The 57,671-nt window shown below is 35.7% G+C and carries 43 protein-coding genes and 2 pseudogenes (2 of these 45 cut by a window edge); 33 read left to right on the forward strand and 12 right to left on the reverse strand.

Features of this window, described 5'->3' with window-relative positions; genetic code table 11:
• Positions 1 to 514, forward strand: partial view of a helix-turn-helix transcriptional regulator gene (locus tag PLX19_RS11735; RefSeq protein ID WP_272188785.1) — the 3' portion only. Its footprint begins 449 nt before the window's first position; only the last 514 of its 963 coding nucleotides appear in the window; its start codon lies beyond the left edge, outside the window; its stop codon occupies positions 512 to 514.
• Between the two features lie 440 nt (positions 515 to 954).
• Positions 955 to 2,478, forward strand: a complete 1,524-nt coding sequence (gene yjeM, locus PLX19_RS11740) for a glutamate/gamma-aminobutyrate family transporter YjeM (RefSeq protein ID WP_272188786.1) — start codon at positions 955 to 957, stop codon at positions 2,476 to 2,478.
• Positions 2,479 to 2,933: 455 nt separating this feature from the next.
• On the opposite strand, the gene PLX19_RS11745 is transcribed toward yjeM, so the two are convergent.
• Positions 2,934 to 4,106 (reverse strand): MFS transporter, encoded by a 1,173-nt coding sequence (locus PLX19_RS11745; RefSeq protein ID WP_272188787.1) that lies wholly within the window; start codon positions 4,104 to 4,106, stop codon positions 2,934 to 2,936.
• Positions 4,107 to 4,188: 82 nt separating this feature from the next.
• Here PLX19_RS11745 and yeiL point away from each other — a divergent pair, with 82 nt between their 5' ends.
• Positions 4,189 to 4,860 carry a transcriptional regulator YeiL gene (gene yeiL, locus PLX19_RS11750; protein WP_272188788.1) on the forward strand — a complete coding sequence of 224 codons (672 nt, stop codon included), beginning with the start codon at positions 4,189 to 4,191 and terminating at the stop codon, positions 4,858 to 4,860.
• A 334-nt stretch (positions 4,861 to 5,194) separates the two neighbouring features.
• Here the strand turns inward: yeiL and PLX19_RS11755 are convergent, their stop codons facing one another.
• On the reverse strand, positions 5,195 to 6,328 hold the full coding sequence (locus tag PLX19_RS11755) for an oxygenase MpaB family protein (RefSeq protein ID WP_272188790.1): 1,134 nt from the start codon (positions 6,326 to 6,328) through the stop codon (positions 5,195 to 5,197).
• A 362-nt stretch (positions 6,329 to 6,690) separates the two neighbouring features.
• Here PLX19_RS11755 and PLX19_RS11760 point away from each other — a divergent pair, with 362 nt between their 5' ends.
• The 3 genes from PLX19_RS11760 to PLX19_RS11770 all read left to right on the forward strand — a co-directional run bounded on the left by PLX19_RS11760 (position 6,691) and on the right by PLX19_RS11770 (position 10,855).
• On the forward strand, positions 6,691 to 7,335 hold the full coding sequence (locus PLX19_RS11760) for a LytTR family DNA-binding domain-containing protein (RefSeq protein WP_272188791.1): 645 nt from the start codon (positions 6,691 to 6,693) through the stop codon (positions 7,333 to 7,335).
• 127 nt (positions 7,336 to 7,462) lie between these two features.
• Positions 7,463 to 8,977, forward strand: coding sequence for an acetyl-CoA hydrolase/transferase family protein (locus tag PLX19_RS11765; RefSeq protein WP_272188792.1), 1,515 nt, complete (start codon positions 7,463 to 7,465; stop codon positions 8,975 to 8,977).
• Between the two features lie 396 nt (positions 8,978 to 9,373).
• The gene (locus tag PLX19_RS11770; RefSeq protein WP_272188793.1) at positions 9,374 to 10,855 is read left to right on the forward strand and encodes a WD40/YVTN/BNR-like repeat-containing protein; all 1,482 of its coding nucleotides are present in this window, start codon (positions 9,374 to 9,376) and stop codon (positions 10,853 to 10,855) included.
• Between the two features lie 149 nt (positions 10,856 to 11,004).
• On the opposite strand, the gene ahpF is transcribed toward PLX19_RS11770, so the two are convergent.
• Together ahpF and ahpC are read right to left on the reverse strand one after the other, a co-directional pair.
• A complete protein-coding gene (gene ahpF / locus PLX19_RS11775; RefSeq protein WP_272188794.1) occupies positions 11,005 to 12,534 on the reverse strand; it encodes an alkyl hydroperoxide reductase subunit F in 1,530 nt (509 codons plus the stop codon).
• A 14-nt stretch (positions 12,535 to 12,548) separates the two neighbouring features.
• A complete protein-coding gene (ahpC, locus tag PLX19_RS11780) occupies positions 12,549 to 13,112 on the reverse strand; it encodes an alkyl hydroperoxide reductase subunit C (RefSeq protein ID WP_272188795.1) in 564 nt (187 codons plus the stop codon).
• A 271-nt stretch (positions 13,113 to 13,383) separates the two neighbouring features.
• Here ahpC and mtnK point away from each other — a divergent pair, with 271 nt between their 5' ends.
• The 7 genes from mtnK (at position 13,384) to PLX19_RS11815 (ending at position 20,752) form a co-directional block, all read left to right on the forward strand.
• On the forward strand, positions 13,384 to 14,616 hold the full coding sequence (mtnK, locus tag PLX19_RS11785) for an S-methyl-5-thioribose kinase (protein WP_272188796.1): 1,233 nt from the start codon (positions 13,384 to 13,386) through the stop codon (positions 14,614 to 14,616).
• Positions 14,617 to 14,628: 12 nt separating this feature from the next.
• Positions 14,629 to 15,672, forward strand: a complete 1,044-nt coding sequence (gene mtnA, locus PLX19_RS11790) for an S-methyl-5-thioribose-1-phosphate isomerase (protein ID WP_272188797.1) — start codon at positions 14,629 to 14,631, stop codon at positions 15,670 to 15,672.
• 84 nt (positions 15,673 to 15,756) lie between these two features.
• Positions 15,757 to 16,398, forward strand: coding sequence for an L-fuculose-phosphate aldolase (locus PLX19_RS11795; RefSeq protein WP_272188799.1), 642 nt, complete (start codon positions 15,757 to 15,759; stop codon positions 16,396 to 16,398).
• Between the two features lie 127 nt (positions 16,399 to 16,525).
• Positions 16,526 to 16,756: an excisionase family DNA-binding protein gene (locus tag PLX19_RS11800; RefSeq protein ID WP_139207770.1), complete on the forward strand. Its 231-nt coding sequence runs from the start codon at positions 16,526 to 16,528 to the stop codon at positions 16,754 to 16,756.
• A gap of 457 nt (positions 16,757 to 17,213) precedes the next feature.
• Entirely contained in the window at positions 17,214 to 17,912 is a 699-nt protein-coding gene (locus tag PLX19_RS11805) for a hypothetical protein (protein WP_272188800.1), read from the forward strand.
• A gap of 1,091 nt (positions 17,913 to 19,003) precedes the next feature.
• Positions 19,004 to 20,239: an ATP-binding protein gene (locus tag PLX19_RS11810; protein ID WP_272188801.1), complete on the forward strand. Its 1,236-nt coding sequence runs from the start codon at positions 19,004 to 19,006 to the stop codon at positions 20,237 to 20,239.
• A gap of 120 nt (positions 20,240 to 20,359) precedes the next feature.
• Positions 20,360 to 20,752 carry a RidA family protein gene (locus PLX19_RS11815; protein ID WP_272188802.1) on the forward strand — a complete coding sequence of 131 codons (393 nt, stop codon included), beginning with the start codon at positions 20,360 to 20,362 and terminating at the stop codon, positions 20,750 to 20,752.
• Positions 20,753 to 20,922: 170 nt separating this feature from the next.
• Here PLX19_RS11815 and PLX19_RS11820 read toward each other — a convergent pair whose 3' ends face one another.
• Positions 20,923 to 21,249, reverse strand: coding sequence for an ArsR/SmtB family transcription factor (locus tag PLX19_RS11820; protein ID WP_272188803.1), 327 nt, complete (start codon positions 21,247 to 21,249; stop codon positions 20,923 to 20,925).
• A gap of 1 nt (position 21,250) precedes the next feature.
• Positions 21,251 to 21,673 carry an SRPBCC family protein gene (locus PLX19_RS11825; RefSeq protein ID WP_272188805.1) on the reverse strand — a complete coding sequence of 141 codons (423 nt, stop codon included), beginning with the start codon at positions 21,671 to 21,673 and terminating at the stop codon, positions 21,251 to 21,253.
• A 473-nt stretch (positions 21,674 to 22,146) separates the two neighbouring features.
• Here PLX19_RS11825 and PLX19_RS11830 point away from each other — a divergent pair, with 473 nt between their 5' ends.
• Positions 22,147 to 23,289 (forward strand): PRK06851 family protein, encoded by a 1,143-nt coding sequence (locus PLX19_RS11830; protein WP_272188806.1) that lies wholly within the window; start codon positions 22,147 to 22,149, stop codon positions 23,287 to 23,289.
• Between the two features lie 36 nt (positions 23,290 to 23,325).
• Here the strand turns inward: PLX19_RS11830 and PLX19_RS11835 are convergent, their stop codons facing one another.
• Entirely contained in the window at positions 23,326 to 24,534 is a 1,209-nt protein-coding gene (locus tag PLX19_RS11835; RefSeq protein WP_272188807.1) for an NAD(P)/FAD-dependent oxidoreductase, read from the reverse strand.
• Positions 24,535 to 24,676: 142 nt separating this feature from the next.
• Here PLX19_RS11835 and PLX19_RS11840 point away from each other — a divergent pair, with 142 nt between their 5' ends.
• Positions 24,677 to 25,453 (forward strand): nucleotidyltransferase domain-containing protein, encoded by a 777-nt coding sequence (locus PLX19_RS11840; protein WP_272188808.1) that lies wholly within the window; start codon positions 24,677 to 24,679, stop codon positions 25,451 to 25,453.
• A gap of 257 nt (positions 25,454 to 25,710) precedes the next feature.
• On the opposite strand, the gene PLX19_RS11845 is transcribed toward PLX19_RS11840, so the two are convergent.
• Positions 25,711 to 27,237, reverse strand: a complete 1,527-nt coding sequence (locus PLX19_RS11845) for an FAD-dependent oxidoreductase (protein WP_272188809.1) — start codon at positions 27,235 to 27,237, stop codon at positions 25,711 to 25,713.
• A gap of 540 nt (positions 27,238 to 27,777) precedes the next feature.
• On the opposite strand from PLX19_RS11845, the gene PLX19_RS11850 reads away from it, so the two are divergent.
• Complete coding sequence (locus PLX19_RS11850) at positions 27,778 to 28,857, forward strand: fatty acid desaturase family protein (protein ID WP_272188810.1); 1,080 nt, start codon at positions 27,778 to 27,780, stop codon at positions 28,855 to 28,857.
• A 186-nt stretch (positions 28,858 to 29,043) separates the two neighbouring features.
• Here PLX19_RS11850 and PLX19_RS11855 read toward each other — a convergent pair whose 3' ends face one another.
• From PLX19_RS11855 to PLX19_RS11865, 3 genes are all read right to left on the reverse strand, one after another.
• Complete coding sequence (locus PLX19_RS11855; protein ID WP_272188811.1) at positions 29,044 to 29,730, reverse strand: amino acid ABC transporter permease; 687 nt, start codon at positions 29,728 to 29,730, stop codon at positions 29,044 to 29,046.
• 79 nt (positions 29,731 to 29,809) lie between these two features.
• Positions 29,810 to 30,595, reverse strand: coding sequence for an ABC transporter substrate-binding protein (locus PLX19_RS11860; RefSeq protein WP_272188812.1), 786 nt, complete (start codon positions 30,593 to 30,595; stop codon positions 29,810 to 29,812).
• A gap of 17 nt (positions 30,596 to 30,612) precedes the next feature.
• The gene (locus PLX19_RS11865; protein WP_272188813.1) at positions 30,613 to 31,335 is read right to left on the reverse strand and encodes an amino acid ABC transporter ATP-binding protein; all 723 of its coding nucleotides are present in this window, start codon (positions 31,333 to 31,335) and stop codon (positions 30,613 to 30,615) included.
• A gap of 925 nt (positions 31,336 to 32,260) precedes the next feature.
• Here PLX19_RS11865 and PLX19_RS26195 point away from each other — a divergent pair.
• The 12 genes and pseudogenes from PLX19_RS26195 to PLX19_RS11920 form a co-directional block, all read left to right on the forward strand.
• Positions 32,261 to 32,446: pseudogene (locus tag PLX19_RS26195) on the forward strand (HAMP domain-containing protein); the annotation flags it as partial.
• Between the two features lie 15 nt (positions 32,447 to 32,461).
• Positions 32,462 to 33,388 (forward strand): methyl-accepting chemotaxis protein, encoded by a 927-nt coding sequence (locus tag PLX19_RS11870; RefSeq protein ID WP_429757354.1) that lies wholly within the window; start codon positions 32,462 to 32,464, stop codon positions 33,386 to 33,388.
• Between the two features lie 167 nt (positions 33,389 to 33,555).
• The gene (gene argR, locus PLX19_RS11875; RefSeq protein WP_272188815.1) at positions 33,556 to 34,005 is read left to right on the forward strand and encodes an arginine repressor; all 450 of its coding nucleotides are present in this window, start codon (positions 33,556 to 33,558) and stop codon (positions 34,003 to 34,005) included.
• 566 nt (positions 34,006 to 34,571) lie between these two features.
• Positions 34,572 to 35,804: an arginine deiminase gene (gene arcA, locus PLX19_RS11880; RefSeq protein ID WP_272188816.1), complete on the forward strand. Its 1,233-nt coding sequence runs from the start codon at positions 34,572 to 34,574 to the stop codon at positions 35,802 to 35,804.
• Positions 35,805 to 35,834: 30 nt separating this feature from the next.
• Positions 35,835 to 36,833, forward strand: a complete 999-nt coding sequence (argF, locus tag PLX19_RS11885) for an ornithine carbamoyltransferase (protein WP_272188817.1) — start codon at positions 35,835 to 35,837, stop codon at positions 36,831 to 36,833.
• Positions 36,834 to 37,191: 358 nt separating this feature from the next.
• On the forward strand, positions 37,192 to 38,607 hold the full coding sequence (arcD, locus tag PLX19_RS11890; protein WP_272188818.1) for an arginine-ornithine antiporter: 1,416 nt from the start codon (positions 37,192 to 37,194) through the stop codon (positions 38,605 to 38,607).
• A gap of 34 nt (positions 38,608 to 38,641) precedes the next feature.
• Entirely contained in the window at positions 38,642 to 39,583 is a 942-nt protein-coding gene (gene arcC / locus PLX19_RS11895; protein WP_272188820.1) for a carbamate kinase, read from the forward strand.
• Between the two features lie 280 nt (positions 39,584 to 39,863).
• On the forward strand, positions 39,864 to 40,553 hold the full coding sequence (locus PLX19_RS11900; RefSeq protein ID WP_272188821.1) for a Crp/Fnr family transcriptional regulator: 690 nt from the start codon (positions 39,864 to 39,866) through the stop codon (positions 40,551 to 40,553).
• Positions 40,554 to 40,835: 282 nt separating this feature from the next.
• The gene (locus PLX19_RS11905; protein ID WP_272188822.1) at positions 40,836 to 42,500 is read left to right on the forward strand and encodes a glycoside hydrolase family 13 protein; all 1,665 of its coding nucleotides are present in this window, start codon (positions 40,836 to 40,838) and stop codon (positions 42,498 to 42,500) included.
• A gap of 190 nt (positions 42,501 to 42,690) precedes the next feature.
• The gene (locus PLX19_RS11910; protein WP_272188823.1) at positions 42,691 to 44,334 is read left to right on the forward strand and encodes a PTS transporter subunit IIBC; all 1,644 of its coding nucleotides are present in this window, start codon (positions 42,691 to 42,693) and stop codon (positions 44,332 to 44,334) included.
• 3 nt (positions 44,335 to 44,337) lie between these two features.
• A complete protein-coding gene (locus tag PLX19_RS11915) occupies positions 44,338 to 45,129 on the forward strand; it encodes an endonuclease/exonuclease/phosphatase family protein (RefSeq protein WP_272188824.1) in 792 nt (263 codons plus the stop codon).
• A 426-nt stretch (positions 45,130 to 45,555) separates the two neighbouring features.
• Positions 45,556 to 48,195: a YhgE/Pip domain-containing protein gene (locus PLX19_RS11920; RefSeq protein WP_272188825.1), complete on the forward strand. Its 2,640-nt coding sequence runs from the start codon at positions 45,556 to 45,558 to the stop codon at positions 48,193 to 48,195.
• A gap of 119 nt (positions 48,196 to 48,314) precedes the next feature.
• Here PLX19_RS11920 and PLX19_RS11925 read toward each other — a convergent pair.
• Positions 48,315 to 50,189 (reverse strand): annotated as a pseudogene (locus PLX19_RS11925) (DNA topoisomerase III); the annotation flags it as partial.
• A gap of 141 nt (positions 50,190 to 50,330) precedes the next feature.
• Here PLX19_RS11925 and PLX19_RS11930 point away from each other — a divergent pair.
• The 5 genes from PLX19_RS11930 to PLX19_RS11950 all read left to right on the forward strand — a co-directional run.
• The gene (locus PLX19_RS11930) at positions 50,331 to 51,578 is read left to right on the forward strand and encodes a tyrosine-type recombinase/integrase (protein WP_272188826.1); all 1,248 of its coding nucleotides are present in this window, start codon (positions 50,331 to 50,333) and stop codon (positions 51,576 to 51,578) included.
• A complete protein-coding gene (locus tag PLX19_RS11935; RefSeq protein WP_272188827.1) occupies positions 51,562 to 53,508 on the forward strand; it encodes a helix-turn-helix domain-containing protein in 1,947 nt (648 codons plus the stop codon). The genes PLX19_RS11930 and PLX19_RS11935 overlap by 17 nt, the downstream gene beginning before the upstream one ends.
• A complete protein-coding gene (locus PLX19_RS11940) occupies positions 53,498 to 55,135 on the forward strand; it encodes a site-specific integrase (RefSeq protein WP_272188829.1) in 1,638 nt (545 codons plus the stop codon). The genes PLX19_RS11935 and PLX19_RS11940 overlap by 11 nt, the downstream gene beginning before the upstream one ends.
• A complete protein-coding gene (locus tag PLX19_RS11945) occupies positions 55,122 to 55,811 on the forward strand; it encodes a hypothetical protein (RefSeq protein WP_272188830.1) in 690 nt (229 codons plus the stop codon). Before PLX19_RS11940 ends, PLX19_RS11945 begins: the two co-directional genes overlap by 14 nt.
• A gap of 435 nt (positions 55,812 to 56,246) precedes the next feature.
• Positions 56,247 to 57,671, forward strand: the 5' portion of a protein-coding gene (locus PLX19_RS11950) for a class I SAM-dependent DNA methyltransferase (RefSeq protein ID WP_272188831.1). It continues 96 nt past the right edge of the window; 1,425 of the gene's 1,521 nt are visible here — the first part of the coding sequence; the start codon lies at positions 56,247 to 56,249; its stop codon lies off the right edge, out of view.

A 57,671-nucleotide genomic window follows, 5' to 3' on the forward strand; every position in this document is an offset into this window, starting at 1 on the left:
ACTTATCCAAGTCCTGCTTCTTGATAGTTATTTATTGATTACCATCAAAGAAGAGAAGGTAATCAAGTCTTATCCAATTTATCTCTTGCACCTTTATCGTGAAAAAAGCCTTTGGCTAATTGAAGGCTTTGACTTAAAGGAAGAAAAGAGACAGATTTTTCCTGTCGACAATCTCACCAATGTCAAACCATACCCTACGAAAAAAAGATTAAGTAAGAAAAAGATTTTAGAAAAACTAAGTAAACAGGAAGAAGCGATCAATCTTGTTCTTGAACTTGGTCCAAAGGCGATTGCTCAATTCAAAAAATACCATCCTTTAAAAGTTTCAATTTCCTATACGAATCCTTACCAAACCACAGCCATTCTGAAGACTTTTATCAATGTTAATAATTCAGAAGAATTGACCGAAATAACAAATTGGCTACTTTTCCTAGGTGGGGATATTGAGGTCAGGGAAGTGCCAAAAGACGTCTTAGAAGGTTTACAAGAGAGATTATTCCTATACTGTCCATAAGCAATGCCAGTTGCCAGTTACTCCTTATTTTCGCACCCCCAGAAAAGATACAGATTTCTGAATGCTGGAAATAATTTTAAAGGGTTTTTATCAGCGCTGTTCTTTATTGAATTTTTAGTAAATGAGGTTTTTAATTGGCTAGTTTCAACGTCAAGAAGAGAAGAACAGGAAAACTAAAATCATTATTGAATTAAAAAATGCTAAGCCTATGTAAAGGAATTCGGGGAAGTTAAATAGTATTAGAATGTGTTCATATGATTGTAACAGTGGATTATAGTAGCTATAGTGCAATTTGGATATAATAAAAAAGCAATTTCATCGTTTACTTACGTTGACTGGAAATGATTGTCTATTTTTACAATGTAGGATTAAGTATGATTATACGAAGTAAACATTCCGTGTTGAAGTTATATGATAACTATAATTAGGGGGGGAAATGTGTGTCAAACACAAACATAGCCAAAAAATTGACTTTAGTATCCCTAGTATTAATGATTTTTACTTCTGTTTATGGATTCAACAACATTCCAAGATCATTTTATAAGATGGGTTATGCCGCTATACCTTGGTACATATTTTCAGCCATAACCTTCTTTGTTCCTTTTGCATTAATGGTAGCTGAATTTGGTTCCGCCTTTAAAGAGGAAAAAGGTGGTATCTATTCATGGATGGAAAAATCCATCGGTCCAAAATTTGCATTTATAGGAACTTTCATGTGGTATTTTTCTTATATAACTTGGATGGTCAATGTCGCATCAGGTATGTGGGTTCCGGTGTCAAATGCTATCTTTGGACAAGATACAACACAAAGCTGGACTTTATTTAATCTTCGAGGACCTCAAGTTCTGGGGGTTTTAGGAATTGTATGGATTCTTATAGTAACCTATACATCAACTAAGGGTCTGGATAAAATAAAAAAGGTAACCTCTTTAGGTGGTACTGCAGTCTTGTTATTGAATGTATTTCTTTTGGTCGGTGCAATAGTAGTACTTATAGGTAATCATGGACATTTGGCGCAGCCGATTACAGGGTTACATTCATTTACTCAAACACCAAATCCTAAATATGCAGGAGATATTATTGCTTCGCTAGCATTTGTAGTATATGCCCTCTTCGCTTATGGTGGACTTGAAGCAGTAGGCGGTTTAGTGGATGTAACAGAAAATCCAGAAAAAACGTTTCCGAAAGGAATTCTTTTATCTGCAGCCATAATCTCTGTAGGGTATTCATTAGGAATACTATTAATTGGAATATTCACAAACTGGGCATCTGTAATGGGCATTGCGAATGTTAACCTAGGAAACGCAAGTTATATAGTTATGGCCAATTTAGGCTACTCACTAGGTACCGCTTTTGGAGCAAGCCATGCTACAGCTACGGCTTTGGGATTTGGGGTTGCCAGATACATTGGACTTTCAATGTTCCTAGCACTGTCCGGTGCGTTCTTTACCTTAATGTTTTCACCGTTAAAGCAGCTGATTGAAGGAACACCTAAGAGATTGTGGCCCGGGAGAATCGGTGAAACAAAGAATGGGCTGCCTGTTAATGCTATGTGGATTCAAGCTGTTATTGTTTGTGTAATGATCGCACTAATCGCTTTCGGTGGAAGCACAATGGCGGCATTCTTTAACATACTCGTTTCGATGACTAACGTGGCTATGACAATACCGTATGTATTTATAGCACTTGCATTCCCGTATTTTAAGAGAAAAGTGGAAATCAATAAGCCGTTTATCGTATATAAAACACAATTGAGCGCAAATCTTTGGACATGGATTGTTGTTCTAACAGTTGGAATTGCAAATTTCTTTAGTATCGTACAGCCGGCTTTAGAAGGGGATATACAAACAACCATTTGGAGTGTGGCTGGACCTGTTATTTTCTCAGTTGTTGCATGGTTAATGTATAGCAAATATGAAAAAATACATGATATAGAAAAGCAGAAACAAAAGAAAATAAGTTAGCCTTAAAATTCAAAAAGATAAAGATTGAAGTGAAGTACAATATGGCTTCACTTTTTTTCTTGTCTAAAGCACCTCATTTAGATTTGTTACGGTAAATCTTATCATAAGTAAATGAGGTTGCATCCTAGTATGCGTTTTTTAGTAATGAAAAAGAGATCTAGGATTTATGTAGGAAAGGATGCATTAAATAAAGTGAAACTTCCATCAGTGGGGGTTTTTTCATCCCCCACTGATGGTTAGTTAAACCAATCGGGCTCTTACTGCCCGTTGATGCGGGATAAAATTGATGGTAAGTTAATAGGCTTGTCCAAAATGGACAAGCCTGCTTTATAATAACCCAGTATTACCTAATGCTCTATGATGATCTTAAGCATTAGGTAAAACGAAAATATGCCGCCGAAGATTTGTGCGGCATATAAGATCGGTTTAGCTTTGTATCGTTTTAAATAAACAAACTAAATAAAAACTGCTGCTTTCTTTTTATGTTCCAAATTCCGATAAACAAGTGCAAGCAGCATCGACGGTATGGTACAAACAATCATCCCGATAAAGGCATATCTTGGCTCAATTTCGTATAAATAGGCACCGAAAATTGTAAATACGGCAGTGCTCCAGCTAAGAGCCAGCGCTGAATATATGCCTTGTGCTTTCGGAATCTGTGTATGTGAAATGTTTTTGACTAGGTATTTCATAAAGGCATAATGCCCCATCGCAAATGAGCATGCATGCAAGGTTTGCGCGATACAAAAAACAATTACATTAGGAAAAGCAAATACTAATAGCCAACGTACGGAAGAACCAAGTGCTGCCAGTGCAAGTAAGGAGCCTACTGAAAAGTTTTGAAACTTCCGGTCTGCGATTGAGAAAAAAATGATTTCCGCGATTACGGCAATGTTGATAATTACACCTATTAAATATTTGGGTGCATGGATTTCTTGTAAAAAGAGATAACCATAATTGTAATAAGAAGCGTGTGCCGCTTGCAGTAAAATTACTATAATGAGTACCAAACTAAAGTGCTTGATATGAAATAGTTTTAACATGCCTTCTTTTTGTGCTTGGTCTGATTGAGGCCTTTTAGATAGAATGGCAGGTGCGCGCATAAAACCAAGACACACGAATATTACTGTGCCAAGTAACAGGGCCCATAAAATCACTTCATCTCCAAGCATCCCTGTAAAGATAGATAAAATCATGCCGGCTAGGACGAATCCGATGGATCCCCATTGACGGCTTCTCCCGTAATCTTTTAATTGGTTACTTTGTACGAGTACGCCAGCAGCGCTATCTAAAGCAGGCATCAATGTTGGATAAAAAAAGTGGAATGCTAATGTGGCTATAAGTAAGCTAGTAAAGGAACTTGCCGGAATATAACACAGAATAGCAATCAGCGTACAGATTCCCGCCCCGTTTAATAAGGTTTTACTACTAAATTTCCCTGATAAATAAGGAAATGCAAATAATGTGGAAAGGCCTCTTGCAACTAAACCTAAGCTCATAATCAAACTAGCTTGAGGAACCGTAATTCCTTTTGTATGAATCATCCATCCTGTCCAATAGGGCAGAAAAATTCCCCATGTCATAAAAAAACTAAAAAACTGTATACTCATCCAGCGATGTGTGTTCATGCTGTATCCCCCCTATAGTTTGCATGTTATCATGTAAGTACGAAAAAATAATATGAGATATCTCATATTTTTGAGGTGGATTATGGAAATCTACAAAGGTGAGGAAAAGCGACTGCAGTTGAAGAAGAGCTCTATTGCGCATTTATTTTCTTTTCCAGTTGAAGAGTTTATGGAAGTGCATGAGTATCAACGGGATGAATGGATTATTCAAGAAGGTATGAGAACGGATTTTCTATTTTATGTTATTGAAGGGAAAGCAAAGATATATGTAACACATCAAAATGGAAAAGTTTCCTTAATTAATTTTATTAACACAAATGAGTACATTGGAGAAATGGAATTATTTAATGAGGTGTACTATACAAAAGGAATTCAAGCATCAATGAAGACCATTTGTTTTGCTCTTCCTATTCATCGTTGTCGCACACAATTGATGGAAGATGCAAAATTTCTACGTGAATTAACTAAGTTTTTAAGTATAAAGGCAACACTTATGGCTGCAAAGTATTCACAAAGCCTTGCCTTTCCGCTTGAAAACCGGCTTGCAGACTTTATTTTGCAAACAGCTTATGAAGGGGTTTATAAGGAGAAACACGTAACGGTTTGTGATTATCTAGGTGTATCCTATCGTCACTTATTGCATGTACTAACACAATTTTGCGATAAAGGGTATTTGCAAAAGGAAGGACGTCACTATCGCATTCAGCAGCACAATCCACTATATGAACTTGCTGAGATGTTGAGGAATAAATAACTAACTGCGATTCATAAATAGTGGTATGCCAAAATAGAAGAACAGACATTTACGCCGATAAAAACCTTAATTTAACAAATCCATGATTAGCTCCTACAATTGGGAGTTGGTCTTTTTTATGCCATGTAAATGTTAAATAATATCGTATATTATTTTCCTTTATAATTAGGCGGTGTAGTTCATATGGGAAGGGGATTATGGAATATTATACATAATCCCTATATTAAATTAGGAGTCAAATTATTCAAGTAATCGTTCATTATCTCCAACAGCAGGACTACCAATGGATACAGCCTGCCGCATATCATTCGTCAAGTATAAAGATACGCAAGGTTTATTCATTTTTATCCCCTTTTTTTGCATCTCCATCTATTCCCCATACCTCTCGTAGTTTGGTTGGTATGAGAAACGGGGTATATTCATAATCGGTGATAGAAAGTGACTGCCGTCTGAGCAATGCCAGTCCGAGCTGATTAGTCATACTTCCAAAAACACCTGAATAATCAGGATCAAGAAGACCCATTAGTTCTTTGAGTTTCATTAACTTTTGCCAATTGGAGCGGGGCACTTCCATCCAATCTGCAATTTCGTCTCCTACGATTTCTCGAATTAGAGCAGGAATAATGTTATCAAACATCTGACCCGGAATTAGATCTGCATGGTATTCGAGAAGAGCTTGAGTCATCTGAATTCCTTCGGGGGACGGACCATGATGTCTTCTTCCAATAGTTTTTGTTAACATTATTGATTGTTCCATGGTCTCTGGGATAATGTCCTCCCGAACTCCTAGCATGGATCCTACGATTTTCCAAAAATATAGATAATCTTCGGCCTGTTTTTCTGTTATATTCATACCTAAACGGCGAAGGCCATCAATGATAACACTAGAGAAGGATAATAGAGTACCCAACAAGTCCTCCTGACAAATGGGGATCCCATTTTCTTTTTCGTTCCATCTACCAGTTTGTTGGATTAAGTGACGAATAGCCGAATGCATTAAACGAACTTTTTGGATCGCTTTGATTCCTTGTCCTTCGGATTCAAGACCATCTGGTGCCATGACATGAAGGACGAATTGTCCTGTTTCAGCTATCCTACGGTAGGCATTTTGACCTAAACGATAACTGAATGTAAGGACCTTAACACCTTTACGAGCTGCATAACAATACACAAGTGAGCCTGTTGCTAATAGTAAAGTGATAGCAATACCATGTTCCCGAAATAAGTCAGTTGCGTTTCTCATTCGGGCCCAGTCAACCCCTTGTGGACAATAAGCTGTATCCCTCAGCCAACTTTCAATGTTATCAGGAAGCTCTTCTGGATAAGCTTGATCATTGTTAATTAATTGTTTCAACAAAGAGTTTACTGCACCAACCTGACTATTTTTGAACAATTCTTTAATAATTCCATCCGGAATAGGGTCGCCTTCCATCCGTAAACTCTCCATAAACTCGTCGGTATATAACATCTATTTCCCCCTTAACTGTTTATTGTCTATACTCTAGTCAACCCGAAGGAGAACAAGAAGATTTTCAACATTATATATATATTCTATTTATAAAAGTAATATGAAAATCCATGAATAGTTAATGACATTGAAGTCAGTATGAATGCATATAGGCAATAATAAACTCTCGAAAATAATAGGTGGTGAAGGACATAAAAAAGAGTGTTCAATGGAGAGTTGATATCGAAAAAAATAAAATGAGAGGTTAAAAATGTTTTACAGGAAAAGGAAATTCTGCATTTGATTATTTTATTACTTTTCCATCAGAATCAATACAGTTTGGTATTAGTAATAGTAGTATAATAATGAATGAGGTGAATAATATGGAAGATATAACCTTAGGCTTACTACTGGATGTCGTTGGTGAACTATTTTCAGATGAAATTTCAATTGCCGTTTCGAATACAGAAGAATATATCTACTATCGGCCGAGTAAACGAATTGATTTAAAGATTAGCGTCGGGGACCCTATAAAGGAAGGGACGATTGCCCATAAAGCAATGGTAACGAAGCAAAAGGCCTCTGAGTTTATTAACCGAGATATTTTTGGTATTCCTTATCACGGAATGGCCGTGCCATTTTTAAATAATGGAAAGCTTGAGGGGTGTGTGACGGCAATTTATCCAGCTTTAACGGATGGGAAATCGGTCGTTACCTTAAAAACAATGGATGGCTGGGTTCCGGTTCCTTTTTCAAAGGTCATGTATTTAGAGGCGAAAGATAAAAAGACGTATGTAAATTCAGAAGAGTTATCAGGAACGCATAAGTACTCTCTGCAAGAATTCGAATATTTGCTTCCGAAGGATTCGTTTATTAGATGCCACCGTTCATTTATTGTAAATGTTAATCATATTAAAGCGATTTATCCTGATACCCATTCTACATTTTTACTTTCGATGGATAATGGTGAGAGGGTACCAGTTAGTCAATCATATGCCAGTTATTTTCGTAAGCTTCTAGGATTCTAAATTCTTCTGCTTTAGAGCCTAAATTTGCTATTTTGTCTGAATTTTTGGTATCGTATACCGAAATCCCTATTTTAATAGTGTTAATGTGTAAAATAATTATGAATATTCATTAAGAGAGGGATTACATATGGAGAATAATTTAGATAGAATAAGGGACCATCGTCTGAAGGACCGAGTAGTTACACCTGAAGAAGCGGCTTCCTGGATTGAAAGTGGAATGACTTTAGGCTTAAGTGGGTTTACACGTGCAGGTGATGTGAAAGCAGTCCCATTTGCGCTGGTGAACCGAGTTAAGCATGATAAATCTTTTAAAGTAAATGTTTATACTGGAGCTTCCTTAGGCTCGGATGTAGATAAATTATTTGCCGAAGCAGGAATTTTAGGGAAAAGATTGCCTTTCCAAGCCGATCCGACTATGCGAAAGGGAATTAATAATGGGGACTTTTTATTTGTGGATCAGCACTTGTCTCATACAGCGGAGCTACTTCGTGCGGACGTTATGGATATAGATGTGGCTGTTTTGGAAGCGGTTGCAATCACTGAGGACGGAATGATTATTCCAACCACTTCAATTGGAAACTCCTTAGCGTTTGCCCTAAATGCCAAGTCTATTATTATTGAAATGAATATGGCTCAATCTACACAACTAGAGGGGCTGCATGATTTATATGAACCTGGGAAACAGGGAGAAAGATCTCCAATTCCGCTCGTTAAATCAGATGATCGAATTGGAACGATTGGTATTCCGATTGATGTTGAAAAAGTGAAGGGTATTGTGTTTACGAACCAACTTGATTCGCCATCGACGATTGTTCCTCCAGATGAAGAAACTGTTATTATGGCACAGTATTTAATAGATTTCCTTCGAAAAGAAGTAAAAGTAGGCCGATTAACGAATAGTTTAGCGCCGTTACAATCGGGAATTGGTTCAGTGGCCAATGCAGTGCTGCATGGAATGTTAGATTCGGAGTTTGAAGATTTAGAAGTTTATTCCGAGGTATTACAGGACGCGGTCTTTGATCTTATGGATGCTGGGAAAGTCCATTTTGCTTCCTGCTGCTCTATCACGCTTTCTGAAGAGAAAATGCAACAGGTATTTTCCAACTTTGAAAAGTATCGTGATAAATTAATGATGCGCCCGCAAGAGATTTCCAATCATCCTGAAATCATTCGCCGCCTTGGATTAATCTCGATTAATACTGCTTTAGAATTAGATATATACGGAAATGTTAACTCTACTCACGTTTTAGGTACAAAAATGATGAACGGTATCGGTGGTTCTGGTGATTTTGCAAGAAATGCACGCCTAGCTATCTTTGTTACTAAGTCCATTGCGAAAGGTGGTAACATTTCAAGTATCGTTCCTTTCGTCTCTCACGTAGACCATACGGAACACGATGTAGATGTTATCGTCACTGAACAGGGATATGCTGACTTAAGAGGACTGGCGCCAAGGGAAAGAGTGGAACTGATTATTGAGAATTGCGCACATCCAATGTATCGTGACCAACTACGAGCTTATTACGAAGAAGCGCAAACAAGAGGTGGACAAACTCCTCATGTGTTAGAAAAAGCTTTTTCTTGGCATACGAATTTTGCTAAAAATGGGACAATGCTTGAAAAGGTATTAGAAACTGTATAGGCAAGTAATGGTGAACAGCAAGCAGTGGATTACATTTGATATTAAAAAATTGAAGTTAAGTTTTAAATAAACAATATCTCTTCTATTTATATACAAGGACAAGCTTACTTACATGAGCTTGTCTTTTTATATTTTACAAAATGGATTACTTTTTTATTTGCCTTTCACTACTATATAAATTCTTTTTCATGTTTCGACATATAAGTCACTGTTATGCAGAATACATTATGACCTGCACTTGCTTGCTCCCATTGCATCTGACTGCTCCTATACACGGCCGGATGCAATGGTTTTCTCACATAAAAAAGAAAGGAGTCTTATGTCGTTTTTTAAAACTTATATACAACTGTTTGGTAAAAAAAGTATACTTAATGTCATTGATACATTTAATTGGGAGTGATTTCTATATTTAGGAAAAATATAAAAAGGATATTTATGTCATTAATGACAAATCCAATATTAATAATTGTATACGGGATTTTTTGTTATGAGTTAGCTTCATATTGTAAGTATGGAAGAATGGATTATAATATTTATATTTTATTATTATGTATAGTATTTTTTGCATCTATCATTACATTTACTACAATGAGAATGATAAAAGATATAGAATATGAATCTAAAAAATTAACGAATTCAACTACATGGAAATACATTTCTATTATCATTATTGTTGTAACCACATCATTTTATGGGGTACAGATTTATAAAAGTGCAACAAATTATAATGGCAAACTTGCATGGCTTATAGAAAGGTTAAAACATGAAAGATCAGTTAAATTTAAACATAATAATATATATGAATCTGGAGTAGAAGGTATTTTTGAAGATATAAATAAAAAATATCCTTTGCCAAAGAAATTATATATGGCAACTGATTTTGATCTTACATTTCGTTCAGATGGAACAATCACAGCGTTTGATACATTTGTTTATGGGAAAAATGCTGATGGGAAAGAGGAAACTTATTTAATATCTTATGATAAGAAGAAATCAGAAGATATTACTGTTATACGAGATGGATATGCAAAGCCTGATTATGATGATGATAAACTAGTAGAACCTCTACTTCAAACGGTTAAGGCCATTCCAGTTAAGCGAACGGTTAGTAAGTGGAATGAAAGTAAGTATGGGTTGATTTATTACGGGAAAAGGAGTTGGGGATACAATACAGAGGGAATCATTAATATTACTGAGGATGGTAAGGCGCAGAATCTTAAAGAATCAGCTTCTGAAATCATTGGATATACTGTATCTATATTTGTTCCTGGAAAAGAGAAAGAGCTAGTACCTTCTAGATATAACTTAATATGTGACGCAAGTTGGAGTAAATCAAAGACTCCTCCAAATAAAGATAAGTTTAAAGAAAAGAAACAAGATTTAACGAATGACAAGGAACAGTTTTTCCTATCCAAAGAAGTTGGTTATAAACTAAATATGACAGAAAAAGCATTAGGTAGTGCTTTTTATTCACTAAGTAAGACTATTGATGAAGGTAGAACATGGGAGGTTATCAATACAGACCCATTCAACAGAGGAATTGGTAGTGTATCAGGAATAACCTTTATAAATGATAAACTTGGATTTTTAGGAGCAGTCCGTCCTTCTGGTAATGAGGGAGAGTTATATCGTACAGATGATGGGGGCCTATCTTTTAAAAAGGTAAATTATCCGCCTCATGAAGTGAAATTAGATCATACACAGTCTATAATAAGTCCTTTTGATTCTCCAGGTATGCCATATGAGAAAGATGGAGTTTTTAATATGTTAGTTGGACAAGGGGAAGATGGAGACTACAATGGCGATAGTAGTGTACTTTATCAATCAAAAGATAAAGGGGAGACATGGGAATTTGTAGAGGAAGTTAAAAAGAAATAGCGAGAATTTGCAATAACCCCATTACGAGTTATAACTCGTAATGGGGTTATTCCTTTCCAAAAAAGAAAGCCACTACACTACCAATCAGGTAGCACAGTGACTTTCTTTTTTGTTGTTTATGAACGGTACGTACTACTTATGTCCGTTCATTAATTACGGATTAGGTAATCGAATGCACCTAATGAAGCATTAGCACCTGATCCCATAGAAATAATGATTTGTTTATATGGGCTATTTGTACAGTCGCCTGCAGCAAATACTCCAGGAACGTTTGTAGCACCGCGCTTATCTGTTACAATCTCACCGAATGGAGTACGTTCAACAGTTTCGCCTAACCAATCTGTGTTGGGTACAAGACCGATTTGAACGAATACACCCTGTAGTTCAATGTGATGAACTTCTTCTGTTTCACGATCGATGTAAGAAATACCGTCTACTTTGTCAGTACCAGTGATTTCTTTTGTTTGAACGTTCTTTAGAACCGTTACGTTCGGTAGTCTATAAAGACGTTCTTGTAATACAGCATCAGCTTTTAGTTCTGGCATGAATTCAAGAACCGTTACGTGTTTTACGATACCTGCTAAATCAATTGCTGCTTCGATACCAGAGTTACCGCCACCGATAACAGCTACGTGTTTTCCAGTAAATAATGGACCGTCACAGTGAGGGCAGTATGCTACACCTTTGTTTTTGAACTCAGCTTCACCTGGTACGCCAACATTGCGCCAACGAGCACCTGTTGAAATGATTACGCTCTTACTCTTTAGAACAGCGCCGTTTTCCAGTTCCACTTCAATAAGTTCTTTCTTTTCTAAACCTTTCGCACGTTGTAGATTCATGACATCAATGTCGTATTCTTTTACGTGTTCTTCAAGGCTTGCTACGAGCTTAGGTCCTTCAGTGTGTTTTACGCTGATGAAGTTTTCAATACCCATCGTATCCATTACTTGACCGCCGAAGCGTTCCGCAACGATACCTGTGCGAATGCCTTTACGTGCTGCATAAATTGCTGCACTTGCACCAGCTGGGCCGCCGCCAACAACAAGAACATCGTATGGATCTTTATCAGAAAGCTCTGATGCATCAGGACCGTTACCTATCTTAGCAAGAATTTCTTCAAGCGTCATACGGCCGCTGCTTAAGAATTCACCGTTTAAGTAAACGGATGGTACTGCCATGATGTCTTTGTTTTCTACTTCTGCTTTAAATGCAGCGCCGTCAATCATAGTATGTGTAATACCAGGATTCAGTACGCTCATCAAGTTCAGTGCTTGCACAACATCTGGGCAGTTATGACAGCTTAGGCTGATGTAAGATTCAAAATGATATTCACCTTGAATATTTTTTACTTGATCGATTACTTTTTGTTCAACTTTTGGAGCTCTTCCGCTAACTTGTAGTAAAGCTAACACTAATGAAGTAAATTCATGTCCTAGAGGGATACCAGCAAACGTTACTCCAGTGTCTTCGCTGATACGATTTACACTGAAGCTTGGTGTTCTCTCCAATTGTGTTTTCTCTACCTTAATTTTGGATGACATTGTAGCTAACTCATCTACTAGAGCCAGCATGTCTTTCGATACATCATCGGATCCTGCGCTAACTTTAAGTAGTACATCGTTTTCCATCAGTTGAAGATACTGGGCTAATTGTGCTTTTATATCTGCATCTAGTATCATTTTGATTACACTCCTTAAATTTTTCCTACAAGGTCAAGGCTTGGTTTAAGTGTTGCAGCACCTTCTTGCCATTTAGCTGGGCAAACTTCACCTGGATTGTTGCGAACATATTGTGCGGCTTTAATTTTGTTTACAAGGATGCTTGCATCGCGACCGATACCGTCTGCATTAATCTCCATAGATTGGATAACGCCGTCTGGATCGATGATGAATGTACCACGAGCAGCAAGACCTTCTGATTCAACTAATACGTTGAAGTTAGTAGTGATTGTACGTGTTGGGTCACCAATCATAATATATTCGATTTTACCGATTGTTTCTGAGCTATCATGCCATGCTTTATGTGTAAAGTGAGTGTCTGTAGAAACAGAATATACTTCAACTCCTAGTTCTTTTAGAGCTGCATATTGGTTTTGTAAATCTTCAAGTTCAGTTGGGCATACGAATGTGAAGTCTGCTGGGTAGAAGCAAACTACACTCCACTTGCCTTTGAAGTTTTCTTCAGTAACCTGGATAAATTCACCGTTGTGGTAAGCTGATGCTTTGAATGGTTGTACTTCTGTGCCGATTAATAACATAATAAAATTCCTCCTAAGTATATATTCTGAGAATCATAGATTACTCAGTATGTAGTTTTAGTTAAAATATAATAATTCTAATTCGATATTAATTATTATATAGAAGTGTTTATTTTGTCAAGAGAAATGTTTGACGCATATTCCTAACAAGCTATAATAAAAACTAGATGTTCGTTTCAAAAAAAATTGTGGTATATAGATTGAAATGCTATCAATCTATTACTTTTACGGCTTTTAGAAAACGCTTACATTTAGGGTGGAGGGAGAAACCATGTCTAAGTTCAAGAAGTATTTTTTAATGGAAGCTAGTGATGTTATACCGTATGTGATGGAAAAACTATCGATGTTCGAAGATGCGCAGCGTTTGCAGTGTAAGGAAATTGGAGATGGTAATTTAAATTATGTGTTCCGCGTTTGGAATGAAGAGAAGGGAGCTTCTGTTATTGTAAAGCAAGCAGGAGATACAGCTCGTATTTCGGATGAGTTTAAGTTATCTACGAATCGCATTCGTATCGAGTCAGATGTGTTGCAGTTAGAGGGGAAACTGGCATCAAGACTTGTACCGGATGTGTATTTGTATGATGATGTCATGAATTGCTGCGTGATGGAAGATTTGTCAGATCATACAATTCTTCGGACTGCACTTATAAGTCATCAAATCTTTCCGAAACTTGCAGAGGATTTGACAACCTTTTTGGTGAACACATTATTATTCACATCGGATGTGGTCATGAATCATAAAGAAAAGAAAGAGCTTGTAAAAAACTATATTAATCCAGAGTTGTGTGAAATTACAGAAGACCTCGTGTATTCTGAGCCATTTACAGATCATAATAAACGAAATGAGCTGTTTTCTTTAAATGAAGGCTGGATTCGAGAACATATATATGGTGATTCTGAACTTCGCATAGAAGCAGCGAAGTTAAAGTTTTCGTTTATGACAAATGCACAAGCTTTGTTACATGGTGATTTACATACTGGATCTGTGTTTGTCAGAGAAGATTCTACAAAGATAATTGATCCAGAATTTGCATTTTACGGACCGATGGGATATGACATTGGGAACGTTGTGGCAAATTTAATATTTGCATGGGCCAATGCAGATGCAACAATGGTTTCAGAAGTAGAGAAAAATGTGTATATGAACTGGTTGGAGAATACAATTATAGATGTAATTGATTTATTTTCTGCGAAGTTTTTAGAAGCATGGGATGTTCATGTTACAGATATTATGGCGAAAGAAGCGGGATTTAGTCGTTGGTATTTACAGTCTGTGTTAAAAGATACAGCGTCTGCTACTGGACTTGAATTAATTCGCCGTATTGTTGGGTTAGCAAAGGTAAAGGATATGACATCTATTCTAGATGATGAAGCTCGTGCTAGAGCAGAACGTATTTGTTTACAAGCGGCAAAGTCGTTCATTTTACAAGCAAATACGTATAAAACAGGAAATGATTTTTTAAAAACGTTAAAAGCAGAAGCGCTGTCATTTAGTGCAAAGTAAGGAGAGAAGATGATGTCTGAACAATTAATACCGATTCAATGGAAAGAAAATACTTTAGTTTTATTAGATCAGACTCTATTACCAAATGAAGTTGTCTATGAATCTTTTGGGACGGCAGAGAGTGTATGGGATGCGATTCAAGTGATGAAGGTGCGCGGTGCACCAGCGATTGGAGTCTCAGCAGCTTACGGTGTATATTTAGGGGTAAAAGACGTTCAAGAAGATTTAGTAGAATTGTTTATAGGTAAAGTGCAGAGGGTATGTGCGTATTTGGCAACTTCAAGACCAACAGCTGTAAATTTATTTTGGGCGCTTGAGAGAATGGAGAATACTGCAAAGGAAAATGCTCATTTATCGATTAACGATTTAAAACAGAGATTGTTAGAAGAAGCAATAATGATTCATAGAGAAGATGAGGAGATTAATCGTCAAATTGGCGAGCATGCACTTATGTTATTTCAAGATGGTATGGGTGTGTTAACGCATTGTAATGCTGGTGCTTTGGCGACAACAAGATATGGAACAGCGACAGCGCCGATGTACTTGGCAAAAGAAAAAGGATGGGATTTAAAAATTTATTCGGATGAGACGCGTCCGAGGTTACAAGGATCTACGTTAACGGCATTAGAACTGCAGCGAGCTGGTATTGATGTAACAGTTATTACAGATAATATGGCAGCGATGGTTATGTCACAAGGGAAAATTGACGCAGTCATTGTCGGCTGTGACCGTGTGGCTGCAAACGGTGATGTAGCCAATAAAATTGGAACGTTAGGTGTATCTATTTTAGCAAAGTACTATAACATTCCGTTCTATGTAGCAGCACCGACACCAACAATTGATTTAAAAACGCCAACGGGAAAAGAGATTCCAATTGAAGAGCGTGATGCGTCGGAAGTGATTAATCGTTTTGGCCAATATTCAGCACCGCAGGATAGCAAAGTATATAACCCAGCGTTTGATGTAACGCCGCACGAGAATATTACAGCAATTATTACAGAAAAGGGAATTGTACGCCCACCGTTTGCGGCAAACTTGGAAAAGCTATTTCAGTAATTATGATAGATAAAATTGATGTAACAGTGGTCATTATAGCGAATGAGCAGTAAGAAACGTTTCACTGAGGGGGATGTATAGTATATGTTACTACAAAAAGAGAGAGAAGAAGTTGTAGAGTATGGGAAGAAATTAATTACAAGCGGTTTAACAAAGGGGACAGGCGGTAACATTAGTATTTTTAACCGTGAACAAGGACTTGTAGCAATGAGTCCAAGTGGATTAGATTACTTTGAAACAACGCCTGAAGATGTGGTTATATTAAATTTAGATGGTGAGATTGTTGACGGAACAAGAAAACCATCTAGTGAACTTGATATGCACCTCATTTTTTATCGGAAAAGAGACGATTTAAATGCTCTTGTGCACACACATTCTCCGTATGCAAAGACAATTGCATCATTAGGTTGGGAGCTCCCTGCTGTTTCTTATTTAATAGCCTTTGCCGGACCAAATGTACGCTGTGCTCCGTATGAAACGTTTGGGACGAGAGAATTGGCAGAAGCAGCTTATGAAGGAATGATCGATCGCCGCGCTGTGTTGCTTGCGAATCATGGATTAATTGCAGGTGGACATAACATGAAAATGGCATTTACAGTTGCTGAAGAGATCGAGTTTTGTGCACAAATTTACTATCAAACGAAATGCATTGGAGAACCGAAACTATTGCCGGAAGAAGAGTTGTATGTGTTAGCGAAAAAATTTGAGACTTACGGTCAAAAATGAGTTTTCATATGACTAGCTCCTCAATATAAAATGTATGTGGTAAAGTTGATATGGATGAAAGTTGAATTGATTCATAAAATGAGCAATTTTATTTACTCCTTTTATGAATAAGAAAGGACTGAACACATTGTATTTAACGGTAAAAGAAGCAGCTGAATTTTTAAGTATGCCAGAATCGTATATCGAAAGCTTAATTCAACAAAAACGCATACGTGCTGTTCATGACGGGGAGCAGTATTTATTGAATAAAGAGCAATTTAATACGCACTTAGAACAAATGGAGAAATATAAAAAGCTAGTAGAAGAAATATTAAATGAACCAATTCCGGAAGATATAGATGTGAAAGATGAGGACTAGGAAGTATTTCCTAGTCTTTATTATATGGGGTAGTACAATCTCTTATCAGTGGTTTAAGTATACAAAAGTCCTTTCATAATATCTAAAGGGACTTTTCCTACACAATTGGTGTTTTTTCATATCGAAATTGCTTAGCTTACATACTTGTTAAAATGTGGGCGTTTATGGTGACAATCTACCGATAAAAATTCGCAATGCCAATTATGAGCTATATAGAAATAATAACTACTCAGCTATACCTTTAGTTTAGTTGTTGCATAGGCAGAAATTCGGTCTGTTTTTTTTTTTTTTTTGACTACAACACAAACATGTGCAACACTATATCTTGTGATGAAACATTCAAACATATTATTTAATGGATGTTTCTAGTCATCTTATATCTTCATAAGATGACTAAGTAATTACCAGAAATATTTATGTAGGTTACGAGTTGGAGTTGAGTTTTTAGGAGGTTTAAATGAGAAAAATATTGCCAGGGGCCATTTTATCTTATACACAGTATGGGTATTTAAGGATTCCCAAAAATGTAAAAAGTCAGTGTCCTAAATGCGGTAAATCAGGTGAGTTTACGTTAAAAACAAATTTTTACCAAGTTACAAGAAGAGGATTATTCGCAGAAGGAATTTGTTTTGAATGTCAAAAGTCATCAGAATTTGTGATTATGTTTAATGGTGATTCGGATCGAATGAATAAAGAAGTGGAAGTGTATATTTATAGTCCTTCAGATTTAAGAGATCCCTTGGAACAGCTCGAACGCAATAAACGTATCCCTAGGGATCTTGTTAGGGCATATCAATCTGCATTAAATGTCAGTCAGTCAAAAGATAATTCTGCTACTGCAGTACTGTCAAAACGAGTTCTTGAAAGTGTCCTCAAACATTTTCTTGGAGAGAAAAGTAACGGACAGCTTCTTTCCCAGCAATTTGAACAATTGCCGAAATATGTCGATTTAGCTAAACAGCTTCAAGATGTTGGCCACCTCGTCCATCCGGAAAGCCCTTTGTATGAAATGCTTGAATTGAAGCAGGAAATTGATGATGAAGCAGTAGCTTTATTAGCAGAATTATTAGAAGTACTTATCGAATATTTATTTGTGCTGCCTGAAAAAATCGAATCAGTACATGATAAGATTGAACAGAAATTTAAAAAGGAGTAGCATGTACACTTTAATGATTTTATCCGCTAAAAGATTTTCAAAAAACAATAGTATAATTTTAATTTAAAGATAAGTTTTGAGACACCGGTTAAGCTGTCTTTATCTTATTTTACGTTGAAGTGCATTTGTCTCAAATACCTACCGACGTTTTTGAGGTTAGGTGATCTTTCTCATGCCCAATTTTACTTAGCGTATATTTTCATTAAAATGTGGGCCGTACGCCAGTACGAAAATACAGTCTTTATATGAGAAAGTGGATAAAAAATTATGAAAGTGAACTATCAAGATTACAACAAATCATCGATAACCTAAAAAAAGAAAGTAGTGAAAAAGCTGACTCATAAGAGCCAGCTTTTTTGTATTATTTAAGTCAATTTATGTAAGACTCATCAAAATGGATCCACCCTTCAACACCCTCACCTGTTAGAAAAATCCAACTTTCGTAATGATGATGAATGACATAAGCAGAATGTTACGTAATATCTAAAGAGACTTTGCTCATACAAATAATCTGCACAACAATTCATATTTGATGTACAGATCATTTGTATGATAATTATTTATAAATAATTGCGGAATAATGAACTTACATAAATGCTTTTAAAAGTTCTTGAACTAATGGAAGTACTCCACCTAAAAATGATAAAACTGCCATTGCGATTGCCATAGGATTTCCTCCTCTTTCTTCGTGTTAAGATGTGATTCATCTTTATATCCTCATTATAGTAAGCGTTTACATTTTTATCAATACATTTCAATATGCAATATTGCATATTGAAATGTATTTTAAATTCTCTGCTATTTTTATCCCGCTATTCGCGGATAAGTAATACTCCCAATTCAAAATTCAGCGAAAGTAAAGAGGTGTAAAAGCCCGATTGGTGAGGGCTGATAATCAGTGGGGATGAAGAAAACTCCCGCTGATTAAAATTTCACTTTATGTGGTCATAGATTAAGTAGTTTAGGAAAAAATTGGTTGTTATTTTTGAAGATAGGATTGTAGGTTATATGTATATCGTTATAATAAAAATGGTGGGGTATAGTTTAATAGTTGTTTATAAAATTGTTGTTGTCGATAAAGGAGTTTTAACATGGACAAAGCTTTTACTCTTATACAAGAGGAAGTTAAAGCATTAAAGCTTTTTTTAAGTTTATTTTATGTAATCTTCTTCCTGAGTGATATCATATATTATTATATTTATCCAAAAGTACATATGCGAAGTAGCGATATAGGTTTTACGGAAGGTAGTTTAGGATTCTGGATGTATGCTTTTATGTTCTTATTGTTGTTAATCGCTATCTATTTTATAAAAAAGAACAATGTATATTTTGTAAAATATATTATTTTTATAGGATATATTTTTATTGATTTGATTAATAATATAATGGTGTATTATGGCACTACAAAACAATTTGATGATGGTAATGCGGTAGAACTGTTTTTATTTTTGTTTTCTCCCATTTTTGTGAATAAACGCTATTTTTGGGTAGTGTCGATTGGGATTATTGGAAAGTATGCCTTGTTAGGAATTGTGTTACATACACCAATTGTAATTGTACCTATTGTACTATGTGTAAGTTTTGCAACGATCGCGTTTATTCTGTTAACACGTTTTCAATCGTATGTACATACGATTGAAAACATGTTTGAAGAAGCACAACAAGCTGAAAAACTAGCAGTCATCGGAAAAATGGCAGCTACAATTGCACATGAAATACGCAATCCATTAACATCATTAAAAGGCTTTACGCAGTTGCAGAGAGAAAAACATCCTGAAGATGCAGAGTATTATAACATTATGGTGCAGGAGATTGAACGTATGAATGCAATTGTTAGTGAATTAATGGTTCTTGGAAAACCGAAACAGAGACAATATGCATTACATAATATAGAAGATATTTTATCTTATGTGATTTCGATTGTAGAACAACCAGCTTCTCAATATGGTATTACCATCACAACAGCGTTTGCGAAAAAGTTACCTTCTATAAAGTGTGATGAGAAACAGATGAAACAAGTGTTTCTTAATGTTATTAAAAATGCGATAGAGTCTATGCCTGATGGCGGTAATATTATTGTAGAAGCAAATGTAGTTCATGATAATCAGATTGTAGTGAGTGTAATTGATGAAGGTTGCGGAATCATCCAAGAGAAAATAGGTAAAATAGGTGCGGCTTTTTATACAACAAAGGAAGATGGAACAGGTTTAGGGTTAATGGTTACATACAAAATTCTTGAAGAACATCACGGTGAAATGGAATTTGAAAGCACACTTGGTGTTGGAACAAAGGTAAATGTTAAGCTGCCGGTAGGAGAAGTGAATTAAATATACGTGGAAAAACTCTATTTTGAAAAAGATGAATCAAAATGGAGTTTTTCTTTTTTATTTATTATAATATTTCCATCAGAAAGATTAATCGGAATATTAAAGAAAAGGATTGGTTATATGAAAATCTCTAGAAATCCTGAAGAAATTCACGCGCCAGTAGCTCCTTATGTACATCAAATTGAAGTAACTGGACCTAATAAATGGTTAACGTTATCTGGACAATTAGGTATGGAAGTAGATGGAACTGTACCTGAAGATCCAGTAGAACAAATGAGGTTAGCGCTTGACAATATCCGAAAAAATCTTGAAGCTGCTAACATGAGTGTTCAAGATTTGACAAAGCTAGTTTTTTATTTGGTTGAAGAGATTGACCCTGTTCAAAGAAAGAAGGTAATAAATGATTTTCTTGGAGACCACCTTCCTTGTACGACAATGATGTATGTAGTCGCATTAGCTGCACCTGTCTTTAAAGTCGAAATCGATGCTTGGGCATGCCAAGAAATAAAATAATTCACGTTTCTAGAATGATAAGTGGTATGAGCTATGTATGTTTCAGTGTAAATTCCCTTAATATAAAGAAATAAAAAAACGAGATGCGTGTTTGAACTGCACCCTAATTGTTAGACAAGAACTAACAATTAGGGTGCAGTTCAATTTATCACGATCTCGTTTTTTAATCGCTATTCATTATCAGCCTCTAAAAATTCTTTAAGAGCCAATAATCTTTCATCCCAATATTGTTCAAAAAAGGAAAGCCATTCTTTTAGTTCGGCAAGAGGTTCTGGCTGAAGCTTGTACCGTGTTTCTCGTCCGATTTTTTGACTGCTGACAAGACCCGCAACAGAAAGAACATGCAAATGTTTATTAACTGCAGTACGGGTTATTGGAAAATATTCCGTAATTGCAGTAATTGACATTTCTTTTTCAGCAAGCAATTTTAGTAGCTTTCTGCGAGTAGGGTCAGCGATTGCTTGAAAAATATCATAATTGGATGGAGATGTGGCCAATTTAAGCCTCGATTTTTGCCGGAAGGGTTTCGACAATTTTTTCCCATCCACCGGCCATGAAGCCTTGAACAACTGAGTGAGGTTGTCCAAATTCTGTAACTTTTTCTGCATCCCAGCCAGAATGAATTAGTGTGAATTCTGTTTTCCCATCTTCTAATTCTTTTAAATCAAAAGTAAGATGCCAGTCTTTACCCCAGTCAAAACTAACACGGTTCATAGGAGTAATTTCTGTTACTTTACAAGGAGAATCACCATATTGACCTGCATGAAGGATGAAATCGCGTCCTACGATAGGCTCAAAAGTACTTGGCATCCACCATGAAGCAATACCTTCTGCTGTTGAAACAGCTTTCCATACTTTTTCAATTGGTGCATTGATTACAACCGTTTTACGGATTTCTGGTAAAATTTTATCTGTTTGCATAATTGTTCCTCCAAGTTCAAATATAACACCTTTTGGTGTCGGGATTTCATTGTAACACCTTTCAGTGTTATGTCAAATGCTTTTTTATTTCCCTTAATCGTGTTCGGAATTCTATCACAGAGTAGAAAGCTCAGTTTGTCAGAGAATCATAAAACGATCACTTATGGAACTTTATTAATATTTACTCAAATAGAACAAAATATTATTCAAATCCACACTTAAACAAAAAACCACTGATGGATGTTTCACATTCTATAAAGCCATTTTGATTTTTTAACACGTACTGCTATGCAGAACAAAATATGACCGCTACTGGCTTTCTCTCTGTGTTTTAACTCTTGCGAGTGGAAGGAGAGGCTTTGACTACTTCTATGCATGCCCAGGTGTAAAAAGAAAGGGGATATTTCGTCTTTTTAATTTGTATTTGTGGGTATTCACCTATTCCCTCTTACTTGCATATCGTAGCTTATGTAATGAAACTGCTTACAAAGGAGTGGAAGGCAGTGACAGGAAACATAAAAAATTATTATGCTGGCGGTAATACAGCAAGGGGATTTTACAGTTTGTATGAAGAGAACGTAGCGGGATTAGACCGATTATTTATTCTAAAAGGCGGGCCTGGAACAGGAAAATCTTCACTGATGAAGGCGATTGGTCGTGAGTGGGTGAAGAAAGGATACGATATTGAGTTGTTACATTGTTCATCTGACAATCATTCAATTGATGGTGTGATCATTCCCGCGTTAAAAGTAGGGATTGTTGATGGAACGGCACCGCATGTGATTGAACCGAAAATGCCAGGTGTTGTAGAAGAGTATGTAAACTTAGGGATTGCTTGGGATTCTGCTGAACTTAAGAAACATAAAGGTGAGATTGTACATCATACATCAGAAGCGACGAATGCATTTCAGTCAGCTTATGCGTGCTTTAAGACGGCACTAGAGATTCATGATGAATGGGAGAAGTTTTATATTGATCACATTGATTTTGAAAAAGCAAATGAATTAACAAAGAAGCTGGTTCAGCAATTTTTCACTGATAAAACGTGTACGAAAAAAGCGAATGTGAAGCATCGTTTTTTAGGAGCGGCAACGCCAAAAGGAGCAGTTGATTTTGTTCCGAATTTAACAGAAGATGTACCGAAGCGTTATTTTGTAAAAGGGCGACCTGGTTCTGGGAAATCGACGATGTTAAAGAAATTAGCGACGGTAGCTGAAGAGAAAGGATTTGATGTTGAAATCTATCATTGCGGCTTTGATCCAAATAGTCTTGATATGGTTATTGTCAGAGAGCTTGGTTTTGCCATTTTTGATAGTACAGCACCGCATGAATATTTTCCAACCCGTGAGAGTGATGAAATCATTGATATGTATGAGCTTATTATTGAACCGGGAACAGATGAGAAATATGCAGTAGAAATTCAAGATGTATCAAGACGCTATAGAGAGAAAATGAATGAAGCGATGTCCTATTTAGCAAAGGCAAAATCTGCCCGTGATAAACTAGAGAAAATTTATATTGCAGCGATGGATTTTGAAAAAGTGGATGCATACAAAGCGGAAATTCAAGCTGAGTTTGAGCGGATTGCTGAACTTGTTGCCGAGAAGCAAAAGTGAAGAAAAGATGAGATACTTTGTTGTATCTCATCTTTTTCAAATCGGATGTGTTTGTCTGTATAAATCAAGATTTGGACTTGATCCATTTATAATAATATCTCGAATAATTCTCGCAAACACCATACTGTACACTATACCATTATCCCCATAAGGATAGATAAAATAGCAGTTAGGCATTTCGTCATAAATACCAATCATTGGTAGGCCGTCATGCGTGCCGCCATAAAAGGCACCGAAGTAAAATTCAGGTGTCACATCGATAGTAGGAAACAACTTTTGAAATTCTGTTAGTAGTGTATCTCGTTTATGGATGAGTTTCGCATCTCGTTCTTCGGCGATATCTGTATCTTCATCAAGCCCGCCGATAATAATGCGGTTGTCAGCGGTAGTTCTTATATAAATATATGGGCGAGCAGTTTCCCAAATAAGTGTCCGCTTGTACCAGGAAGAAAAATCGGATATAGGGGTTGTGATAATTGCATAAGAACTGCTAAGTGTTGCATTTTTGTCTTTTTTGAACTCTAAGCCTTCATAGCCAGCAGCAATAATTACTTTTTTGGCAGTGATAGCATGACCGTTTTTTGTAAAAAGAGTGGCTGTATCTCTTTCTAATTTCTGCCCTGTTATTTCGGTATCCTCATATATTTGTACGCCTTTATTTGAGGCTTGCTTTAAGAGACCGTGCGTATATTTATATGGATTAATTTCACCGTCGTTATATGTATAAAGAGCAGCGTGTTTTTGGAAGGGATACTTTTGACCAATTTGTTTTTCTGTTAACCAAATTGCCTTGAATCCATGTTTTTGCAAGTAATAAAGTTCTTTTTCTAGTTTCTTAACATCGCTTTCATAGCTGGCATAGTACAAGCTATCACGTCGAATAAAATCAGATGAAATGGGTGAATTTTGAGAAGCGGCTTCAATGTCGAAAATGGCTTGTTCGCATAATTTAAAATGACGAACAGCATGCTCTTCTCCAAACGTATTCACGAGTTCAAAAAACATTTTGTCACCTAAATATTGAATGAGTCCCGTGTTCGGTAAATTGCTGCCATGCGCAACTTTTCTTTTATCAACAACAACGACACGTAAGTCTGTTTCACTTAAGAAATGTGAAAATTGTGCTCCAGAACTTCCTGCACCTATAATTAACACGTCACATGCTATATCTTCTTGTAAAGAGGGATACGTGGGTGGACTTGGGAGAGTTGTCGTCCAAAACATTTTACCTGTATGTAAATCCATTCCTATACACCTGCCTAAATGAAAATCATACTTCTAAAGTTACCGATTTAATGGAGTTGTATACGTTTTTGAATAAAAAGAAGGAATGTTATTTTATTTGTCGAATTTCCGAGGAAATGATCAGAAAATGAGAGTGATACATATGAGAGAAACAATCCAATTCGAATTAGAAAGAATTGAGAAAGAGAATGATGTGAAAATTTTGTTTGCAGTTGAGTCAGGGAGTCGTGCATGGGGATTTCCATCAAAAGATAGCGATTATGATGTGCGTTTTGTATATGTACATCGATTGGAATGGTATTTATCAATTGAGCCGAAGCGGGATGTTATTGAGTATCCAATTAACGATGCCCTTGATATAAGCGGTTGGGAACTCCGCAAGGCACTGCAGCTATTTTCGAAATCGAATCCAGCTTTGTTAGAGTGGATCAGTTCACCAATTGTATACGCGAAGGCATCAGATCTTTCTGAGCGTTTGCAGGAAATGAGTAATCAGTTTGATCCAAAAGCAACGGTATATCATTATTTACATATGGCATCTAAAAACTATCGCGCATTTTTGCAAGGTGAAGAAGTAAAGTTGAAGAAATACTTTTATGTATTACGTCCAATACTGGCGTGCAAATGGTTAGAAGAGAAAGGAATATTGCCACCTGTTGAGTTTGAAAAATTAATGAATGGGTTATCATTGGATACGGCGCTTTTACAAGCAATAGAAGAACTGCTGGAGAAGAAAAAGGCAGGTGTTGAGCTGGACGTAGGCCCAAGAATTACGTTGCTGAATGAATTTTTAGAAGAGCAGATTACCTATTATGAAGAGTATGTGAAGAGTTTAGAAAAGAAATCAGTTACCGATATTGAAAAGTTAAATGTCCTGTTTCAAGATCTGTTACAGCAAAGCTGGAAAGAGCACCGATAATTCGTGCTCTTTCTTATATGCGAGATGAATTTTCATATTTACCTATATAAATTCATTTTTCAATATATAAATCGCTGCTATGAAAAATCCACCATGACCGCTACTTGCTTGCTCCTTTTGTTTGAAACCCTCGCATGTGGAAGGAAAAGACCCTGACCGTTTCTATGCACGGCCAGATGCTCTCGCCCTTCTCAAAAAAGAAAGAGGTTTTTATGTCTTTTTTAACTTCTATAATATAAAATGAAGAGTTTATAGCATTACATATCTTCAATTCTTTTTAAGGCTTCGTCTGCTGGCCCTTCAATTACCGCTCCTTCAATTGAAAAACGTGAACCGTGACAAGGACAATCCCATGTGCAATCGCCGCTATTCCATTCCACTTCGCAGCCTAAATGTGTGCAAGTTGTATCGACAATATGAAGCTTACCGTCATCATCTTTATACGCACCAGCACGTTTTCCATTTACACTTACAACAGCACCTTCTCCGTGTTCGAGATCTTCTGGTTTACGAAGAGCAAATTCCAGTTTTCCTTCAATCAAATGTTTTGCTACGTCGAGGTTTTGTGTAACAAACGTTTTTATATCCGGATCCGCATGGAATCGTGATGGTGCATAGAGTTCTTTATATGGGCTATCGATTTTCATAACGGATGCTTTTAGCAATAAAGCTGCTGCGGTTCCATTTGTCATGCCCCATTTGCGGTAGCCTGTTGCTACAAAAATGTTAGGATTATTTTCATTAATATGTCCGACATAAGGAACTTTATCAAGTGTAATTAAGTCTTGTGTTGCCCATCTGTATGGAATTGCCTCTATACCAAAGGTTTTTTCGCCAAATGTTTGCAATGCTTCGTAATGGTTCATCATGTTAATGCCTTGTCCCGTTTTATGACTTTCACCACCAATTAACACGAGTTTTTCGCCATCCATGGTGGTGTAGCGGAGGGAGCGTTTTGGGTTATCAACGTTTATATACATTCCTCCTGGATACTCTTGCTTTGTTTTCACGCCAAGGACATAAGAGCGTTCTGCGTACATTCTGGCAAAGAAGAAGCTGCTTGCATCATAAAAAGGAAAGTGAGAGCAAGAAATAATGTAACTACAAGTGATCCGATGTCCATCTTTTGTCATCACTTGTTGATAAGATCCTTTTTCTACATCAATTGCAATTGTATTTTCATATATAACGCCGCCATGTTTAATGAACTGTTCGACAAGCGCTGCTAGGTAGCGAAGCGGGTGGAATTGCGCTTGATTCTTTATAACAAGTGCCGCTTTTATGGGAATGGGAAGTGGGATACTTTCTACATATTCGCCAGGAATATCAAGTTTTTTGTATGCCTCTAATTCTGTTGTTAACTTGTGAAGATTATCGGTTTCGTTTGTATATAAATAAGCATCTTCTTCCATGAAATCACATTGGATATTGTGCTGCTGTACGGTGTTTTTTATAAATTGCAGTGCTTCATTGTTTGCCTCGTAATATAATTTCGCTTTTTCTTCTCCAAAATGATCAATGAGTTCATTGTAAATAAGATCATGCTGTGTTGTAATCTTTGCAGTTGTATGTCCAGTTGTTCCGTTTAAAATATTTCCTGCATCGATTAAAGCAACTTTGATGCCTTCTTTAGCGAGTAAATAAGCAGTTGTGATACCAGTGATACCTGCTCCAACAATGGCAACTTCAGTTTTAATGTTCTCTGTTAGCTTTGGGAAGGTAGGCAATTGAATAGAATCACGCCAATATGGTTCTGGAAATTTTGGGAGTTGATTGTGTTCCAAGTGAATACACCTCTTATTCTAATGAGTTCTTGTTAGTTATTTTTTCCAAATAGAGAAATTTCATGTATTTAAATTGAATTACCTAAAATTATTTTTATATAATTTTTTAGAGGGGGTTCTATATGCAATTTTGTATTTTAAGTGAATTAGCAGAACGCAGAGTAAATAAGATTAAGTATAGTAATCATCGTGAAATGAAGTAATTAGCGAAGGACGGATGAAAAGATAATAAGAAGTGTAAATGTTGATAAATAAACGTCTTTTCTTTAGTAACATAGAAAGTGATTATAAAAATATAACCAACTTTTATGACCTAGTAATAAATTGTATTGACAATGTGGAAAGCGTACTGATATGATTCATCTTGTGGAAAGATTGATAAAGAGTAAAAAGAGAAATGTTTTTCAATGAATAATAATTGTAAGAGTGAGTGAGCATAATTTTCTTAGAGAAAGAAAATTTATAATAATAGTATTATCAATCTGGAAACAACAATCGATGCAAAGTGCGTAAGCGCGGCATGAGAAAGGGGCAAAAGGAATGAAGGATCTTCATACGTTTGGTTGGTATGCAGCCCGTGTATCACCACATTTGCCAAAAAAGGCATTTAAACCAGTCCCGGCTCGTTTGTACGGCGGACTAGCCTACTTATTGATTACGATAGCAGGGTTTTTGGCAATTGGCTTATTCAATTTGAATGTGTGGGCCAATCTTGGAATTGCAATCGTTTTAGGATTGTGTTTTGCATCTATGGGATTTCTTGGACATGAGATTTTACATGGTACAGTAGTAAGAAAAGCTTGGTTAAGAGATTTTCTTGGAGCAATTGCGTTCTTGCCATTATCAACTGGACCAAAATTGTGGAGAAAGTGGCATAATTTAACGCACCATGTACATACACAACATGAAGAAAATGATCCAGATGCATGGCCAACGATGGATAAGTTTAAGAAAAGTAAATTTTTACGCTGGGTATATCGCCTTCCGTTACATGTTCGCTCTTTCTTCAGCTTTTTGTCGTTAACAATTCAATTTACAATGCATTCGTCTCGTATGTTTTTCCTTTTTATTAAGGAATTTAAACCGCAGAATCAAAAATCTGTGTGGTTCCAGCTTCTTTTGCCATGGACAGTGTGGATTAGTTTATTGTTTATTATGGGTCCTACAAAATGGTTTTTCGCTTATGTCGTTCCATTGTTAATTGCAAATTTCATTGTAATGGCGTATATTGCAACAAATCACCGTTTGAATCCAATTGTTCCTGTAAACGATCCGCTTGCAAACTGTTTATCGGTAACAGTGCCGCGCTGGATAGACGTATTACATTTTAACTTCTCATATCATACAGAACATCACTTGTTCCCAGGTATGAGCTCGAAATACTATCCGTTAGTAAAAGAAAAAATTAAAGAAATGTGGCCAGAACGCTATCATGAAATGCCGATGGAGAAAGCGTTAGCTGCGCTTTGGAATACACCGCGTGTGTATTATCAAGGTAGTGAGTTAGTTGATCCACATAAAGCACATTTATACGGCTCTTTAGGGAATGGGTTAGATCCTGCGAATATTGAATATCGCCAGGAAAATATAGAAGAATCAAAAGTTGTGAAGAACGGCTAAAATATAAGTTTAAAAAATGAAATACCCCCCTTTTTTTTAGGAGGGTGAGAGCACCTGGCCGTGTATAGAAGCGGTCAGGGCTTTTTTTTGCCACGAGCGATGTTAAAAACAAAGGAAGCAGGCGAGTGCTCATGTTTTATATATACAGAACGATAAAAGCACGAGCTCGCGAAGAGTTCGTGCTTTTTACATAGGAATTTCTTTTTGGTTTGCTCCTTGTGGATAATTCGTGTTTTTTCGTGCCAATCTTTTTTCAAGAAGATGTACAAAGTACGTGAATAGAAGGACAAGTGCAAGGTAATAGATACTGACAATCATATATGTTTCGAGCTGCTGAAAGTTTGCGGCAGCTTCAGAAAGACCAGTACCCCACAGCTCTGACATTCCTACATAGGCAACGAGAGAGGAGTCTTTTAAACCAATAATAAACTGATTACCAAGCGGCGGGAGTGATAAACGAAAAGCTTGTGGCAAAATAATCCGCCGCATTGCTAATGGATATGACATCCCTAAAGAACGAGCTGCTTCAAGTTGGCCGCGGTCGACGGATTGAATAGAGCCCCTAAAAATTTCTGTAATATAAGCACCGTTATGAACAGCAAGAGCAATTGCCCCCGCCCAAAACGGGGATAACACAATAATAGATGTAATTCCAAAATAGAGGATCATAATTTGTACAACTAGCGGTATCCCACGAATAATCGCAATATATATATGGGCGATTCCATTTAAGAGTTTGCTATTGGAAATACGAAAAAAGGCAAATAATAATCCAATTAAGCATCCAAGTAATAAGGACGTTATAGTTAGTTGCAGTGTAATGACAACTGCTTTTAGGAACGCTGGATATGTAGATACGAAAATATCAATCATCGTTATCACCTCTATATCAGTTTTTTACTATGGTAACCATGCCCCACTGAAAGATGTGGGGCACTATTTTTAAAAAAATCTATTTTGCTTTTTCACCTAGAATGTTACGGCCGAACCACTTTTTACTGATTTTTTCATAAGTGCCGTCTTGAATGATTTCATCTAATGCTTTATTTAATTTCTGTAGTAATTCTTTGTCGTCTTTCCGAACAGCAATGGCCATTTCATCAAGGGATAGTGGTTTTCCAGCGTCTTTTATATTTGCTTTTCCTTCTTTCATCATGCGAAGACCTACCATTTGATCTGTCACAACAGCATCAATTCGTCCTGGTTCTAAGTCCATAAGGGCAGTAATATCACTATCGTATTCGGTAATTTGGTCTGTTTGTTTGGCAATAAGTGTTTTGAATGTACTTGCTTTTACAACACCTACTTTTTTTCCTTTTAAATCCTCAGCGGAGGAGATGGATTTGTTCGTTTTTGTAACGAAAATTTGGGCGCCAGAACGATAATATGGATTTGTAAAGTTAACTGCTTTTAGACGATCTTCTGTGATGGCCATACTTCCTAAAATCACATCATATTTTTTCGCTTGCAGGCCTTGGATTAATGTTTCCCAAGGATTTGTAACAGGAACAGCCTTCATGTTCATTTTCTTAGCAAGAGCTTCACCAATTTCAACGTCAAAACCGGCAAGTTTACTATTTTCTTTATAGCTGAACGGTTTATACACACCGCTCATCGCGTAGCGAAATTCTTTCTTTCCATCAGTCGATGAAGTACTGCTTTCTTTGCTACAGGCACCTAATAATAAAGAAGCACATAAAGTGATTGCTACTATCGCTCTAAACATATTTCGTTTCATACAAGTACCTCCAATTTTTATAAAATATTTCGTAAAAATTGCTTCGCGCGCGGGTTTGAGGGAGCAGTGAAAAATTGTTCTGGGGGTGCATCCTCGACGATTTGTCCGTCATCCATAAAAATAATGCGGTCAGCTACATCGCGAGCAAATCCCATTTCATGTGTGACGATAATCATCGTCATCCCTTCTTTTGCGAGATCTTTCATAACTTGTAGTACTTCTCCGACGAGTTCAGGATCGAGGGCTGAGGTAGGTTCGTCAAATAACATAATTTTTGGATTCATTGCGAGTGCTCTTGCAATAGCAATTCGCTGTTTTTGACCACCGGATAAAAGATCGGGTGTTACATTCGCTTTATCTTGCAATCCGACCTTTTCTAATAATTCGTAGGCAATGTTTGTTGCTTTTGTTTTATCTAGTTTTTTGACGTGAATAGGAGCTTCTATGATGTTTTCTAGTGAGGTCATATGAGGAAATAAATTGAAATGTTGAAAAACCATACCGACATTTTCGCGGACTTTGTTTAAATTTGTATGTTTCGGATGAATTTGTTCTCCCTGTATCGAAATTTCTCCATTATTATACACCTCCAGGAAGTTTAAGCAACGAAGTAATGTGCTTTTTCCTGAACCGCTTGCACCGATTAGGACAACAACTTCTTTTTCTTTTACTTGTAAATTGACATGTTTTAACACGTTTAAAGAGCCAAATGATTTTGTAAGATTTTGGACTTGTATCATGCATCCCCCTCCAAAGAAATGTAGATGTATAAAAATAACTTATTTTTGTTAATTAGTCATTAATTGTCAAATTCCTTTATTTTCGTTAAAAATTCAAAGGGATTATCGGTCGTATATTAATAGAAAACAGGAAAAATTGTTATTTTAGAAAGTAGAAGTAAAAAATAACTCGATTCATAGTATCCATGTAGAAGGTTCGGATGTAACGATGGTAGATAGCGGTGGGAATACGTTGGCATCTTGTTCAAGGAAAATGGGGGAATAGTATACACAAATCATTTGCTGTCACAGGTTGAGGTGTATATAAAAATTAGTTGGGTAATAGTACTAGTATTACTTAGATAAGAGTACCTAAAAGGCCCCCTAATAAGTTTGTTACTAAGTCTAATACAGGAGTTGAAAGTTTTGTAAGCATAATTATTTTCCCTCGCAATATAGTTATATAAAATTTTAATAAATATGGTTTTTGATTGTGATAATAAGAAATGTAAATATAAATAGTTTATATTGTTATAATATACGGGCAGAATGATCCCGTATTCTGGATCTCATATATAGCAAAATACCCTAAGGTTTCATTATGGAAAGCGAAGAACGATAAACATTCTTCGCTTTTTTGTATCCTTCCTACATATTGTCATGTAAGGAAAGGAATAGGATTAGAAATATTTATTTTAAAAATTGTTATATCTATTTATAATGAAAAAGTAAATAATAATATATAGAGTGTGTTTATATTATTTGGATGGGGGAGCTTGGAATGGAAAAAGAAAAAAAGCCTTTTTCTTTTGGGCTGCATTTACAGTTAATGTTTTTTATAACGGTATTAGCGCTTATTACGTATTCAACAAGTTTAATTTTCATTTATGTTGTATATGATTATGTTCATGAATATGTAAATCAAACTATATACAATATTGTTGTAATGATATTAGGGGTTATTTGGTCAGGGATTTTGGCATATTTTGCAGCAGATTTTCTTATTAAACCGCTTCGAAAGCTTGAGGAGGCTGCTCATAAAGCGGCGAATGGTGATATTCGTGAAGATGTTTCGCTTCCAAAAGCAGATGATGAGATCCGTTCTTTAAGTGTCGCTTTTAATGCGATGCTTGGAAATTTGCGGAAAATGGTGGAGAATATTGATACGACATTTACATATACAAACCATCAAGTGCAGCAAATTCGTGAGCAAACGGGAGAGGCAACGAAACAAGCACAAGGTGTATCGGAAACGCTTACTGAAATTTCTGTAGGAGCAGAGCAATCAGCTGCTTCTATTCAAACAATTGTTTCTACAGTCGATGCGACAATTTCGATTGCAAGTGAAGTAGAAGAAAAAGCAAAGCAGTCTGATGAATTATCTTCGCAAATGGTGCAGGCGCTCGGGCAAAGTACACGTGTCTTTGTATCGCTTATTGAAGGAATTCAAATGTTAGCGAAAGAAAACGAGCAATCGATGAAAAGTGTACAAAAGTTAGAAGAACATACAAAACAAGTAGGGCATATCGTTTCGTTAGTGAGTGAGATTGCTAGTCAGACAAATTTGTTAGCATTAAATGCATCGATTGAGGCAGCTCGTGCTGGGGAGCATGGGAGAGGATTTGCAGTTGTTGCTGAAGAGGTACGAAAATTGGCAGACGAAAGCGCAAGTTCAGCACAAAATATTTCAAAATTGTTGCATGATATGCAAAACGAAGTGAACCGTGTTTCTATGCAAATGACAGATCAGGTGAAAACAGCAAGGGAAGAAGCGAAACGAGGAGAAACAACGGAACTCATTTTGAAAGACATGACAGAGAGTATTATGGAAGTAGCGGATGCAATTCAAAAAATCGGCGGTTATATGAAAGAACAGATGAATTATATTCATGAAACTGGTGTACAAACGAAGGAAGTAGCAGCGATTGTTGAAGAAACCTCGGCAGGAGCACAAGAAGTTGTCCGTTTAACGATGAAGCAATCTGAAAATATGATATCCATTGATCAACTATCAAAAGATTTAGAGAAGCGCGCAGGAGAGTTAAAAAAGACAATTGCACAGTTTATGATATAGGGAAGAACGATGATTGTTCTTCCTTTTTATTTTGCTATAGATGATGCAGAGGATGTAAACGAAAAACTTGTTATAAAAATAAAAATATGAACGTTTCCGCAACATTTATCTTTATCTCTTTCAGATGAAAATTATAGCAAGATATAATGTTAGAGGGGGTGCCTTTCATGAAAAAAGAGAAAAGACAACAACTAATTAAACAATTGGTGAGAGAGAATGAAATAGATACACAAGAAAAATTGGTAGAGTTGTTACAGGAACGTGATGTATTGGTTACACAAGCAACGGTTTCTCGAGATATTCATGAATTAAATTTAGTAAAAGGAGCTTCTTCAAAAGGAGTAGCGATATATAAGGTTTTTATAGAAGAGAACCAGCGAACAGATATACAGCTAAAGAAAAAAATAAGAGAAGTGGTTGAAAAAATCGATTATGTAGAACAACTGATTGTTATTAAAACTTTGCCTGGGAATGCCCATGTTATCGGTGCTTTACTAGATTCTTTAGACTGGAAAGAAAAAGTAGGATGTATATGTGGGAATGATACATGTCTTGTAATTTCTCGATCAAAAGTAGATAGGGAGATTATAAAAGATAGATTGGGTTTGATTATGTAGATACAAGTTAAAAAAACGACATAAAAGCATTCTTTTTAGGTGGGTGAGAGTACCTAGCTATGCATAGAATGTGTCACATACGAAGTAACAATAAAGGGAGAAAGTAGTGGGCTCCAAAATATATTTATACATATAAATGAGAAGGCTGTTTCTAATGGAAATTAGAACAGCCTTTTTGCTTTTACTGAACTGTATCCCGCTATTTGTGAGCAGTAATACTCTCACCTCAAGATTTTGAGATAAACTGCTGGTATGCACTCGATTGGGAGGGCTAACTTCTTGTGAGGGAAAGCGTCTAACAGGAGAAAGTTTCACTGTATGAGAATACGAGATAAAAATTTTAAATCAAAAATAGAGGCAATTATACAGCTAATATACGTAATATTTTACCCCATTATTTAATTATGAAATGAAATACCTTATAAAAATACAATTACATATATGTTTTAAAAAATAATTTGTGAAATATTTCACTTAAAATTGTTAGCGTTTTCACAAATCGATATGTGCATTCTGTTTATTATGTATTTGTAGACATCAAACAAATTTAAAAGGAGGTACAACAAATGAAACATCCGATACATGTTACTTCAGAAATTGGAGAATTAGAAACAGTTTTACTAAAACGTCCTGGTAAAGAAGTGGAAAACTTAACGCCAGATTATTTGCAACAATTATTATTTGACGATATTCCATATTTACCAATTATTCAAAAAGAACATGATTATTTTGCGCAAACATTACGCAATCGGGGTGTCGAAGTTCTTTATTTAGAAACACTAGCAGCTGAGGCGTTAGTTGGTAAAAAACTTCGTGAAGAATTTGTTGATCGTATTTTAAAAGAAGGACAGGCTGACGTAAATGGTGCATACCAGAATTTAAAAGAATATTTACTTTCCTTTTCAAATGAAGAAATGATTCAAAAAATTATGGGGGGCGTACGTAAAAACGAAATTGAAACTAGTAAAAAGACCCACCTGTATGAATTAATGGAAGATCATTATCCATTTTATTTAGATCCAATGCCAAATCTATATTTTACTCGTGACCCAGCAGCTAGTATAGGTAGCGGTTTAACAATTAACAAAATGAGAGAACCAGCACGGAGACGTGAATCGTTGTTTATGGAATATATCATTAAACATCATCCACGCTTTGCGAGTCACAATGTACCAGTTTGGTTAGATCGTAATTATGAGTTTCCAATTGAAGGTGGCGATGAGCTGATCTTAAATGAGGAAACAATTGCGATTGGCGTATCAGCTAGATCATCAGCTAAAGCGATTGAGCGCTTAGCAAAAAATCTATTTAGTCGACAAAATAAAATTAAGAAAGTACTAGCAATAGAGATTCCAAAATGCCGTGCGTTTATGCATTTAGATACAGTATTTACAATGGTTGATTACGATAAATTTACAATTCATCCAGCTATTCAAGATTCAAAAGGTAATATGAATATTTACATTTTAGAAAAAGGAGAGAGTGAAGAAGTTCTCAATATTACTCACCGTACATCTTTAACTGAGGCTTTAAAAGAAGTGTTAGGTTTGAGTGAATTAGTTCTTATTCCTTGCGGAGGAGGAGATGCGATTGCTTCTGCCCGTGAACAATGGAACGATGGATCCAATACACTAGCAATTGCACCGGGTGTAGTTGTTACATATGATCGCAACTATGTATCCAATGCTTTATTACGAGAGCATGGTATAGAGGTTGTGGAAGTATTAAGTTCGGAATTATCTCGCGGCCGTGGGGGTCCACGTTGCATGAGTATGCCGATTGTTCGAAAAGATATCTAGGATAAATTCAGGAGAAAGTAGGGATGAGTGATGATGATGACAAAACCAAACTTAAAAGGAAGAAGTTTTCTTGCGGAAAAAGATTTTACAGAGGAAGAATTATTATATCTTATTGATTTAGCGGCAGAATTAAAAGAGAAAAAGAAAAACGGTATCCCGCATCATTATTTAGAAGGCAAAAATGTGGCTCTTTTATTTGAAAAAACTTCAACTCGTACCCGTTGTGCATTTACGGTAGCGTGTACAGATTTAGGGGCAAGTCCTGAATACCTAGGTAAAAATGATATTCAGCTAGGAAAGAAAGAATCGGTTGAAGATACAGCAAAAGTGTTAGGACGTATGTTTGACGGTATTGAATTCCGTGGATTTTCCCATGAAACAGTACAATCTCTAGCAAATAATTCAGGTGTGCCAGTATGGAATGGCTTAACAGACATGTGGCATCCGACACAAACACTTGCAGATTTGTTAACAATAAAAGAGCACCTCGGAAAATTAAAGGATATTAAGCTCGTCTACGTCGGAGATGGACGTAACAATGTGGCGAATAGCTTATTAGTCGGCGGTTCAATGGTAGGAATGGAGGTGCGCATTTGTACTCCAGAGTCACTATTCCCAGCACAGGAAATCATTGATACTGCTAAAAAGTATAGTGACCGGATTATGGTAACGAGCAATGTGGATGAAGCTGTAGCAGGTGCCGATGTTATTTATACAGATGTATGGGTATCTATGGGTGAAGAGGATAAGTTTGCTGAACGTATTGAACTTCTTACTCCATATCAAGTGAACATGGAAATGGTTAAAAAGACTGGAAATGAAAATATGATTTTCTTACATTGTTTACCTGCATTTCATGATGTAGAAACATTGTATGGAGAGGAAATATATGAAAAATATGGCATAAAAGAAATGGAGGTAAGTGATGAAGTATTCCGCAGTAAGCATTCAAAAGTCTTTGATCAAGCGGAAAATAGAATGCATACAATTAAAGCGGTTATGGCAGCTACTTTAGGAAATATGGAATAAAGAAGGAGGAGATTCCTCCTTCTTTATCCCTCTATTAATAGAAGTTTCACTTTATCCCGCGTTAACGGGCAATAATACTCCCACCTCAAAACTAGGTGAAAGCATTGTCTAGCTCTAGCGGCTAGAATCTCCGGTCGTTTCGTCCCCTCGGACGAGGCAAAAAGTGCCTCTCTGCCCTGGGCGTGGGCGTCCTGCGATTCTGAGCGAGCCGCCTCCACTTTTCTTAAAGAAGTTAAGGTGGGAGATAAACTGCCTGTAAAAGCCCGATTGGTTCAACTAATAATCAGTGGGGATGAAGAACCCCCCCACTGATTAAAGTTTCACTTTAGTCCTATCTGATAAAAGAGAGGTGAGTGTAATGGGGGAAGAAAAAAAATTAGGACTGTTTACTTTGACCGCGCTTGTTGTAGGCTCCATGATCGGAGGCGGAGCATTTAACTTAGCAAGTGATATGGCAAAGGGTGCAGGTGCAGGGGCAATTATTATTGGTTGGGTTATAACAGGTATCGGAATGGTTTCTCTTGGATTGGCGTTTCAAAATTTAACAGTGAAAAGACCGGATTTAGATGGTGGGATTTTTAGTTATGCAAAAGCTGGATTTGGTAATTTCATGGGGTTTAATAGTGCCTGGGGATACTGGCTATCCGCTTGGCTCGGAAATGTAGCTTACGGTACGTTATTATTTGCTTCACTAGGTTATTTTTTCCCGATTTTTGAAGGTGGGCAAAATGTAGCATCGATTATTGGAGCAAGTATATTACTATGGTGTGTTCATATGATGATTTTACGCGGTGTACACTCAGCGGCACTTGTGAATTTAGTAACAACAATTGCAAAGTTAGTACCAGTCTTTGTATTTATTGTTGTAGGGATATTTGCTTTCCATATTGATATTTTCGTAGATGGATTTTGGGGGCAAGGTGCTGCTTTTTCATGGGCGGATGTAGGAAGCCAAGTTAAAAGTACAATGCTTGTCACACTTTGGGTGTTTATTGGGGTAGAAGGAGCTGTCGTCTTATCAAGTCGTGCAAAAAGTCGAAGTGATGTTGGGAAAGCAACGGTTATTGGATTAATAGGAACTCTTATTATATACATTCTTCTGACACTATTATCATTAGGGATTATGAAGCAGGCTGATGTTGCGAATTTAAAAAGTCCTGCAATGGCCTATTTATTTGAAAGCGTTGTCGGAAAATGGGGAGCTATCTTTATTAATTTAGGTTTAATTATTTCTGTATTAGGTGCTTGGTTAGGCTGGACGTTATTAGCATCTGAAATTCCTTACTTGGCTGCTAAAGACGGCGTATTTCCAAAATGGTTTGCGAAGGAAAATGAAAATAAGGCTCCTGCCAATGCATTATGGTTAACAAATGGTCTGATTCAAGTGTTCTTGTTGACATTTGTTGTTTCAGATCAAGCTTATCACTTTGCATTTTCGCTCGCTTCTTCGGCAATTTTAATTCCGTATGCTTTTTCAGCATTCTATCAATTTAAGTATAGTTTGCAGTCTCAAGAGAAAGATCGTACAAGAAATATTGTCATTGGTTTAGTTGCGAGTATGTACGGGATTTGGTTAATTTATGCAGCGGGTTTAAATTATTTATTGCTGACTATGACATTATATGCACCAGGAATTTATATCTTTTACAAAGTTCAAAAGCAAACAAATTCAAAACAAATCTTTACTCGTGTCGAGCTTATTTCCTCGATAGTTATTGGAATTTTAGCACTGTTTGCGATTTATCAATTGGCTACAGGCGGTATTACTCTTTAAAAAACTCTTTTGAAAAGAAATGGAGGGTTACAAAATGACAAGAAAAAAAATCGTCGTTGCACTAGGAGGAAATGCAATCCAATCTGGAGATGCTTCTGCACAGGCACAACAAGAAGCATTAGAAAGAACGGCAGAACAATTGGTTAAAATCATGGAAAATAATGTAGACGTTGTCATTGCACATGGGAATGGTCCGCAGGTAGGTAACATCTTATTGCAGCAAAAAGCAGCAGAAACGGACAAAACACCTGCCATGCCATTAGATACTTGCGGTGCAATGAGTCAAGGGATGATCGGGTATTGGATGGAGAATGCAATTGAAAAGGCATTGAAAAAGCGGGGTATCGAAAAAGATGTAGTAACGGTAATCACTCGGGTTGAGGTGGATGAAAAGGATGAGGCGTTCGAAAATCCAACAAAACCAATTGGTCCCTTTTATACAGAAGAAGAAGCACGGAAGTTAATGGAGACAACAAAAGCGACATTTAAAGAAGATGCAGGACGTGGCTGGCGACGTGTTGTTCCATCGCCAAAACCGGTAAGCATTCACGAACATAAAGTGATTAATGCATTGGTAGAGGACGGTGATATTGTCATCGCTGTTGGAGGCGGAGGCATTCCAGTTATTGATTCAAAAGATGGATTAATAGGAACGGAGGCTGTTATAGATAAAGATTTTGCTGCTCAAAAATTATCTGAATTAGTAGATGCTGATATTCTCGTTATTTTAACTGCAGTTGATTATGTGTATGTAAACTTCAATACACCAGATCAGAAGAAGCTAGAGCATGTTAAAGTGGATGAGCTAGCGCAGTATATAGAAGAAAATCAATTTGCACCTGGAAGTATGCTTCCGAAAATTCAAGCAGCTATTAACTTTGCGAATACAGATCCAAAACGAAAAACAATTATTACTTCATTGGAAAAGGTATATGAAGCGTTAGAAGAGACTGCGGGTACCATCATTTCCAAGTAAAATCTATATATTTGTACATAAAAAGAATGAAGTGACATGCTTCATTCTTTTTATATGTAAATATATAAGAAGTTCATAAAGTATTCATTCATAAAGGGAAAATACAGCGTTTTATTATGATAAAATAATTTTTGAAGGCGCTTTCTTTATGCTGCATTATAACTTATCCTACTATTCGTGGGAACTCTCACCTCAAGATTCAAAGAGAAGCGAATAAAATAGGGCGAGGACATCCTCAACTGATGGAAGTTTCACTTTATAGAAAGAGAGAGGACGTTTCATGCAAAGACGAAATATAGTTGAAGACTTAAAGCAATTTGAATTATTTGCTGATCTATCAGATAAGAAATTAAAAAGTTTAGCAGAGCTTGTTTATTGGCGAACCTATAAAAAGGGCCAATTTTTATTTTTAGAAGGTGATTCAAGAGAAAGAATTTACCTGATGTTAGATGGATTTGTTAAATTAGAGCGAGCGAATCAAAGCGGTAATTTGTTATATGAAGATTATATAAAGCGTTTTTCTATTTTTCCTTATTGCGGTATGTTTACAGATGCGTCATATAATTATACTGCTATAGCAATGACAGACGTCGATGTGTACTATATTCCCACTTCTATCTTTGAGGATATGGTGAAATCAAATCAAAAGCAGCTTATGTATATGGTTCAGGAGCTATCTTCTATATTGAAAATAAATGAAAAACGAGTCCAAAATATTACAATTCCAAATGCCCAAGATCGCGTCATACAAACATTAGGTTACTTGATGAACGATTTAGGAGAGGCAGCGGGAGAAGAAATTTTAATTTCATGTCCTCTCACAACAATTGAAATTTCTAAAATATCCGGGACATCTCGGGAGACGGTTAGTGGGGTATTAAAGCAACTAAAAAATGATTGTATCGTCACAATTCTGGATAAAAAAATTACCATACATGATCCGACTTATTTTGAAGAAAGTTCGATGTGAAAATAATAAATAGTAAGGAAAGTAAAAAGAAGGTAGCAATAACAAAACTGATTGTTCATCTTTCTTTTCCTATTTTCTATAATGAAAGTTCTTTATATGTTATAAAGGACTTTTTTGGCGTTATCAAATAGTGGGATAAAAGTTTCACTTTGTTTCAGACTAATCATACATATATATATTTAGTAATAATATAAAATTTATCGTTGCAAACTCTTTATATTTTGTTATGATAGTGTTACGAAAACGTTTGCATAACCTTGTGCAAAAAGGAGAGAAGGAGCTATGAACAAAACGTGGTGGAAAGAAGCTGTAGCTTATCAAATTTACCCGCGCAGTTTTATGGATTCAAATGGTGATGGTATCGGAGATTTGCAAGGAATGATCTCAAAGTTAGACTATTTAAAAGATCTGGGCATTGATGTAATTTGGATTTGTCCAATGTATAAATCGCCAAACGATGATAACGGCTATGATATTAGTGATTATCAAGATATTATGGACGAATTTGGTACGATGGCAGATTTTGATGAATTATTAGCAGAAGTGCATAAGCGTGATATGAAGCTGATTATTGATTTAGTTATTAATCATTCAAGTGATGAGCATCCTTGGTTTATTGAATCGCGTTCTTCTAAGGATAATCCAAAGCGTGATTGGTATATATGGCGCGATGGGAAAAATGGAAAAGAACCGAATAACTGGGAAAGTATTTTTAACGGATCTGCTTGGGAGTATGATGAGGCAACAGGCCAATATTACTTACATCTGTTCTCACGTAAGCAACCAGATTTAAATTGGGAAAACGAAGAAGTGCGCCAAGTTTTATATGACACAGTGAATTGGTGGCTTGATAAAGGAATTGACGGCTTCCGTGTTGATGCGATTAGTCACATTAAGAAGGAAGATGGATTCAAGGATATGCCGAATCCGAAAGGGTTAAAGTATGTGCCTTCTTTCGATAAGCATATGAATGTTAAAGGGATTCAGCCGCTTTTAGAAGAGTTAAAAGCAAACACGTTTGCTAAATACGATATTATGACTGTTGGCGAAGCAAATGGCGTGAAAATTGAAGATGCTGAGCTTTGGGTTGGAGAAGAGCAAGGGAAGTTCAATATGGTATTCCAATTTGAGCATTTAAGCTTATGGGATGCAGAAAAGAAAAAAGAACTTGATGTTGTAGGCCTTAAAAAAGTGTTAACGAAGTGGCAAAAAGGTTTGGAGAATAAAGGATGGAATGCGCTGTATATTGAGAATCATGATAAACCTCGTATTGTCTCTACTTGGGGGGATGACAAACAATATTGGCGCGAAAGTGCAACAGCTTTAGGGGCAATGTATTTCTTTATGCAGGGCACACCGTTCATTTATCAAGGGCAAGAAATCGGGATGACGAATGTTCAGTTCCCGCGTATTGAAGATTATGATGATGTGGCGATTAAGAACTTATATCGTCAAAAGATTGAAGAGGGAGTACCTCATCAAGACATTATGGAGATTATTTGGGCATCTTGCCGCGATAACTCACGTACGCCGATGCAGTGGAACAGCGAAGAAAATGCTGGCTTTACAACAGGTACGCCATGGTTTGGGATGAATCCAAATTATAAAGAAATTAATGTCGAAGCGCAGCAAGTAAACGAAAATTCTATTTTGAATTTCTATAAAAAGATGGTTACACTGAAAAAAGAACATGAAGTGTTTACGTATGGAACGTACGATTTACTTTTAGAAGATCATCCACAAATTTATGCGTATACACGTACGCTAGGTGATGAAAAAGTCGTTGTTATTAGCAATATATCAAAGAGTGAAGCTGTATATGAAGAGACTTTATTCAAGTTAGAATGCAATCGTTTGCTTTTAAATAACTATAAAGTAGAAGCTCATGAAGCAGTGACAACAATTACTTTACAACCATTTGAAACAAGGATTTATCGTGTTAAATAATAGAAAAAGATGCTGATATAGCATCTTTTTTTTATAAAAATTTATATTTTTTATAAAATTATTATTGCAATATGAAAACGCTTTTATTAAAATATATTTATGAAAACGATTACGCAAACGTTTTCGTAAAGGGGATAAGCAATTATTACTTATACATGAGGGACTAAGTTAGAAAAAGGAGGAACAAAAAATGAAGAAGCTTGCATCTTTTGATTTTTGGCAAAAGTTTGGGAAAGCTTTACTAGTAGTAGTTGCGGTTATGCCGGCTGCTGGTTTAATGATTTCCATTGGTAAACTAATCGGTATGTCTGCTGGGGATGTAACTGCAGTACAAACGATTGCTAGAGTTATGGAAGATATCGGTTGGGCGATTATTGTAAACTTACATATTTTATTCGCTGTAGCAATTGGGGGATCTTGGGCGAAGGATCGTGCAGGCGGTGCTTTTGCAGCATTGTTAGCATTCATATTAACAAACCGAATTACAGGGGCAATTTTTGGTGTGAACGCTGCAATGTTAGTGGATCAAAAAGCGAAAGTCTCTTCCTTATTAGCGGGAGATTTACTTGTAAAAGATTACTTTACTTCTGTTCTTGGTGCACCAGCACTTAACATGGGAGTTTTCGTAGGGATTATTTCAGGTTTCTTAGGAGCTACGCTATACAATAAATATTATAACTATAATAAATTACCACAAGCATTAGCTTTCTTTAACGGAAAACGTTTCGTACCATTTGTAGTAATCGTTGGTTCTACAATCACTGCTATTATTTTATCATTCGTATGGCCATTCATTCAAAGTGGATTAAACGAATTTGGACGCTGGATTGCAGCTTCAAAAGATAGCGCACCAATAGTTGCACCGTTTGTATACGGAACATTAGAACGTTTATTATTACCATTTGGATTACATCATATGTTAACGATTCCAATGAACTATACAGCGCTTGGCGGATCGTACACAATCTTAACAGGTGCTAAGGCAGGACAAGTTGTAGCGGGACAAGATCCATTATGGCTTGCATGGATTACAGACTTAAATAACTTAATTACTAAAGGTGATATGAAGGCATATCATGACTTATTAAATAGCGTTGTTCCTGCACGTTTCAAAGTAGGACAAGTTATCGGTTCAACTGCATCATTAATTGGTATCGCATTTGCGATGTACCGCAACGTAGATGTAGAAAAACGTCATAAATATAAACCAATGTTCTTCTCAGCAGCATTAGCGGTATTTTTAACTGGGGTTACAGAGCCGATTGAATTTATGTTTATGTTTATCGCTCCAGTATTATATGTTGTGTATGCAGTTATCACTGGTGTAGCATTTGCATTAGCAGATATTATTAATTTACGCGTTCATGCATTTGGTTTTATTGAGTTATTAACTCGTACACCAATGATTGTAAAGGCTGGATTAACAAGAGATCTTATTAACTTCTTTGTTGTATCAGCTATCTTCTTTGGATTAAACTTTACAATCTTCAACTTCTTAATTAAAAAGTTCAACTTACCAACACCAGGACGTGCTGGTAACTACATTGATAATGAAGACGGTACTGAAGAAGTAGCAGCAGCAAGTGTAAAAGAAGGCTCATTAGCAGCAGCGGTTATCGCGTTGTTAGGTGGGAAAGACAACATTGCCGATGTAGATGCTTGTATGACGCGTTTACGTGTGACAGTAAAAGACTTAGATATTGTTGCAAAAGAAGCAGAGTGGAAGAAGAACGGCGCACTTGGATTAATTGTAAAAGATAAAGGTGTACAAGCTGTATATGGTCCAAAAGCTGACGTATTAAAATCAGATATTCAAGATATTTTAGGGATATAAGAAATGAAATTATTAACACTAAACTGTCATTCATGGCAAGAAGATGAGCAAATTGCAAAGATTCATTATTTAGCAAAAACGATTCAGGAAAATGACTATGATGTTATCGCATTGCAAGAGGTAAGTCAGTCAATTGCGGCCAGAGATGTATCTGGAAACATGAAAGACGATAATTTTGGACGCTTATTACAAGCGGAGTTAGAGAAGCTTGGCGCGGCAAAATATGACGTTGTATGGGACTTTGCTCATATTGGCTACGATGTGTATGAAGAAGGTTTAGCTATTTTAACAAAGCATTCTATTAAAAAGAGTGATTCATTTTTCGTATCAGATAGTACCGACACAACGTACTGGAAAACACGAAAAATTGTAAGCGTTACGCTTTCTTATTACAATCAGCCGGTGACATTTTATTCTTGTCACCTCGGCTGGTGGAATGATGAAGAAGAACCATTTCAGAAGCAAGTAGATCGTTTATTGCATCGTGTAGAGGATAATGAGTTGTCGTTCTTAATGGGTGACTTCAATAACAATGCACGCATGCAAAATGAGGGCTATGACTATCTCATGCAAAAAGGTTTATATGACACATATCAATTAGCAGAACGAAAAGACGAAGGAACAACAGTGCAAGGAAAGATTGCTGGATGGGATGAGAATAAGCAGAATTTACGTATCGATCTTATTTTAAGCAATCAAGCTGTACAAGTTACTTCTTCTAAAGTCATTTTTAATGGGATAAACCGAGAAGTAATATCAGACCATTTTGGTGTTGAAGTTCAAATTAGCATGTAATGAAAAGGCAACCACCGTACAAAATACGGAGTGGTTGCCTTTTTTATTACATTTCATATATAATCTTCAATATTGAACGTAAAACTAAAACGGTCAATTTGTTTGTATATTTCATTGGAATTATCATATAATGATGTATACAGTTTTTTAGGACCGTATACGGTTCAGCACCGTAACATGGGATTGTTTTTTTGAAAATGAATCATTTTTAATACGCGTAACGGAGAGTGGCGACTCCTGTGAGACCCCGCAGGTTGCTCTCACCTGCGGAAAGCGGAGTGTACATCTATATGTCCCCCTCTCGTTTGGTGATGAACTAACATATACATCGTTTCAGTTAAAGTTTTCTAAAAATAATGTTATAATGGCGAAATGTATGTATGAACTTGGAAAAAAGAAAAAACATATGATTAGGTGATTAATAATATGAAACAAATATGGCGTATTTATACGACAGACATAAGGAATGTAGCAAGGCACTGGGCTGCAATTGTTATCATCATAGGGCTTACGATTTTACCATCGCTCTATGCGTGGTTTAATATTGAAGCCTCGTGGGACCCTTATGGGAATACGAAAGATGTTCCCATTGCAATAACTAATGAAGACAAAGGTGCAAATCTACGAGGGAAAGACATTAATATAGGGAAAGAAGTCGTGGATTCCCTAAAAAAAAATAAAAACCTCGGTTGGAAATTCGTTGATGAGAAGACAGCGATACATGGCGTGAAGCATGGTGATTATTACGCAAGCATTACGATTCCAAAAGACTTCTCAGAAAAAATTGCAACGGTATTGGATGAGAATCCGCAAAAGCCAGAGATTCAATACTATGTAAATGAAAAGGTAAATGCCATTGCACCAAAAATCACTTCAAAAGGTGCGTCTGGTATTGTTGAAGAAATAGGCAAAAATTTTGTCAAAACAGCAAATGGTGAGATTTTCAAAATCTTTAATGAACTTGGCATTGATTTAGAAACAAACTTACCAAGTATCGAAAAGGTAAAAGATCTCGTTTTCAAATTAGAAGCGCAAATGCCAGAAATCAATAAAGTGGTGGATACAGCATTAACAGATGCTGGCACAGCGCAGGATCTTGTCAAAACAGCACAAGATACGATGCCAAAGGTTGAAAGTATTATTCAAGATAGCCAGCAGCTAACGAAAAATTTAGATTCGTTCTTTGCAGCAAATGATCAAACGTTGGATGAGGCACCAGCGGCGATTAAGAGAGACTTAACGTATGCGAAAAAAGCTGCTGATGGTACGGTGCAGATTACGGATTTATTAAAAGATCCGTTGAAAAATGTAAATAAGGAAACGATGAAAGAGCAAATTAAATCTGTGCAAGGAATGGTGAATGGAATAAAGGAAGTTTCGCAAAAGATTCCTGGTTATACAGATAGGGCAAGAAAAGTTTTAAATAAAGCACCAACTGCGGAAGAACTCAAACCGATTGTTGAAGGAATAGATCAATTATCTACAGGAGCTATCGACCAGATTGATATAGCTATTAAAAGCTTACAGGATTCTAATCAACCTGATAAAGATGTGCGTATTAAAGAATTAGAACAATTAAAAGAATCATTAAATGCAATCAAGAAAAAGTCAAAAGCAATAACAGAAGCAGCGAATGATCTCAATAAGAATAAGCAGTCCATTGAAAATGATTTAAACCGAATCGATAGTGCGGCAAAAGAGGCTGAAGGGCTTGGAGATAGTGTTATTAATGCTACAAATAATGCGATGAATATCCTTGATAACGGTGTAGGTGATAAAGGAACTTTAGAACCGATGAAACAAGGACTATACGACGTTCAATCTCAGCTTCAAAAGGGAATTAATCTGATTGACGGAATTATCCCTGTATTAAATAGCGCAGATAAGCTTGCTGGTGACGCGGGGAAAACGACAACTATTCCTGAGAAGGTAGCAAAATTAAATGATATAAAAGCAACAATGCAAAAGGGAATAGATGTAGCGAACAAAGGCATTGATATGATCAATAAAGGAGAACGACCTGCAAAAGATATTGTAGAAAGTTTAAACTCCCTATCTAAAGGGGCATCCAACACATTAGGTGGTATTTTAGATCGATACGACTCTGAAATTGTTCCAAGTTTCAACGATGCAATTGCTAAAACGAAAAGAATAAACAAAAACACAGCAGATGTTTTAAACACAGCGAATGCAAAGTTGCCTGATGTGAAGAAGTTATTAGAGGATGCATCAAAAGGGTTAGTTCTTGGCAAAGACAAAGTTGAAAAAGTAAAAGCAGAGCTTCCAGAAGCTGAGAAGAAAATTAAAGAAATTGCTAATAAAATTCGCGAATTTGAATCACAAGAAGATTTAAAAGACATCATTCGTTTATTAAAACATGATGTCGAGAAACAAAGTGATTATTTCGCAAGTCCAGTAAACTTAAAAGAGAACAAATTATACCCAATTCCAAACTACGGTTCAGCGATGTCGCCGTTCTACACAGTGTTAGCGTTATGGGTAGGGGCATTGCTCATGGTGTCATTATTAACAGTAGAAGTACATGAGGAAGATGCGGAGTATAAAAGTTATCAAATTTACTTCGGCCGTTTCTTAACATTCTTAACGGTCGGTCTTGCTCAGGCATTTATCGTAGCAATGGGAGATATGTTCATACTGGGCACTTATGTAGTTGATAAATTCTGGTTTGTCCTATTTAGCATGTTAATTGCTGGAGTGTTCGTTTGTATTGTATACTCACTTGTTTCTGTATTTGGAAACATCGGTAAATCTATGGCAATCGTGTTACTTGTATTACAAGTTGCTGGTTCAGGGGGAACATTCCCAATTCAAATGACGCCGAAGTTCTTCCAAGCGCTTTATCCATTCCTGCCGTTTACGTATGCAATTCGTATTATTCGTGAGACAGTGGGTGGGATGCTTTGGGGTATTGTATGGAAAGACCTTCTCGTATTATGTATATGGGTAGTTGTCATGCTTATTATTGCCTTGGCCCTGAAAAAGCCAATTAATAAGTCGAGCGAAAAGTTTGTAGAAAATGCAAAAGGAAGTAAGATAATTCATTAATAACAAAAGGTTCCTGCCAATTGGTAGGAACCTTTTGTTTATGAAGAGTTATGTTGAATAACGTCGAAGCGCCGATATATTAGTGGGCATGGAAAAAGGAGTTGGCAAGCCAACTCCTTTTAATCAAACTTCAATTTCTTTAATGCTTCTGCTAATGCATTATTCAGAGGTTCTTCCTGCTGTTGTTGCTGTTTCATGTATTTTTGAACGGCACGTTTATCTGCTTTGTTACCTGATTCTTTTTTACGACGTTCTTGGAATGTAGAAAGCTTTTCGCGATAGCCGCATTTACATGCGAAGATTTGGCCTTCTCCTTCACCGCGAAGTTCTAGTTTTTTCTTACATTGCGGGCAGCGTGCGTTTGTCGTGCGGGATACATTTTTACGATGGCCGCATTCACGATCTTGGCATACAAGCATTTTTCCTTTTTTACCGTTTACTTCTAGTATTGGTTTGCCGCAGTCTGGGCAAGTTTTTGTGGAAATGTTGTCGTGCTTATATTTTTTATCGCTCGATTTAATTTCGGAAACAATTTCTTTTGTGTAGTTTTTCATTTCGGAAATAAATACTTCTTTTTTCAATTTGCCTTTCGCAATGGCCTCAAGTTTTTGCTCCCACTCAGCAGTTAGTGTAGGGGATTTTAACTCTTCTGGTACTAAATCCAGTAATTGACGGCCTTTTGATGTAATGTGAATGTCTTTACCACGTTTTTCAATTAAGAACGAATTGAACAATTTATCAATAATGTCAGCACGCGTAGCAACTGTACCTAGTCCGCCGGTTGATTTTAATGTGTCTGCAAGCTGTTTGTTTTGCGTGTCCATGTACTTTGTTGGATTTTCCATTGCTGAAAGTAATGTCGCTTCATTAAAGCGTGCAGGTGGCTTCGTTTGACCAGCTGTCCCTGCAATTAGTTTTACGTTTAATGTATCGCCTTTTTCGATGCGAGGTAAAATTTGTTCCTTCAAGTCGTCTACTGCATCGTCATCTTCAAAGCGATTTTCATATACTTCTTTCCAGCCAGAATTCACAATTGTTTTGCCGCGTGCGACAAAATTTTCATCACCGATCTTTGCACGTAACGTTAGTTGTTCGTATTCGAAGGCAGGGAATAAAACTGCTAAGAAACGTTTTACAACTAAATCGTAAATTTTGCGCTCCTTATCTGCGAAAGCTGAGAAGTTTACATAGCTTTCTGTTGGAATGATTGCATGGTGATCACTTACTTTACTATCATCAACAAAAGATTTAGAAGCTTTGATTGGTTTCGTTAAGACTTTATTAGCTAAAGAACGATACTCACCTACTCCGCAAGCTTTCAGACGTTCTGGAAGTGTTCCTACAATGTCAGATGAGATATAACGTGAATCTGTACGCGGATATGTTAATACTTTGTGCTGTTCATAAAGTTTCTGCATAATATTTAATGTTTCTTTTGCAGAATAACCAAAAATTTTATTTGCATCACGTTGTAACTCTGTTAAGTCATAAAGACCAGGAGCAAACGACTTCTTAGGTTTTTTCTCAATTTCTACTACAGTCGCATTTTGCTTTCCTAATTTTTTCACAATCGCATCAATTTTTTCTTTATTAAAGCTGCGGCTATTGCCTTTCGCATCTTGCCAAGTGAGCTTTAACTTCTCTGTTGTTTGTGCTTCAATACCGTAGTAGGTTTGTGCTTTGAAGTTTTTAATTTCGTCCTCACGCCCTGCAATAATTGCTACAGTAGGTGTTTGGACACGACCGCAATTTAATTGTGCATTGAATCTTGTAGTTAATGCACGTGTTGCGTTAAGGCCGATATACCAGTCAGCTTCCGAACGGGCAACAGCTGAAGCGTATAAATTGTCGTACGCTTTACCTGGCTTCAAATTGGCAAAGCCATCTTTGATTGCTTTATCGGTAACAGATGAAATCCATAGACGTTTAATCGGCTTATTAATTCTAACTTTATCAATAATCCAACGAGCTACTAATTCACCTTCACGACCAGCGTATCTCCATAATAATGTACAATAAAAATATACTCAATATTAAATGAATTCAAATAAATTTAATTATTAGGTTTCACAAGGGTATAGGGAGATGATAAACTTTAAAATGCATTGTACATAATTAATAAGGGAGGAAAGTTAATGGGGGAATTAATCTCAGTAAAAAGTGTGAATGAAAACTTTAAATTTATAATACAGCCAATTTGGATTGATTATGTAATTGAAGAAAACCAAACAGTTAAAGAGAAACAACATATTTCATTAATTGCCCTTAAAAACATCAAAAAAGACACATATGTAATTCATCACCTTAGTAATTTTATTATTGAAAGATGGGGGTATAAGTCATTTAATACTCAGAAAAAGCATGCTACAAATATAGTGAAGTTTTTAAACTACTTAATAAAATATTATCCAAGTTTGAAAATCAAAAATTTAACAGAAGTGACTATTTCACATGGCTCAGCATACTTAAATTGGTTGGGTACCAATGGGGTTTCCCAAGATACTGTTAAAGACGCTGAAAGAACCCTAGTGCACTTCTATACTTGGGGAATAAAAAAATTACTATTCTCAAAAGTTAGTTTAACTGATTTTAAACAAGAAAAAAGCGAACACAATACGTTATATTATAAATCTCCTTTTACAGTGGTTTATCCAAAAAAGAAAGTCAAAGAAATTGAACACATTTTACCATTTGAATATATACCATTATTTTTAGAGATTGCCTCTACACACACTCCCAGAATCGCTTTAGGAATATATCTACAAATATTTGGAGGACTGCGAGTTTCAGAAGTAGTTAATTTAAAGCGTACACAAATTTCAAAATCCATAGCAAATAAAGAGTTGATATTAAAAATAGAAAACCAAAATTTCAGAACAGATTTAAAAGAGCATGCCTCAGTAAAGAAGACACGATCTCAGGTAGCGTTAGATGTGAATGGTTGGGGAACGACCTTGATTCGACAGCATTTAAGGTTATACTCCTCTAAACAAACTAATGCTTTGTTTTTAAACACCGATGAACAACCGATGTCTGGTAGAAGCTATAGACAGTACTTCGAAAAATGTAAAATTAAATTAATATCCACCTTAGAAACTTCAAATAATATTGAACATCGCTTAGTATCCCAGCATTTAAAAAGTATTAAATGGTCTACGCATATAGGACGGGGAACATTTACAAATCTTATTGCAAATGAAGCACAAAACCCTTATGAAATTGCACATTTACGAGGTGATTCTAGTTTAGAATCTGCACTCTCTTATATGGCTTCAACACCACGAATGCACAAAAAAATTGAAGAGAAATTAGATAATATGCATGAGAAATACATTCCTAAGCTTATTGAAAGGAGGTTGAAGGGCTATGATTCAATTGAATAAAGATTATTATTCAATTAAAGAAGCTTCGGAGATTCTTGGTAGGAGTATTCATACGATCTATAAACATCTTTATTCAAAAAACTCTACCCAAAAAATAAATGTAAAAAAAATAAATGGTCGATTATTTATCCCTAAAGAAGACCTAATGAAATACAAACAGTTTATAAATGAGCGTGATAGTATTGTAGAGATTGACTGTGAATATGCGATAAATAAAATATCTAACGAAACACAACAAAATAATTTGTTTATGGATACTCGAACTTTATTTATAACGTATTCACGAGCTTACTTTAATAAATGTACAGGATCTACAGCTCATAAAACAGGTACTATTAGTCAATTTATTAATTTTCATAACAAACTCCAAAGAAACTTATCTAGAGAAATTTTCAAAAGCGATATAGAGGAATTAAATCAATTATCATTAAAAGAAGGTTTGTTTACTTCAAAAGAAAGACTGTTATTTACTAGGTTTCTGTCGTATGCATTAGATCAAAAAAATATACCTCAAAAGAATAAATTGTTAGCTGTTCAAAAGAATAAAAATAAAGAACAGGAAATTTATTCGGCTTCAACTTTTAATCAAATATATAAGCATGTACAAAATATAGAACTTCATATCGAAAAAAGTCTTAATAGCAGACCGTATGCAAATATGTGGGTGTACGTTACTTTATTATGCTGTGACTTTATACGAGGAAGTGATTTAATTCGTAATACACCCAACTTAAATTTAAAAGAACTTGGCATTCAAGAATCAAATTTTCACACTGAAAATTTCACATTAAATGAACATCAAATTCAAATGATAATTAAAACTTTGTATCTTGCTTTTAGAAATAAGCGGGCATCTAAAACTAATGAGATACTTACTTTCTTAGTACCTTCAAACTTGGAGAAACCACTAGCTTATGCATTAGTTTTATCGGAGCGATTAAGAGAAACTAATACATTACAGTTAGAAACTTTTATTGAAGGCAAGTATCGTAAAACTAAAACCCAAGGTAGAAGAGGAACACATTCAAATTTCTTTGAAGGTTATAAAGAGTTTGAAGGGTTTAGATTTAGTAGCTTAATAATGAACCGTTCTTTGGCAACATACTTATATGGATCAGTAACTGAAGGAGATGCCTTTGATTCTGAACTAGCACTAACTTTAGCAAAAAATGCAAGGTCACATAAAAACGAAGATACCACAAAAACTTATATACAGCTAATGAATAAAGATGGCTCCATTGGAAGGGTTTCTATCAATATTTTTCGAAGAGGAAATTTTGGGTGGTTATATGAGCAATTATTAAGATTTACGTATACCGATAACTATAAAACCTTAAGCCTAGAAGATAGAACAACTATTGTGGAAGAAGTAAAAGAACATTTTTCTCTTAAGGAAATTGAGTCAATAGCTGCTTATGTTTCTGATTATTTAACCCCTGCCTTTATAGAGGAGACTGATAATGATTCGGTTGTGGAAGTAATGAAAGCAATCTATGAAAAGCGATTAAAAGTTATACATCAAGTTATGCGTTTAAATAAACAGCAATTACATGAGTTGTTTTCGAAAATATCAATTTATTCTATGCCATCTAAAATTGAACATGCACAATGTTTAGTATTTCCAAATTGTGCTTATCCAGCTTTAATGAATTGCATGTATTGTGAATATGTCCTTCCACAAAATTTGATTCTAATTCAATTAAATCAGGAGATTCTAAGACTCCTAACTTCAATACAGGGAAGTGATAATGAAAATCTTTTAAAAAGGCAAAGTCGCTTTCTACTGCAATGTTTATTGATACTGAGTGAAGCTAATAACACTTTCGGTAAAAGTTATGTAAAAGCTTATGTAGATGTTAATCAAATCAATGGTTTATTGAAGCGATATGCTCACAAAATCTATTTGCCAGGAGTTGAATATGGAAATTAGAAAGCTTTTAAATGAATCGAGTTTTTATAAGATAGAATCTATTCAACAAATTTCTAAAGATGATTTGTTATTAAAAGACTATAAACAGATTTTTGATGGTTTAGTCGAAAGTGAGGTTATAAAAAGTAACTCTTTTGAAGAAAATCAATGGTTTGTTTATGATCCTTTATCACAATTAAATTTACAAATAAGGTTTGATTTAATTAGTTATCCAAAAATTAATGAACATTTAAAGTTTTATATGTTGCTCAGGCTTATATCAGGTAAGAGGCCTAAAACTATTTATGATGAGTTAACTTCATTACGAAAGATTATACTTAGTTCGCAAGGCTTTGAAAATTTAACTCAATTAAAAAGTGTACTAGCTGAGAATATTGAGAAGTATAAATACTGTGGTTATCATATGGTTAATGCTACGTCTAATTTTATCGATTTCTATAGGATTGATAATTATCAAGAAATCCTTAATATTTGCTCAAATATGCCTAAATACCCTCAAACATCCAGAGATTTACCTGATTTTCAAGATGTACTTGAATTAGATGATATCATTAACCATTATTTTAAAAATCATACTGTAGAAGAAACTATAAGTTACACGCCAATTTTAGTCTGGTGGCTACTTACTAATACATTGCCTATACGCCCAAGTGAACTTCTAAAACTCAAAAAAGATTGCCTATCTTATGATGACAGTAAAAATGAACCCTATACACTTTCGGTTCCGCGAATAAAAAATAAGTCTGCAACCATTGGCTTTTCTATGAAGTATGATTCAGTTGTAATTGACCAGAAAACATATCAATTTTTAGTAGAAGTCAGGGAAAAGGTAAATATGTATTTTCCTTACTCCGAATATTTTTTTCCATCAGAAATGTTCAGCTTAAATTATAAAGTTAAAAGAAAAAAGCAGAATCCGATAATGAATTTACGAAATTTTCTTGATTTAAAAGATCGATTCTATAAATTAATCGTAGAAGAGAAATATGGACGATACAATTTAGAACGCGTGAAAGCTGGTGATACTCGTCATTTTGCTATCATCAATATGTGTTTGCAAGGTTTTAGTATGCACAATATCGCTACACTAGCTGGTCATACGGAACTTAAAGTTACGCAAGGTTATTTTAGTCATGCTAAACATTTCGTGCAATCGTATGTATATAGGCTGGCTCAACTAAAGCTTGAAACAGAGGTTGGCTATAGAATGGACAATTCTATCATAGGATGGAAAAAATATATTGTTCATAAATCTAACATTGAGAGAGAGAAGATAACCGAAATACACGTAGGTAGAGTTCAATACGGCTTATGTTCAGAGCTTAAAGAGAATTTCCCAAATACTTGTATTGAGTTTTGCGAGTTTTGTCCAAAATATATTTTCTCACCTAGTATAAATGAAAAAGACGATGCTATTAAGTGGCTATCTAGTCATTCTGAAGATTTAAAACAGCGAATTGAAGAAGCTATTTCACTTTTAGAAAGTTTATTTTCATTGCCACAAAGACATGGTTATGACTTAAATACAGTTGAAAGAAAATCAGCAGCCAAAAGGTTACAATATTATATGGAATTGAAATCTAAAGTAGATGCTAATATTGCAGGTGATATGAATGGTAAATGCTAAAAGAGGTAAACCCCAAAAATGGTCTGATGAGGATTTAAAGCAAATTGCTTTAGAAGTTAAATATAAACAACCTAATCTTAAATTAACATCGCTATTATTAGAAAAGGAAACGGGAATAGGGAGGAATACTTGGAGTAGGCGAATGAAAGAATTTATAAATCATTTAAATTCACCGGTTCATATCCCTAAGCTAGATGAGAGTGGGATTATAACTATTCCTAGTGTTGAAGAATTGTTTTTAAAATATGGTACTAATACAATAGAATTAAAAAATGAGATTGCAAAGTTATTAAACATTATTAGTGATCTCTATACAGACGCTAAAAAATTAGCAACACTTGAAGAATCAATGCCAAAAATGCAGTTAGAAATGCAGCAATTAAAAGAACAACTATCTAAAGTGACAGCTCAGAAGACTCACTACGAAGCACTCTATAATCAAATTGTTGCTGAAAGTTATTTCCCTCATTTATACGGACAATCAGAAAAGTTAAAACAAGCTAATGTGAAGGCAGAAGTTATTACCTTACCGAATCAGATTTCACAAGTCTTAGAATTAAACAGTCCTAATAAGGTTTTTCAAAATGAATCAGCAAATTTAAATACTGTTGATGTAAATAATAAAAAAATAGAAAAGCTTAATGAGTTATTTAATTTAGATTGGGAAGATAGCTAGAGTAAATCCAAAAAATAAATTTTATAGAATTACTCTTATTTATTAATTTAGGTTTAATTCTTACTATGTAGTTTATATTTGAAATAAAGTCGTGATGTTTATAAAAAAGATATGATTCTTTATCACTTCAAGTAAAGAATTCTAAGGGAGTTTTGAACAACCTTTTTTATAAAAATGAAAGTTCATTTAAAAAGAAAAAGATTCATTTTGATTAAAATTTATTCAAAATGAATCTTTTTAATTAGCTATAAAAAACGTTTTTAAAAGATGTTTTTACTCAAACTTTATTTTAAATCTACATGGAGAAGTATCACAAGACTTAGAACTGTTATAATAGCTATATTGATGTGAAAAACTTATAAATGAAAATATATGAAACAAAGAAATTGATCATGTCCTATGTGATGTTTCATAGAGTATCGAGGAGGCAGCAAAATGGCGACAGCAAACTTAGGCTTTGAAGAAAAGCTATGGCAAATGGCAGATAAATTACGTGGATCGATGGATTCAGGTGAATATAAAAACGTTGTATTAGGATTGCTATTTTTAAAATATGTATCGGATGCTTTTGAAGAAAAATACGGGGAATTAAAAGCGGATGAATGGGCAGATGAAGAGGATCGAGATGAATATGTAGCAGAGAATATTTTCTTTGTGCCTCAAGAAGCACGTTGGACATTCATCAAAGACAATGCGAAAAAACCTGAAATTGGTCAATTAATCGATGCAGCGATGGTTGCAATTGAAAAGGAAAACTCTTCACTTGTTGGGGTACTACCAAAATCATTTGCACGTCCAGAGTTAGATAAAACACGTTTAGGTGAGACAATCGACTTATTTTCATTCAAAGTCGGTGATGAAGAAAGCCGTTCAAAAGACATTTTAGGTCGTGTATATGAATATTTCTTAAGTAAATTTGCAAGTGCAGAAGGAAAAAATGGTGGCGAATTCTACACTCCTTCAACTGTTGTTCAATTACTTGTTGAGATGTTAGAACCGTTTAAAGGGCGTGTATATGACCCTGCTTGTGGTTCAGGTGGTATGTTTGTTCAATCATCGAAATTCGTCACAGAACATCAAGGGCGTATCGATAATTTATCAATCTATGGTCAAGAATCGAATCCAACAACATGGAAACTTTGTAAAATGAACTTAGCAATTCGTGGTATAGATAGTAACTTGGGAGCTCACAATGCAGATACATTCCATAATGATCTACATAAAGGGTTGAAAGCCGATTATATATTAGCGAACCCACCATTTAATATTAGCGATTGGGGTGGTGAAAAATTAACAGATGATGTTCGTTGGCAATATGGCATTCCACCAAAGGGAAATGCGAACTATGCGTGGGTACAGCATATGATTTCAAAACTAGCTCCAGCAGGTACAGCAGGCTTCGTTTTAGCAAACGGTTCAATGTCTTCTAATGCAGGTGGTGAAGGAGAAATTCGTAAAAACTTAATAGAAAATGATTTAGTGGAATGTATCGTCACTCTACCTGGTCAATTATTTTATTCAACGCAGATTCCAGTTTGCTTATGGTTCGTGTCGAAAAATAAGGTGAAAACAGGGAAGCGTGAACGTAACAATAAAATTTTGTTTATCGATGCACGTAATCTAGGTTTTATGGCAGACCGCACTCATAAAGAATTTAGTGAAGAGGATGTTAAAAAAGTTACGGATACTTTCCATGCTTGGAGAGGTACAAATGAACAAGAATATATGGATGAACTAGGCTTTTGTAAAGAAGCAACACTTGAAGACGTACGTGGTAATGATTATGTTCTAACTCCTGGACGATATGTAGGTTTAGCAGAACAAGAAGATGATGGTGAACCATTTGAAGAAAAAATGGTT

Source organism: Bacillus sp. BP-3, from assembly GCF_028401955.1.
Lineage (GTDB): Bacteria > Bacillota > Bacilli > Bacillales > Bacillaceae_G > Bacillus_A.

Excerpts from the sequence above, each read along its gene's own strand:
- PLX19_RS11745 (WP_272188787.1), bottom strand. The coding sequence starts at position 4,106 with ATGAACACACATCGCTGGATGAGTATACAGTTTTTTAGTTTTTTTATG.
- yeiL (WP_272188788.1), top strand. The coding sequence starts at position 4,189 with ATGGAAATCTACAAAGGTGAGGAAAAGCGACTGCAGTTGAAGAAGAGC.
- PLX19_RS11755 (WP_272188790.1), bottom strand. The coding sequence starts at position 6,328 with ATGTTATATACCGACGAGTTTATGGAGAGTTTACGGATGGAAGGCGAC.
- PLX19_RS11760 (WP_272188791.1), top strand. The coding sequence starts at position 6,691 with ATGGAAGATATAACCTTAGGCTTACTACTGGATGTCGTTGGTGAACTA.
- PLX19_RS11765 (WP_272188792.1), top strand. The coding sequence starts at position 7,463 with ATGGAGAATAATTTAGATAGAATAAGGGACCATCGTCTGAAGGACCGA.
- ahpF (WP_272188794.1), bottom strand. The coding sequence starts at position 12,534 with ATGATACTAGATGCAGATATAAAAGCACAATTAGCCCAGTATCTTCAA.
- ahpC (WP_272188795.1), bottom strand. The coding sequence starts at position 13,112 with ATGTTATTAATCGGCACAGAAGTACAACCATTCAAAGCATCAGCTTAC.
- mtnK (WP_272188796.1), top strand. The coding sequence starts at position 13,384 with ATGTCTAAGTTCAAGAAGTATTTTTTAATGGAAGCTAGTGATGTTATA.
- mtnA (WP_272188797.1), top strand. The coding sequence starts at position 14,629 with ATGTCTGAACAATTAATACCGATTCAATGGAAAGAAAATACTTTAGTT.
- PLX19_RS11795 (WP_272188799.1), top strand. The coding sequence starts at position 15,757 with ATGTTACTACAAAAAGAGAGAGAAGAAGTTGTAGAGTATGGGAAGAAA.
- PLX19_RS11805 (WP_272188800.1), top strand. The coding sequence starts at position 17,214 with ATGAGAAAAATATTGCCAGGGGCCATTTTATCTTATACACAGTATGGG.
- PLX19_RS11810 (WP_272188801.1), top strand. The coding sequence starts at position 19,004 with ATGGACAAAGCTTTTACTCTTATACAAGAGGAAGTTAAAGCATTAAAG.
- PLX19_RS11815 (WP_272188802.1), top strand. The coding sequence starts at position 20,360 with ATGAAAATCTCTAGAAATCCTGAAGAAATTCACGCGCCAGTAGCTCCT.
- PLX19_RS11825 (WP_272188805.1), bottom strand. The coding sequence starts at position 21,673 with ATGCAAACAGATAAAATTTTACCAGAAATCCGTAAAACGGTTGTAATC.
- PLX19_RS11830 (WP_272188806.1), top strand. The coding sequence starts at position 22,147 with ATGAAACTGCTTACAAAGGAGTGGAAGGCAGTGACAGGAAACATAAAA.
- PLX19_RS11835 (WP_272188807.1), bottom strand. The coding sequence starts at position 24,534 with ATGGATTTACATACAGGTAAAATGTTTTGGACGACAACTCTCCCAAGT.
- PLX19_RS11840 (WP_272188808.1), top strand. The coding sequence starts at position 24,677 with ATGAGAGAAACAATCCAATTCGAATTAGAAAGAATTGAGAAAGAGAAT.
- PLX19_RS11850 (WP_272188810.1), top strand. The coding sequence starts at position 27,778 with ATGAAGGATCTTCATACGTTTGGTTGGTATGCAGCCCGTGTATCACCA.
- PLX19_RS11855 (WP_272188811.1), bottom strand. The coding sequence starts at position 29,730 with ATGATTGATATTTTCGTATCTACATATCCAGCGTTCCTAAAAGCAGTT.
- PLX19_RS11860 (WP_272188812.1), bottom strand. The coding sequence starts at position 30,595 with ATGAAACGAAATATGTTTAGAGCGATAGTAGCAATCACTTTATGTGCT.
- PLX19_RS11865 (WP_272188813.1), bottom strand. The coding sequence starts at position 31,335 with ATGATACAAGTCCAAAATCTTACAAAATCATTTGGCTCTTTAAACGTG.
- PLX19_RS11870 (WP_429757354.1), top strand. The coding sequence starts at position 32,462 with ATGGTGGAGAATATTGATACGACATTTACATATACAAACCATCAAGTG.
- argR (WP_272188815.1), top strand. The coding sequence starts at position 33,556 with ATGAAAAAAGAGAAAAGACAACAACTAATTAAACAATTGGTGAGAGAG.
- arcA (WP_272188816.1), top strand. The coding sequence starts at position 34,572 with ATGAAACATCCGATACATGTTACTTCAGAAATTGGAGAATTAGAAACA.
- argF (WP_272188817.1), top strand. The coding sequence starts at position 35,835 with ATGATGATGACAAAACCAAACTTAAAAGGAAGAAGTTTTCTTGCGGAA.
- arcD (WP_272188818.1), top strand. The coding sequence starts at position 37,192 with ATGGGGGAAGAAAAAAAATTAGGACTGTTTACTTTGACCGCGCTTGTT.
- arcC (WP_272188820.1), top strand. The coding sequence starts at position 38,642 with ATGACAAGAAAAAAAATCGTCGTTGCACTAGGAGGAAATGCAATCCAA.
- PLX19_RS11900 (WP_272188821.1), top strand. The coding sequence starts at position 39,864 with ATGCAAAGACGAAATATAGTTGAAGACTTAAAGCAATTTGAATTATTT.
- PLX19_RS11905 (WP_272188822.1), top strand. The coding sequence starts at position 40,836 with ATGAACAAAACGTGGTGGAAAGAAGCTGTAGCTTATCAAATTTACCCG.
- PLX19_RS11910 (WP_272188823.1), top strand. The coding sequence starts at position 42,691 with ATGAAGAAGCTTGCATCTTTTGATTTTTGGCAAAAGTTTGGGAAAGCT.
- PLX19_RS11915 (WP_272188824.1), top strand. The coding sequence starts at position 44,338 with ATGAAATTATTAACACTAAACTGTCATTCATGGCAAGAAGATGAGCAA.
- PLX19_RS11920 (WP_272188825.1), top strand. The coding sequence starts at position 45,556 with ATGAAACAAATATGGCGTATTTATACGACAGACATAAGGAATGTAGCA.
- PLX19_RS11930 (WP_272188826.1), top strand. The coding sequence starts at position 50,331 with ATGGGGGAATTAATCTCAGTAAAAAGTGTGAATGAAAACTTTAAATTT.
- PLX19_RS11935 (WP_272188827.1), top strand. The coding sequence starts at position 51,562 with ATGATTCAATTGAATAAAGATTATTATTCAATTAAAGAAGCTTCGGAG.
- PLX19_RS11940 (WP_272188829.1), top strand. The coding sequence starts at position 53,498 with ATGGAAATTAGAAAGCTTTTAAATGAATCGAGTTTTTATAAGATAGAA.
- PLX19_RS11945 (WP_272188830.1), top strand. The coding sequence starts at position 55,122 with ATGGTAAATGCTAAAAGAGGTAAACCCCAAAAATGGTCTGATGAGGAT.